The organism is Frankia sp. BMG5.23, from assembly GCF_000685765.2.
Taxonomy (GTDB): Bacteria; Actinomycetota; Actinomycetes; order Frankiales; family Frankiaceae; genus Frankia; species Frankia casuarinae.
This window is the reverse complement of sequence record NZ_JDWE01000025.1, coordinates 1-55884: the sequence shown is the minus strand read 5'-3', so window position 1 is coordinate 55884 and position 55884 is coordinate 1. Positions and strand designations below refer to the sequence as shown.

54 protein-coding genes, 2 pseudogenes and 1 riboswitch (1 of these 57 only partly in view) are annotated in these 55884 nt (G+C 70.7%); of the genes and pseudogenes, 28 read left to right on the top strand and 28 right to left on the bottom strand.

The window, feature by feature from the left end; genetic code table 11:
* From BMG523DRAFT_RS13170 to BMG523DRAFT_RS13160, 3 genes are all read left to right on the top strand, one after another.
* Positions 1–1184: the 3' portion of a carboxylate--amine ligase/circularly permuted type 2 ATP-grasp protein gene (locus BMG523DRAFT_RS13170; protein WP_011437298.1), read on the top strand. It extends 1402 nt beyond the left edge of the window; only the last 1184 of its 2586 coding nucleotides appear in the window; its start codon lies off the left edge, out of view; it ends in the stop codon at positions 1182–1184.
* 273 nt (positions 1185–1457) lie between these two features.
* Positions 1458–3242 carry an N-acetylglutaminylglutamine amidotransferase gene (locus tag BMG523DRAFT_RS13165; protein ID WP_043591291.1) on the top strand — a complete coding sequence of 595 codons (1785 nt, stop codon included), beginning with the start codon at positions 1458–1460 and terminating at the stop codon, positions 3240–3242.
* Between the two features lie 135 nt (positions 3243–3377).
* On the top strand, positions 3378–5507 hold the full coding sequence (locus BMG523DRAFT_RS13160; RefSeq protein ID WP_043591290.1) for a prolyl oligopeptidase family serine peptidase: 2130 nt from the start codon (positions 3378–3380) through the stop codon (positions 5505–5507).
* 106 nt (positions 5508–5613) lie between these two features.
* Here BMG523DRAFT_RS13160 and BMG523DRAFT_RS13155 read toward each other — a convergent pair whose 3' ends face one another.
* Positions 5614–6039 carry a GNAT family N-acetyltransferase gene (locus BMG523DRAFT_RS13155; protein ID WP_011437295.1) on the bottom strand — a complete coding sequence of 142 codons (426 nt, stop codon included), beginning with the start codon at positions 6037–6039 and terminating at the stop codon, positions 5614–5616.
* A 58-nt stretch (positions 6040–6097) separates the two neighbouring features.
* Positions 6098–6877 carry a sporulation protein gene (locus BMG523DRAFT_RS13150; RefSeq protein ID WP_043591288.1) on the bottom strand — a complete coding sequence of 260 codons (780 nt, stop codon included), beginning with the start codon at positions 6875–6877 and terminating at the stop codon, positions 6098–6100.
* Positions 6878–7100: 223 nt separating this feature from the next.
* On the opposite strand from BMG523DRAFT_RS13150, the gene BMG523DRAFT_RS13145 reads away from it, so the two are divergent.
* Positions 7101–7676 (top strand): hypothetical protein, encoded by a 576-nt coding sequence (locus tag BMG523DRAFT_RS13145; RefSeq protein WP_035733167.1) that lies wholly within the window; start codon positions 7101–7103, stop codon positions 7674–7676.
* Between the two features lie 119 nt (positions 7677–7795).
* Here BMG523DRAFT_RS13145 and BMG523DRAFT_RS13140 read toward each other — a convergent pair whose 3' ends face one another.
* Complete coding sequence (locus BMG523DRAFT_RS13140; RefSeq protein WP_011437292.1) at positions 7796–8785, bottom strand: aldo/keto reductase; 990 nt, start codon at positions 8783–8785, stop codon at positions 7796–7798.
* Positions 8786–9072: 287 nt separating this feature from the next.
* Here BMG523DRAFT_RS13140 and BMG523DRAFT_RS13135 point away from each other — a divergent pair, with 287 nt between their 5' ends.
* The 3 genes from BMG523DRAFT_RS13135 to BMG523DRAFT_RS13125 all read left to right on the top strand — a co-directional run bounded on the left by BMG523DRAFT_RS13135 (position 9073) and on the right by BMG523DRAFT_RS13125 (position 12221).
* On the top strand, positions 9073–10431 hold the full coding sequence (locus tag BMG523DRAFT_RS13135) for a TerD family protein (protein ID WP_035912209.1): 1359 nt from the start codon (positions 9073–9075) through the stop codon (positions 10429–10431).
* A gap of 62 nt (positions 10432–10493) precedes the next feature.
* Positions 10494–11171, top strand: coding sequence for an AIM24 family protein (locus BMG523DRAFT_RS13130; protein ID WP_011437290.1), 678 nt, complete (start codon positions 10494–10496; stop codon positions 11169–11171).
* An 84-nt stretch (positions 11172–11255) separates the two neighbouring features.
* Positions 11256–12221, top strand: coding sequence for an AIM24 family protein (locus tag BMG523DRAFT_RS13125; protein WP_083494825.1), 966 nt, complete (start codon positions 11256–11258; stop codon positions 12219–12221).
* 42 nt (positions 12222–12263) lie between these two features.
* On the opposite strand, the gene BMG523DRAFT_RS13120 is transcribed toward BMG523DRAFT_RS13125, so the two are convergent.
* Positions 12264–13829: an FAD-dependent oxidoreductase gene (locus BMG523DRAFT_RS13120; RefSeq protein ID WP_011437288.1), complete on the bottom strand. Its 1566-nt coding sequence runs from the start codon at positions 13827–13829 to the stop codon at positions 12264–12266.
* Positions 13830–14097: 268 nt separating this feature from the next.
* Positions 14098–15027 carry a DMT family transporter gene (locus tag BMG523DRAFT_RS13115; RefSeq protein ID WP_011437287.1) on the bottom strand — a complete coding sequence of 310 codons (930 nt, stop codon included), beginning with the start codon at positions 15025–15027 and terminating at the stop codon, positions 14098–14100.
* 797 nt (positions 15028–15824) lie between these two features.
* Between BMG523DRAFT_RS13115 and BMG523DRAFT_RS13110 the strand changes: the two genes are divergently transcribed.
* The 5 genes from BMG523DRAFT_RS13110 (at position 15825) to BMG523DRAFT_RS13090 (ending at position 18722) form a co-directional block, all read left to right on the top strand.
* The gene (locus BMG523DRAFT_RS13110; protein WP_049760948.1) at positions 15825–16334 is read left to right on the top strand and encodes a hypothetical protein; all 510 of its coding nucleotides are present in this window, start codon (positions 15825–15827) and stop codon (positions 16332–16334) included.
* Entirely contained in the window at positions 16322–17182 is an 861-nt protein-coding gene (locus tag BMG523DRAFT_RS13105) for a hypothetical protein (protein WP_011437285.1), read from the top strand. The genes BMG523DRAFT_RS13110 and BMG523DRAFT_RS13105 overlap by 13 nt, the downstream gene beginning before the upstream one ends.
* Positions 17183–17231: 49 nt before the next feature.
* Complete coding sequence (locus BMG523DRAFT_RS13100) at positions 17232–17558, top strand: multidrug efflux SMR transporter (RefSeq protein ID WP_023841168.1); 327 nt, start codon at positions 17232–17234, stop codon at positions 17556–17558.
* Between the two features lie 429 nt (positions 17559–17987).
* Entirely contained in the window at positions 17988–18449 is a 462-nt protein-coding gene (locus BMG523DRAFT_RS13095; RefSeq protein WP_082456722.1) for a flavodoxin family protein, read from the top strand.
* A 57-nt stretch (positions 18450–18506) separates the two neighbouring features.
* Positions 18507–18722 carry a hypothetical protein gene (locus BMG523DRAFT_RS13090; RefSeq protein ID WP_023841132.1) on the top strand — a complete coding sequence of 72 codons (216 nt, stop codon included), beginning with the start codon at positions 18507–18509 and terminating at the stop codon, positions 18720–18722.
* Positions 18723–19288: 566 nt separating this feature from the next.
* Here the strand turns inward: BMG523DRAFT_RS13090 and BMG523DRAFT_RS13085 are convergent.
* The 6 genes from BMG523DRAFT_RS13085 to BMG523DRAFT_RS13065 all read right to left on the bottom strand — a co-directional run bounded on the left by BMG523DRAFT_RS13085 (position 19289) and on the right by BMG523DRAFT_RS13065 (position 23499).
* Entirely contained in the window at positions 19289–19483 is a 195-nt protein-coding gene (locus BMG523DRAFT_RS13085) for a hypothetical protein (RefSeq protein ID WP_035912180.1), read from the bottom strand.
* A gap of 11 nt (positions 19484–19494) precedes the next feature.
* Positions 19495–21336, bottom strand: coding sequence for a radical SAM protein (locus tag BMG523DRAFT_RS13080; RefSeq protein WP_011437281.1), 1842 nt, complete (start codon positions 21334–21336; stop codon positions 19495–19497).
* A complete protein-coding gene (locus tag BMG523DRAFT_RS13075) occupies positions 21320–22126 on the bottom strand; it encodes a hypothetical protein (protein WP_011437280.1) in 807 nt (268 codons plus the stop codon). Before BMG523DRAFT_RS13075 ends, BMG523DRAFT_RS13080 begins: the two co-directional genes overlap by 17 nt.
* Positions 22127–22174: 48 nt before the next feature.
* The gene (locus BMG523DRAFT_RS23140) at positions 22175–22690 is read right to left on the bottom strand and encodes an ATP-binding protein (RefSeq protein WP_235187118.1); all 516 of its coding nucleotides are present in this window, start codon (positions 22688–22690) and stop codon (positions 22175–22177) included.
* Positions 22691–22777: 87 nt separating this feature from the next.
* Entirely contained in the window at positions 22778–23107 is a 330-nt protein-coding gene (locus BMG523DRAFT_RS13070) for a recombinase family protein (protein WP_035733191.1), read from the bottom strand.
* A 44-nt stretch (positions 23108–23151) separates the two neighbouring features.
* Positions 23152–23499 carry a hypothetical protein gene (locus BMG523DRAFT_RS13065; RefSeq protein ID WP_043591286.1) on the bottom strand — a complete coding sequence of 116 codons (348 nt, stop codon included), beginning with the start codon at positions 23497–23499 and terminating at the stop codon, positions 23152–23154.
* A gap of 247 nt (positions 23500–23746) precedes the next feature.
* Here BMG523DRAFT_RS13065 and BMG523DRAFT_RS13060 point away from each other — a divergent pair, with 247 nt between their 5' ends.
* On the top strand, positions 23747–25180 hold the full coding sequence (locus tag BMG523DRAFT_RS13060) for a hypothetical protein (RefSeq protein WP_035912174.1): 1434 nt from the start codon (positions 23747–23749) through the stop codon (positions 25178–25180).
* Here the strand turns inward: BMG523DRAFT_RS13060 and BMG523DRAFT_RS13055 are convergent.
* Positions 25177–25878 carry an HAD family hydrolase gene (locus tag BMG523DRAFT_RS13055; protein WP_198031025.1) on the bottom strand — a complete coding sequence of 234 codons (702 nt, stop codon included), beginning with the start codon at positions 25876–25878 and terminating at the stop codon, positions 25177–25179. The genes BMG523DRAFT_RS13060 and BMG523DRAFT_RS13055 overlap by 4 nt on opposite strands.
* Positions 25879–26001: 123 nt before the next feature.
* On the opposite strand from BMG523DRAFT_RS13055, the gene BMG523DRAFT_RS13050 reads away from it, so the two are divergent.
* A complete protein-coding gene (locus BMG523DRAFT_RS13050; protein ID WP_023841127.1) occupies positions 26002–26751 on the top strand; it encodes a helix-turn-helix transcriptional regulator in 750 nt (249 codons plus the stop codon).
* A 218-nt stretch (positions 26752–26969) separates the two neighbouring features.
* On the opposite strand, the gene BMG523DRAFT_RS13045 is transcribed toward BMG523DRAFT_RS13050, so the two are convergent.
* Entirely contained in the window at positions 26970–27278 is a 309-nt protein-coding gene (locus BMG523DRAFT_RS13045) for a hypothetical protein (RefSeq protein ID WP_023841126.1), read from the bottom strand.
* Between the two features lie 92 nt (positions 27279–27370).
* On the opposite strand from BMG523DRAFT_RS13045, the gene BMG523DRAFT_RS13040 reads away from it, so the two are divergent.
* The 3 genes from BMG523DRAFT_RS13040 (at position 27371) to BMG523DRAFT_RS13030 (ending at position 30292) form a co-directional block, all read left to right on the top strand.
* Entirely contained in the window at positions 27371–27898 is a 528-nt protein-coding gene (locus BMG523DRAFT_RS13040) for an NUDIX hydrolase (protein ID WP_011437272.1), read from the top strand.
* Positions 27895–28119: a hypothetical protein gene (locus BMG523DRAFT_RS13035; RefSeq protein WP_023841125.1), complete on the top strand. Its 225-nt coding sequence runs from the start codon at positions 27895–27897 to the stop codon at positions 28117–28119. The genes BMG523DRAFT_RS13040 and BMG523DRAFT_RS13035 overlap by 4 nt, the downstream gene beginning before the upstream one ends.
* A 484-nt stretch (positions 28120–28603) precedes the next feature.
* Positions 28604–30292: an IS66 family transposase gene (locus BMG523DRAFT_RS13030; RefSeq protein ID WP_083494823.1), complete on the top strand. Its 1689-nt coding sequence runs from the start codon at positions 28604–28606 to the stop codon at positions 30290–30292.
* Between the two features lie 64 nt (positions 30293–30356).
* On the opposite strand, the gene BMG523DRAFT_RS23135 is transcribed toward BMG523DRAFT_RS13030, so the two are convergent.
* The 4 genes from BMG523DRAFT_RS23135 to BMG523DRAFT_RS13015 all read right to left on the bottom strand — a co-directional run bounded on the left by BMG523DRAFT_RS23135 (position 30357) and on the right by BMG523DRAFT_RS13015 (position 32414).
* Positions 30357–30797 carry a transposase gene (locus BMG523DRAFT_RS23135; protein ID WP_235463123.1) on the bottom strand — a complete coding sequence of 147 codons (441 nt, stop codon included), beginning with the start codon at positions 30795–30797 and terminating at the stop codon, positions 30357–30359.
* A gap of 111 nt (positions 30798–30908) precedes the next feature.
* Positions 30909–31238, bottom strand: coding sequence for a helix-turn-helix domain-containing protein (locus BMG523DRAFT_RS13025; protein ID WP_043591281.1), 330 nt, complete (start codon positions 31236–31238; stop codon positions 30909–30911).
* Positions 31235–31612: a type II toxin-antitoxin system RelE/ParE family toxin gene (locus tag BMG523DRAFT_RS13020; protein ID WP_043591280.1), complete on the bottom strand. Its 378-nt coding sequence runs from the start codon at positions 31610–31612 to the stop codon at positions 31235–31237. Before BMG523DRAFT_RS13020 ends, BMG523DRAFT_RS13025 begins: the two co-directional genes overlap by 4 nt.
* A gap of 229 nt (positions 31613–31841) precedes the next feature.
* The gene (locus BMG523DRAFT_RS13015; RefSeq protein ID WP_051623865.1) at positions 31842–32414 is read right to left on the bottom strand and encodes a hypothetical protein; all 573 of its coding nucleotides are present in this window, start codon (positions 32412–32414) and stop codon (positions 31842–31844) included.
* 113 nt (positions 32415–32527) lie between these two features.
* Here BMG523DRAFT_RS13015 and BMG523DRAFT_RS13010 point away from each other — a divergent pair, with 113 nt between their 5' ends.
* The gene (locus BMG523DRAFT_RS13010; RefSeq protein ID WP_083494822.1) at positions 32528–34237 is read left to right on the top strand and encodes an IS66 family transposase; all 1710 of its coding nucleotides are present in this window, start codon (positions 32528–32530) and stop codon (positions 34235–34237) included.
* 278 nt (positions 34238–34515) lie between these two features.
* On the opposite strand, the gene BMG523DRAFT_RS13005 is transcribed toward BMG523DRAFT_RS13010, so the two are convergent.
* Both BMG523DRAFT_RS13005 and BMG523DRAFT_RS13000 read right to left on the bottom strand, forming a co-directional pair.
* Entirely contained in the window at positions 34516–34800 is a 285-nt protein-coding gene (locus tag BMG523DRAFT_RS13005; protein WP_043591278.1) for a type II toxin-antitoxin system RelE/ParE family toxin, read from the bottom strand.
* Positions 34797–35081: a type II toxin-antitoxin system Phd/YefM family antitoxin gene (locus BMG523DRAFT_RS13000; RefSeq protein WP_043591277.1), complete on the bottom strand. Its 285-nt coding sequence runs from the start codon at positions 35079–35081 to the stop codon at positions 34797–34799. Before BMG523DRAFT_RS13000 ends, BMG523DRAFT_RS13005 begins: the two co-directional genes overlap by 4 nt.
* Positions 35082–35576: 495 nt before the next feature.
* Here BMG523DRAFT_RS13000 and BMG523DRAFT_RS23125 point away from each other — a divergent pair, with 495 nt between their 5' ends.
* The 7 genes and pseudogenes from BMG523DRAFT_RS23125 (at position 35577) to BMG523DRAFT_RS12970 (ending at position 39866) form a co-directional block, all read left to right on the top strand.
* Positions 35577–35744, top strand: coding sequence for an Rpn family recombination-promoting nuclease/putative transposase (locus BMG523DRAFT_RS23125; protein WP_083494821.1), 168 nt, complete (start codon positions 35577–35579; stop codon positions 35742–35744).
* On the top strand, positions 35710–36570 hold the full coding sequence (locus BMG523DRAFT_RS12995) for an Rpn family recombination-promoting nuclease/putative transposase (protein WP_043591275.1): 861 nt from the start codon (positions 35710–35712) through the stop codon (positions 36568–36570). Before BMG523DRAFT_RS23125 ends, BMG523DRAFT_RS12995 begins: the two co-directional genes overlap by 35 nt.
* A 122-nt stretch (positions 36571–36692) precedes the next feature.
* Positions 36693–37025 carry a hypothetical protein gene (locus BMG523DRAFT_RS12990; RefSeq protein WP_235463122.1) on the top strand — a complete coding sequence of 111 codons (333 nt, stop codon included), beginning with the start codon at positions 36693–36695 and terminating at the stop codon, positions 37023–37025.
* Positions 37026–37144: 119 nt separating this feature from the next.
* Positions 37145–37343, top strand: a riboswitch (cobalamin riboswitch).
* 164 nt (positions 37344–37507) lie between these two features.
* A pseudogene (gene bluB / locus BMG523DRAFT_RS12985) lies at positions 37508–38122 on the top strand (5,6-dimethylbenzimidazole synthase); the annotation flags it as partial.
* Positions 38064–38579, top strand: coding sequence for a type II toxin-antitoxin system Phd/YefM family antitoxin (locus BMG523DRAFT_RS27370; protein WP_368671108.1), 516 nt, complete (start codon positions 38064–38066; stop codon positions 38577–38579). The pseudogene bluB and the gene BMG523DRAFT_RS27370, both read left to right, overlap by 59 nt.
* Positions 38576–38965, top strand: coding sequence for a type II toxin-antitoxin system VapC family toxin (locus BMG523DRAFT_RS12975; RefSeq protein ID WP_011437264.1), 390 nt, complete (start codon positions 38576–38578; stop codon positions 38963–38965). Before BMG523DRAFT_RS27370 ends, BMG523DRAFT_RS12975 begins: the two co-directional genes overlap by 4 nt.
* 316 nt (positions 38966–39281) lie before the next feature.
* Entirely contained in the window at positions 39282–39866 is a 585-nt protein-coding gene (locus BMG523DRAFT_RS12970) for a superoxide dismutase family protein (RefSeq protein ID WP_011437263.1), read from the top strand.
* A 120-nt stretch (positions 39867–39986) separates the two neighbouring features.
* Here the strand turns inward: BMG523DRAFT_RS12970 and BMG523DRAFT_RS12965 are convergent, their stop codons facing one another.
* Both BMG523DRAFT_RS12965 and BMG523DRAFT_RS12960 read right to left on the bottom strand, forming a co-directional pair.
* A complete protein-coding gene (locus BMG523DRAFT_RS12965) occupies positions 39987–41621 on the bottom strand; it encodes a serine/threonine-protein kinase (RefSeq protein ID WP_043591274.1) in 1635 nt (544 codons plus the stop codon).
* 350 nt (positions 41622–41971) lie between these two features.
* A complete protein-coding gene (locus BMG523DRAFT_RS12960; protein WP_043591273.1) occupies positions 41972–43687 on the bottom strand; it encodes an LppP/LprE family lipoprotein in 1716 nt (571 codons plus the stop codon).
* A 501-nt stretch (positions 43688–44188) separates the two neighbouring features.
* Between BMG523DRAFT_RS12960 and lat the strand changes: the two genes are divergently transcribed.
* From lat to BMG523DRAFT_RS12945, 3 genes are all read left to right on the top strand, one after another.
* The gene (gene lat, locus BMG523DRAFT_RS12955) at positions 44189–45607 is read left to right on the top strand and encodes an L-lysine 6-transaminase (RefSeq protein WP_235463128.1); all 1419 of its coding nucleotides are present in this window, start codon (positions 44189–44191) and stop codon (positions 45605–45607) included.
* A 40-nt stretch (positions 45608–45647) separates the two neighbouring features.
* The gene (locus BMG523DRAFT_RS12950) at positions 45648–47333 is read left to right on the top strand and encodes an aldehyde dehydrogenase family protein (protein ID WP_011437259.1); all 1686 of its coding nucleotides are present in this window, start codon (positions 45648–45650) and stop codon (positions 47331–47333) included.
* A 246-nt stretch (positions 47334–47579) separates the two neighbouring features.
* The gene (locus tag BMG523DRAFT_RS12945) at positions 47580–49271 is read left to right on the top strand and encodes an MFS transporter (RefSeq protein ID WP_011437258.1); all 1692 of its coding nucleotides are present in this window, start codon (positions 47580–47582) and stop codon (positions 49269–49271) included.
* Between the two features lie 58 nt (positions 49272–49329).
* Here BMG523DRAFT_RS12945 and BMG523DRAFT_RS12940 read toward each other — a convergent pair whose 3' ends face one another.
* From BMG523DRAFT_RS12940 to BMG523DRAFT_RS12920, 7 genes and pseudogenes are all read right to left on the bottom strand, one after another.
* The gene (locus BMG523DRAFT_RS12940; protein WP_051623864.1) at positions 49330–50814 is read right to left on the bottom strand and encodes a class I SAM-dependent methyltransferase; all 1485 of its coding nucleotides are present in this window, start codon (positions 50812–50814) and stop codon (positions 49330–49332) included.
* Positions 50815–50947: 133 nt separating this feature from the next.
* The gene (locus BMG523DRAFT_RS25320; protein ID WP_011437256.1) at positions 50948–51124 is read right to left on the bottom strand and encodes a hypothetical protein; all 177 of its coding nucleotides are present in this window, start codon (positions 51122–51124) and stop codon (positions 50948–50950) included.
* A gap of 11 nt (positions 51125–51135) precedes the next feature.
* Positions 51136–51333: pseudogene (locus BMG523DRAFT_RS12935) on the bottom strand (PHP domain-containing protein); the annotation flags it as partial.
* 103 nt (positions 51334–51436) lie between these two features.
* The gene (locus BMG523DRAFT_RS12930; protein WP_368671107.1) at positions 51437–53026 is read right to left on the bottom strand and encodes an aspartate aminotransferase family protein; all 1590 of its coding nucleotides are present in this window, start codon (positions 53024–53026) and stop codon (positions 51437–51439) included.
* A 70-nt stretch (positions 53027–53096) separates the two neighbouring features.
* Positions 53097–53813, bottom strand: a complete 717-nt coding sequence (locus BMG523DRAFT_RS12925) for a hypothetical protein (protein ID WP_051569466.1) — start codon at positions 53811–53813, stop codon at positions 53097–53099.
* Between the two features lie 106 nt (positions 53814–53919).
* A complete protein-coding gene (locus tag BMG523DRAFT_RS25685; protein WP_023840775.1) occupies positions 53920–54096 on the bottom strand; it encodes a hypothetical protein in 177 nt (58 codons plus the stop codon).
* Positions 54097–54408: 312 nt separating this feature from the next.
* Positions 54409–55884, bottom strand: a 1476-nt coding sequence (locus BMG523DRAFT_RS12920; protein ID WP_235463121.1) for a DEAD/DEAH box helicase, incomplete at its 5' end; no start/stop codon positions are given.

The following is a 55884-nucleotide window of genomic DNA, read 5'->3' as shown; positions in this document are numbered from 1 at the left end:
CCGACGACTGGACGACCCTGACGACCGGGCTGAGCCAGCGGGTCCGGGCCCTGGAGGCGTTCCTGCACGACATCTACGGCGAGCGGGCGGCCGTCGCCGACGGGATCGTGCCGGCCTGGGTGGTCAACGACGCGCCGAGCCTGCGCCACGGCGGTCGCGCCGTCGGCCCGGACGCCATCCGGGTGACCGTCGCCGGCATCGACCTGGTCCGCGGCGGCGACGGCGGCTGGCTGGTGCTGGAGGACAACCTGCGCGTGCCGTCCGGTATCGCCTACGCCATGGAAGGCCGGCGGCTCGCCGAGTCGGTGCTGCCGGAGCTCGGTCCGCCGGCCGGCATCCTGCGACTGGACGGCATACCCGCCCTGCTGCACGAGGCGCTGGTCGCGGCGGCCCCGGCGGCGGCGACGGGGGACCCGGCGGTGGCCGTGCTGACCGGCGGGAAGACCGACGCGGCGTACTTCGAGCATTCCCTGCTCGCCGAGAAGATGGGCGTCGCGCTGGTGGAACCGGCGGATCTGCTGGTCGACGACAACGACGTCGTCTACCGGATCGACGGCTCCCGGCGGTGCCGCGTCGACGTCCTCTACCGCCGGATGGACGAGGACGACCTGTTCGGCGCCCTCGGAGCCGCCGGCACCCCGCTGGGGCTCCCGCTGCTGCGCGCGATCCGGGCCCGCCGGGTCGGCATAGCGAACGCTCTGGGTAACGGGGTGGGTGACGACAAGGTCGTCTACGCCTACGTCCCGCGGATGGTCACCTACTACCTGGGCGAGCAGCCGGTGCTCGATGACGTGCCGACCTATGTCTGCGGCGACCCGGAGCAGTGTGAACACGTGCTGGACAACCTCGATCAACTGGTGGTGAAACCGGTCGACGGGTACGGCGGGTCCGGCGTGGTCATCGGGCCGCACGCCGAGCCCTACCGGCTTACCGAGGTCCGCGAGCGGATCCTGGCCAATCCCCGGCAGTGGATCGGCCAGGAACTGGTGTCGCTGTCGACCCATCCGACCTGGCATGACAGCCATCTCGAACCCTGCGCGGTGGATCTGCGGGTCTTTGTCTACGCCGGGCGGGAGCCGCGGGTGGTGCCCGCGGCGCTCAGCCGGGTGGCGCCTCCCGGCAGTCTGATCGTCAACTCCTCGCAGGGCGGGGGATCCAAGGACACCTGGATTCCCCGCCGTTAGCCGGTGATTCCCCGCCGTCAACCGTTCCGTGGCCGATACTCTCCGTAGTCGGATCCAGGGTGGCCCGGTCTTCCGTCGCGGGATGCGCTGCGGTTCCGTGCGGGATGCGCTGCGGTTCCGTGCGGGTTGGCGACCGAGGGAGTTGGCAACATCGCGGACACTGTTGTGAAATCTCCGTCCTCGAAAGTGAGGTCGTAGTCAACGGCTGCGGTATCGGGAAGGAAGCCTCGGGGAATGGATCTCGCCTGACCTCATCGATCGACGGGAGCGCACATGTGCGGGCTGAGTGGCGAGCTGAGATTCGACGGCCGGGGAGCGAACGTCGACGCGGTGGTGCGGATGACCGCGACGATGGTGCCGCGGGGCCCGGACGGCGTGGGAGTATGGTCCGCCGGCCCGGTCGCGTTCGGGCACCGTCGCCTGAAGATCATCGATTTGTCCGAGTGCGGTGCCCAGCCCATGGTGGACAACGAACTCGGCCTGACCACGGTGTTCAACGGGTGCATCTACAATTATCAGGAGCTGCGTGACGAGCTGATCGCGGCCGGCTACCGCTTCTTCTCCACCTCCGACACGGAGGTGATCGGCAAGGCGTACCACCGGTGGGGGAGACGCTGCGTCGACCACTTCGCCGGGATGTTCGCCTTCGCCATCGCCGAGCGGGACAGCGGACGGCTGATCCTCGCCCGGGACCGGCTCGGCATCAAGCCGCTCTACCTCACCGGGAACAGCGAGCGCCTGCGGTTCGCCTCCACCCTGCCGGCCCTGCTCGCCGGCGGCGGCGTCTCCTCCGACATCGACCTGGTCGCCTTTCACCACTACCTGTCGTTCCACTCCGTGGTGCCCGCACCGCACACGATTCTGGCCGGGGTGCGCAAGCTGCCCGCGGCGACCGTGCGGGTGGTGGAGCCGGACGGCACCTCGACCGACGACCTGTACTGGCGTCCCAGCTTCACCCGCGATCCCGCGCACGCGGACTGGACCGCCCGTGACTGGCAGGACGCGATCGCCGAGCGGCTGCGCCTCGCGGTGCGCCGCCGGATGGTCGCCGATGTCCCGGTCGGCGTGTTGCTGTCCGGTGGGCTGGACTCCAGTCTGATCGTCGCGCTGCTCGCCGAGGCGGGGCAGAAGGATCTCGCGACCTTCAGTGTCGGGTTCGAGGCCGTCGGCGGCGAGCCCGGCGACGAGTTCGTCTACTCCGACGTCATCGCCCGGTACTTCGACACCGACCACCATCAGATCCGGGTGCCGGGGGCGAGGCTGCTGCCCGCCGTCGACGCGGCCGTCGCCGCGATGAGCGAGCCGATGGTCAGCCACGACTGCGTGGCCTTCTACCTGCTCTCCCAGGAGGTCTCCCGGCACGTCAAGGTCGTGCAGTCGGGGCAGGGCGCCGACGAGGTCTTCGCCGGGTATTCCTGGTATCCGCCGCTGGCGGGTGTTGGGCGGACCGACGCCGTCGACGCCTACCTGCGGGTCTTCGCCGACCGACCGCACCGGGACCTGCCCGCGATGGTGGAGCCGCACCATCTCATCGAGGCCGATGCCAGCCGGCACTTCGTCGCCTCCCACTTCGCCCGGCCGGGCGCCGAAACCGCCGTTGACGCCGCGCTGCGCATCGACTCGACGATCATGCTCGTTGACGACCCCGTGAAACGGGTCGACAACATGACGATGGCCGCGGGGCTTGAGGCCCGCACCCCGTTCCTCGACCACGAGTTGGTCGAGCTCGCCGCAGCCTGCCCGCCGGAGCTGAAGCTCGCCTCCGGCGGCAAGGGTGTGCTCAAGAACATCGGCCGCCCGCTGATGCCGGTCGACGTCATCGACCGACCCAAGGGGTACTTCCCGGTGCCGGCGATCCGCCATCTCGACGGGCCGTTCCTGGACCGGGTGCGCGAGGCGCTCACCGATCCGGCGGCGAAGGCGCGGGGTCTGTTCCGGCCGGTGTGGGTCCAGACGATGCTCGCCGCCCCGAACGACAACCGCACGGCGCTCGGCGCGAACGCCCTGTGGCAGGCCGCGCTGCTCGAGATGTGGCTCCAGACCCACACGGTCGCATGATCTACGTACATCGCACGACCCACGTACATCGCACGACCCACGTACATCGCACGACCCACGTACATCGCACGACCCACGTACATCGCACGACCCACGTACATCGCACGACCGAGTCGCATGATCCCTTGGAGTGACATGATCCGACCCGCGGTGGTGGCGCAGCCGGTGGTGGGACGGCCGGTGGTGGCGCACACCGTCGACTCCGGGCGTCCCGGCGATCTGTCCGACGCCTGGGTCGCGGCGGCGAGCTGTCGCGCACCGAGTACCGGCCCGCATGGTCGGCTCGCCTTCGTCGGCGATCGCGGCGGCGCCCCCGCGCTGTGGATCCGGGACCCGGATGGCCGGGAGCGCCCGGTTGACACCGGCCCCGGTCATGTCCGGGCGGTCCTGTGGTCGCCGACCGACGACCGGATCGCCGTCCACGTCGCGCCGGGCGGCGGGGAGCTCACCGAGGTCCGGACCGTCCGGGCGGACGGCGGTGACCTGCGCCACCTGGCCGGCGGCGGGAGGCGGGCCGCCACCCCAGCCCGCTGGACCGACGACGGCCACGGCCTCGTCGTGACCGAGTCCGACCGCTCCGATCCGTCCGGCCGCACCGCCGCGGTGCTGATCGACTCCGACGGGCGACGGACCCGCCTCGCCGCCGGAGTGGCGCTGCAGGTGTGCGACGTCGTCGTTCTCCCCGACCCCGCGCCGGACGGGACGGGGAGCGGCGGTCCGGGGCGGGGCCCGGCCGGTGGCGGGTACCGCCTGCTGCTGCGGGAGGGCCCCCGTGGCGTCCGGCGGGTGCTCGTGGTCGACACCATGATCGCAGCCAGGGAGGGGATCGCAGCCAGGGAGGGGATCGGCGGGTCATGGCAGGTGCCCGGCGGGACGGCGACCACCGTGACCGGTCGGTTCGTCGCCGACGGCCGTCGCCTGCTGCTGCTGTGCGACATCGGGCGGGACCGGGCCGCGTTGTTCGACGTCCCCGTCGACCCCACGGGCGATCCGACCGGCGGGCCGCGGGTCCTCGCCGCCCGGGATGACGCCGATCTGGAGCGGTTCGCCCTGCTCGATCCGGATCGGGCGGTCGTCGTCTGGAACGTGGGCGGGCGCAGCGAGCTCGCGCTGGTCGATCTGCCCACCGGACGGTCACTGACGCTGCCGCCGCTTCCCCGCGACGTCGTCACCGGCGTGCTCGTCCGGCCCGGGGGGCGGAAGCTCGTGCTTGCCCTGGATGGTGCCACCAGGCCGGGGGAGATCTGGACCTGGGATCTCACCGCGCCATCCGCCGGCTACCGTCGGCTGATCTCGCACGCTCCCGTCGAGGCAGTGACCATCCCGGGACCGCGGGTCGTCCTGAACATCGACGTTGACGGCCTGGGATCCGACAGCCCGGGGCCATCCGGGCCATCCGGGCCATCCGGGCCATCCATGCCATCCGGGCTATCCGCGCCGGCGCGTGTACCCGGGATCCCCGGGCCCCGCACCGGTGACCACCCGCGGCTGGTCCGTCCGGTGCCGTGCGCCCTGCCGGCCCACGACGGCCGGGAACTGTCCGGTTGGTGGTACCGCCCGCACGGCCCGCGAGGACCGGTCCCGACCCTGCTCCACCTGCACGGCGGCCCGGAGGCGCAGGAGCGTCCCGTCTACAACCCGCTGTTCCAGGCCGTGCTCGCCCGGGGGATCGCGGTGTTCGCGCCGAACGTGCGCGGCTCCACCGGATTCGGCCGGTCGTTCGAGGAGGCCGATCACACCCATCGTCGGTTCGGCGGCATCGCCGACGTCCGCAGCTGCGTGGCGCATCTGGTCGCGACGGGCCTGGCTGACCCGGACCGGATCGGCGTCGCCGGCCGCTCCTACGGCGGCTATCTGACGCTGGCGGCGATGGTCCACTTCCCGGAGCTGTTCCGGGTCGGGGTAGACGTCTGCGGGATGGTTGATCTGGAGAGCTTCTATCAGTACACCGAGCCGTGGATCGCCGCGTCCGCGGTCACCAAGTACGGTGATCCACGCACCGAGCCGGCGTTGCTGCGGGCGCTGTCCCCGCTGCACCGGATGAGCGCCCTCGCCGCGCCGTTGCTCGTCGTGCATGGGGAGAACGACACCAACGTCCCGGTGATCGAGGCGGAGCAGACGGTCGCCGCGGCCCTCGCTCGCGGCGTCGACTGCCGTTACCTGCTCTTTCCCGGCGAGGGGCACGAGATCGCGGATCTGCGCCACCGCAGGTCGTTCGTCCGAGCGGTCGTCGACTGGCTGACCCCCCGGCTGCTGACCCCCTGACCCCCTGACCCCCTTGTCCCCTTGCCCCCCTGACCCCCTGTCCCCTGACCCCCTGTCCCCTGACCGCCGGACGGCTGACGGCCGGGGGAGGGACTGCGGAGGGACCTCAGAGTCGGCGGGTGAAGTGGAAGGCCGCGATCGTGAAGCCGGTTCGCAGGTAGAGCCGGTGCGCCTCGTAGCGGTGGGTGCCGGCGTCGAGATGGATATGTTCGCAGCCGAGCCGGCGCGCCTCCCGTTCACTCCAGGCGAGCAGCCGGGTGGCGTGCCCCCGCCCCCGCGCCGCCAGGATCGTGGACAGATCGTCGATGACCAGATGCCGCCCGTAGGCGAGCGAGGTCACCTGCCGGAATCCGACCGCCGCGACCACCCGTCCCAGCTCCCCGTCCCATGACGCGACCAGGCGGTAGCCCTCGGGGCGCTGGACCTCGTTGACGAGCTTGACGAACCCGGTGGAGGTCAGGTGCGGCCGAAGCTGCCGCATGGGGTCGAACGCCAGCCAGGTACGATCCGCCTCCAGCTCCTCGATCTTCACATACCGTATTCTTGCAGCTTCACCAGGTGAGCCGACGTCCCCCGGACGGGTAGAGCGCTCAGAACCAGCCGCGGCGGCGGCCCAGGTGCTCCAGCTGCTGGTGGAGCAGCCCGGCGAGCTGGTGCCGGTCGGTGTCGTGGTGGCCGAGCCGGAACCGGCTGAGCTCGTCGCCGCCGGAGGACAGCAGCCCACCGCGGCGGTCGGCCTCCAGGACGACGTCCACCCCGGAGCCGTCGACGAGGAAGGTGACCTCCAGTTCGGAGATGCGCCGGGCGTACTCGCCCGACGGCTTCAGCTCGATCTCCTGGTAGAAGGGCAGGTCGGAGCCGTGTAGGCGGCCCTTCTCGACGTTGGCGGACTTGAAGTGGAAGCCGAGGTCACCGAGGGCGGCGAGCACCGCCTCCTGGACGGGCAGCGGGTGCACGTTCACCGCGTCGAGGTCACCCGGGTCCACCGCCCCGGGGATGGCCAGCTTGGTCCGCACCCCGATCTTCATCCCGTGCAGATGCCACCCGCCGATGTCGGTGATCGGGGTCTGCCACGGCACGGGCAGCTCGAAGCGGCCGCTGATCTGCTGCTCCGGGTGGATAGTGAAGCCGCCACCGATCTGCTGGGTACCGAAGGTGACCTGCTCGTGCCAGGTCGAGTCGTCGGTCTCGACCTCGACGGTCGCCTCGAGCGCGACGAGGACCTTCTCGATCTTCTGCTCGACCTTGCCGCCGGTGACGGTGGTCAGACCGGTCACGACCTGGCCCGGCAGGGTTTCCGGACGGTCCAGCACGGTCTCGACCGCGGCCCCGCCCACGCCGAGCCGCGACATGAACCGCTTCATCCCCATGGTGTGCCCGTCCTCCGCTTCCGTTCTCGTGTGTGCGCAGGACACGTTCTCACATCCGCCTGACGACCGGACCGCCGGAACGGCTCCCGGGTCGGCAGGGTGACAGCGGGCGGGGCGGGTGACAGCGGGCGGAGCGTGTCAACGGGCGGAGCGTGTCAACGGGCTGGTGACGCGGATGGGGTACGGCGTCCGGCTTCGGGGCGAACCGGTACCATTCCGCTTCGTGACCTGCATCGTCGGGGTACAGCAGGACGGCCGGGTCGTGATCGGTGGGGACAGCGCCGGTGTCGCTGGCTGGTCTATCACTGTCCGTGCGGATACCAAGGTGTTTCGTAACAGTGAGTTCATTATGGGGTTCACTGATTCGTTCCGGATGGGCCAGCTGCTCCGCTACAGCCTCGTGCCCCCGGTCCCGCAGGACTGGGATCTCGATCGGTTCATGGCGACGGACTTCATCGCGGTGGTCCGGGACTGCCTGCGTGACGGCGGCTTCGCCCGCAACGACTCCGGCAATGAGAGCGGCGGGCTGTTCCTGGTCGGCCTCCGCGGACACCTCTACCGCATCGACTCGGACTACCAGATCGGCCGCAGCGCGGACAACTACTATGCGGTCGGCAGCGGCGACGAGTACGCCTGCGGCTCGCTGCACAGCACCCGGGGCCTCGACCCGAAACAGCGGGTCCGGATGGCGCTGGAGGCCGCGGCCCACCACTCGACCGGGGTGTGCCCGCCGTTCCACATCATCTCCTCCGACGACATCTCCTCCGACGACGTGACCACCTACGACGCCTCGGACTGACCGGGCGCCTCGGACTGACCGGGCGCCTCGGACTGACCGGGCGCCTCGGACTGACCGGGCGCCTCGGACTGGCCGGGCGCCTCGGACTGGCCGGGCGCCTCGGACTGGCCGGACAGCGGTCAGCGGTGGAGCCGTTCCGCGGCCAGCGCGGCGAAGGCCGACGTGCCGGCGAGCGGTTCGAAGCGTTGCGCGGCTGCGGTCAACGTGCCGTACTCGTCCTCGGTGAGCGTGATGTCGGCCGCGGCGGCGTTGTTCTCCACCTGGGCGACGCTGGACGCCCCCGGGATCGCGACGACCGACGGATGATGGATCGCCCAGGCCAGCGCGATCTGGGCGGGGGTGGCGTCGTGCGTGGCGGCGACCTCGCGTAGGACGTCGAGCAGCGGGGTGGCGCGGGCCAGATTCTCGGTGAGGAACAGCGGGTTTATCGCGCGGATCCGCCCGGTCGGGCGGTTCGTGACGTCGTAGCGGCCCGAGAGCAGCCCCTGGCTCAGCGGGCTCCAGGCGATCACGATCCGGGACTCCCGGGCGGCGAACGCCAGCAGCTCCTCGCCCCGCCTGCGCCGAACCAGGCTGTACTCGACCTGGTTGGACAGGATGGGCGCGCCGAGCGCCGCCTCGGCGTCCTGCCAGCGGGTCAGCGAGTAGTTGCTGACCCCGACGTCCCCGACGAGGCCGACGGCGCGCAGCGCCGCCATCCCGCGCATCGTCTGGCCGTCCCTGATCACCGGATTGGGCTGGTGGACCTGATACAGGTCGATGCGGTGCACCCCGAGCCGGTTCGCGCTCGCGACCGCCCGCTGCTCGACGATCGGAGCCAGCGGGAGCACGGGGAACACCTTCGTCGCCACGTACGCCCGGTCCAGCGCGTCCGGGATCCCGGCCAGCGCCGAGCCGAGGATGCGTTCGCTGCGTCCCATCCCGTAGATCTCGGCGGAGTCGAACAGCGTCACCCCGAGTTCGAGGGCCCGGCGCACGATGCGCCCGGCCTCGGTGTCGGCGTAGCTCGCCCCGTACCCCCACTCCCTGGACCCGAACTGCCAGGTTCCGAGGCCGATCTTGGATATCTTCTTACCGCTGGCTGTCGTGATGCCCTCGACGTAGCGCATCTGTCCAGTGAACGCCCGACCATGTCGGAGCGCGAGAGGAGCCTCACCGGTAGCCGCTCCGATGCCGGTGTCGTCGTCGAATCGTCCTGTCCGCGAATCGTCTTGTCCGGGGATCGACAGCGTTCCCGGCGCCGACGTGTTCGGCTGTACTCTCCGGCAGCTGCTAGGTTGCCGGCAGTCCGGTTCGTGCGGATGCGGGCGGGTGCTGGCTGGCCGGTTGGGCACGGTAACGCCGGTAGGTCATGGTTGCGCCGGTCCGGCACGGAATGCCAGGTGGAGGGAGCGTGTTGGTCACCCAGTTCAGTCGAGGGCAGAAGGCGCAGCTGTCGACGATCACCCCGGGCACCGACCTGTACGTCGGGATCCAGATCAATGCGCCGGGGGAGTGGGACATCTCCTGCTTCGGCCTGGACGGCGCCGATCGCCTCACCGACGACCGCTACTTCGTCTTCTTCAACCAGCCGGCGTCGCCGGAAAAGTCCATCCAGCTCCTCGGGCCGCAGGCCGGCGACAGTCAGGCGTTCCGGGTCACCCTCGACCAGGTGCCCGCCTCGATCGGCCGGCTGTCGTTCTGCGCCGCCCTCGACGGTGCCGGTAGCGCCTCGGCTATCTCGTCGGGGTACCTGCGGGTCGTCGTCGCGGGAACCGAGGTGCTGCGCTACTCCTTCACCGGCGCCGACTTCACCAGCGAGCGCGCCGTGATGATCGCCGACATCTACCGCAAGGGTGTGTGGCGGATCGCCGCCGTGGGCCAGGGGTTCCAGGGGGGACTGGCCGAGCTCATCCGCTCTTACGGTGGTGAGGTCGCCGACGAGGCGCCGCAGCCGGCCCCCGCTCCCGGTTTCGGCGCTCCCGGTTTCGGCGCTCCGCTCGCTGCACCGCCGCCCATGGGCTTCGCGGGTGGGATGCCCGCCACCGGCATGCCGGGTGGGATGCCGCCGACCGGCGCGTTCGGCGGACCCGAGATCCTGCCGTCGCAGGCGCGACCCACCCTGCCCGGGGCGATGAACAGCCTGGATCCCTACCGTGAGGTGCCGACCGCCGGTCGGTGGACCCAGCAGAACGGCAAGCTGGTCAAGGTCACCCTCGGTCCGGACGCGTTGGCGCTGCGCGGGTCGATGGTCGCCTACCAGGGCAGCGTCGAGTTCGACTACAAGAGCAGCGGGCTGCGCGGTCTCATCGAGGGCAAGCTGACCGGCCAGAGCCTCAAGCTGATGACCTGCAAGGGCTCGGGTGAGGTCTTCCTTGCCCAGGACGCCGCGGACCTGCACATCGTCGAGCTCGGCAGCTCCTCCCTCTGCGTCAACGCGAAGAACCTGCTGGCGATGGACGCCACCGTGCGCACCGAGGTGCGTCGGATCGAGAGCCCCGGCATCCCCGGCGGGGGGTTCTTCCACTTCGAGGTCTCCGGGCCGGGTTCGGTGGTCGTCATGACCAAGGGGTCTCCGATGACCCTCACCGTGCAGGGCCCGACCTTCGCGGACATGAACGCCCTCGTCGCCTGGACCACCGGCATGCGGGTCAGCGTGTCCACTCAGGTCCGGATCTCCCGGCAGATCTACGCCGGCGGTAGCGGCGAGGCACTGGCTCTGCAGTTCATGGGGTTCGCGGGGCACTTCATCGTCGTCCAGCCGTACGAGGTCTGAGGCGTGTCGACCATCCGGGAAGCGCGCCTGGCGGGAGGACCGCCGGGGGAGAGGAGCGGGCCGTGCAGGGCAGCCTGATCCAGCACTACGGACCAACTCCGATCATGGAACGGATGAGCAGGCACGGCTCGAAGATCGCCAAGGTGGTCATGAACCCGGGCCAGGATCTCTTCGCCCGGGTCGGGTCAATGATCGCCTACGAGGGGTTGATCGACTTCAATCCGCAGCCGCCGCAGCTCGGCCGGATCGCCTCCTCCTGGGCGACGGGTGAGGGCGTTCCGCTCATGACGGCGACCGGCCAGGGGCTGCTGTACCTCGCGGACTACGGCAAGGAGGTCATCGTCGCGCAGCTTGCCGGCGAGGGACTCTCGGTCAACGGCAAGAACATCCTGGCCTTCGACGCCGGGCTGCAGTGGAGCATCGAGCGGGTCCGCGGCATCACCATGCTGTCCGGAATGGGGATGTTCAACGTGGTGGTGCGTGGGCACGGCTGGGTGGCGCTGACCGCCAAGGGCAGTCCGATCGTGCTCGACACCCGGGAGGCGTCGACCTACGTCGACACCGACGCCCTCGTCGCCTACACCGATGGGCTGCGCGTCGAGCCCCGGCGCACCGCCCGGCTCGGCGGGCTCATCGGGCGCGGCTCCGGGGAGGCGTTCCAGCTCGGCTTTTCCGGCCAGGGGTTCGTCGTCGTGCAACCGAGCGAGGACGAGCGGCCGACCTTCTCGGTGCGGGGCTGAGGCCGCGATGGCACGGTGGGGGCGGGCGGCCGGGTACCGGCGCCGGACGGCGGAGCGCACCGCGGAGAGGACGGGGACGGCGACATGACGCAGGGCGGGATGTACGGCGGCCACCCGAGTGGTCCGCAGGGCAACTATCCCGGCGGTGGTCCGGGCTATCCGCCGGGCCAGGGCTATCCGCCGGGCCAGGGGACACCTCCCGGTGGCTCCGGTGGGCCGGCCGGCGGCATCCGCAGCAGTCTCCTGGACAATCCCGAGCGTCCCTCGGACGAGCCGTTTTCCCTGCAGAACGGCAAGATGCTCAAGGCGACGCTTGGCGCCCGCGGGATGCGGGAGTTCTATGCCCGCAAGGGCGCGATGGTCGCCTACCAGGGTGCCGCGAACTTCGACGCGCACTGGGAGGGCTGGGGCTCGCGTTTCCACAGCTTCTTCAGCGGCGGCGAGGGCCTGAACCTCATGCAGGTCTCCGGATCGGGTTCGGTCTTCCTCGCCAACCAGGCGCAGGACATCCACATCCTCGACCTGGTCGGTGATGGGCTCACCGTCGACGGCAAGAACGTGCTCGCCTTCAACGCCGACCTGACCTGGGACCTGGTGCGGGTGGACAGCCAGGTCGGCATCGCCGGTGTCGGGAGCTACCAGGTCGAGCTGCGCGGCAACGGCCGGGTCGCTGTCTGCACGTCCGGGGCGCCGCTGGTCATGCACGTAACGCATCAGAACTACTACTTCGCGGACGCCGACGCGGTCGTCGGCTGGTCATCGAGCCTGCAGGTCTCGATGCAGGCGGCGGTGACGTCCTCGGCCGTGTGGCGACCCCGGGGGAACACCGGGGAGAGCTGGCAGATGCAGTTCACCGGCGAGGGCTTCGTCATCGTGCAGCCCTGCGAGCTACTTCCGCCGTACAACGCGCTCGCGGGTGCCGGTCTCGCCGGACAGTTCGGCCTCGGCCAGGGCGGGTTCCAGGGCAACCAGCACGGCGGTCACGGTGGTCACGGCCCAGGCGGCGGTTTCGGCGGTGGCGGCCTAGGCGGTCTGTTCGGTAACCGCTGAGGCGACACCGCCTGCGACGGACGGGCGGCGAGGCGTGGGGGGTCATCTCGCCCGCTCGACGCCCTCGGCGTATCCGGCATTCTTGGCGTATCCGGCATTCTTGGTGTATCCGGCATCCTCGGCGAACACGTCGGGGGTGCGGACGTGTTCGGGCCGAAATCCGATGCCGATGACTCGCCCGAGTAGCCGCCCGAGTACCCGCCCGAGCACCCGCCCGATCCGCGGCGCCGCCGTGGCGGTCACCCCATAGGACATCATGGCCGTCACCAGGTTGGACATCCCGGCCCGCACCGCCCCCGTCATCGTCCTTGCCGTCGCGTTCGTCGTCGCGTTCGTCAGGGGGGCACGCGCGACCTGGCGCGACGGGCTGCCGCCGTGCGCTGGCCGCTCGTCGTCACCCAACAGGCGTACCAGGAAGGCGCCCTGCCGGACCTGGATCATCTGCATGAGCACGACCGGCCAGGTCCGCCGGCGCTGCACCCGCCGCAGCTCGGCCGGCTCGGGTGGCCCGGCCCGCAGCGTCACGGCCATCAGGTTCGCCGTCGCCACCGCGTCCTGGACGGCGTAGTTCACCCCGACGCCGCCCGCCGGGGACATCGCGTGGGCGGCGTCGCCGATGCAGAGCAGACCCGGCTGGAACCATCGGCGAAGCCGGTCGACCTGCACCACCAGGGTCTTCACCTGGTCCCAGTCGGTGAGGTCGTCAACGGCACCGGACAGCGCCGGCGCCGCGGTGGTGATCTGCGCACGGAACGCCGCCAGCCCGCCGGCCGTCCTTGGCTGCCGCTGCGCCGACCCCTTCCGGACCACCATGCCGCACTGCCAGTAGTCGCGTCGATCCAGGGTGATCAGGGCGTGGCCCTTGCGGAGGTGCGCCAGGGTGAATCCGTCCCCGTTTCCCTCCTCCCCACGCTCGTTCCCCTTCTCCTCCCCACGCCCGTTCCCCTCCTCGTTCCCGTTCCCGTCCCTCGCCGCCCGGCGGCCGCTCGCGGACCTGTCACCCATGTCTTTCGGCAGCCGGAACCAGAGGACGTCGAAGGGAGCGCCGCGCTCCCGCACCGGCAGGCCGGCACGGGACCGCAGGGTCGAGTGCCGGCCGTCGGCGGCCACCGTCAGATCCGCCCGGATCTCGACCTCCCCGAGGGGGCCGGCCGCGCGCACGCCCACGACCCGTCCATTCGCCCGGACCAGGTCGGTCGCCTCGGTGCTCATCGCCAGGCGGAACGTCGGATAGGCACCGGCCCGCTCGGCCAGAAACGTGAGAAAGTCCCATTGGGGCATCAGGGCGATGAACGGGCAGGGCGTCCGCAGGTGCCGGAAGTCCACAACGGTCCGGCGCCGGCCCGCCATATCCAAAGCCAGCGTGGCGGCCCGGGTGTGCGGGATGCGAAGGAAGTCCGTCAGCAGGCCCAGCTCCGCCATCACTGCCATCGTGGACGGGTGAATCGTGTCACCGCGGAAGTCACGGGCAAAATCATCGTGCTTTTCCAGCACGATGACGTCCACCCCTGCGCGGGCCAGCAACAGACCGAGCATCATCCCCGCCGGCCCACCGCCCGCGATGACGCATCGGGTGGTCCAGCGCAACGGTGCGGATGATGTTCCCATGCCAGCTCCCCGGATCCCGCCCCGGGCCTGCCCCGCGTCGGCCGCCACCAGGCGGAGCGACCGCGGCGGTCCCCGGAGCCCGTCGTCCCCGTCATCCTGCCCGGACGTCCTGCCCCGCCGAGGAGATGATCGAACCTGCCGTCGCCAGGCGCTGAGACTCCCGCTCGTCAGGTGCAGCCCTTCCAGCGCGAACCATTCGATGGCCGGAGGCTGGACTTCCGCGAGTACCGGTAACAGTTCGACCTCGTCGCCCGCCAGGAGGGGGGCATCAGGAGGGGGGCATCGGGGCGGGGGCATCGTGGCGAGAGACGTCAGGCAGGCGACGGGTGGGGCGTGGCAGGGCGGGCGAGCGGGCGAGCAGGACGACCCCGCCCACGACCAGCAGAGCCGCCACCGTGACACCCGTGATAACCCCGGGGGTGTCCGGGGCGGGTACCCCGAAGACGAGCACGGCGAGAGTGTAGGAGACCGTCGGATTGGTGATGTTCATGGCGGTGACGGTCGGCGCGAGCGGACCCACGGCGAACGCCATCTGCCCGAATACGAGGCTGGCCATCGTGACTCCGCACAGGGCGTAGGCGAACCAGTGGGTCGCGGTGGTAGCGATCCCCTCGTTCAGGGTCTCGTCGGTGGCCTGCTTCATCAGCAGGGCGCTCAGCGCGAAGAACAGCCCGGCGCCGACTCCGAGCATCGCCGCACGCATTGCTGGTCGCCGGCCGCGGGAGAAGACCGTCAGCGTCGCCGCGAGGGCAATGATCGCGAGGATGGTCAGCGCCAGCCGGTATTCGTCCAGGGGAGCATGGGCGGGTAGGCGTCCCTGGACCGTGAGGAGCAGCGCGAGGCCTGCGCAGATCGATGCCACCGCCCACCATGCTCCCCGCGCCATCCGTAGATGGGTGCGGACCAGGCCCAGCGGGAGCGCGAACAGTAACTGGGTGACCATGAGGGGCTGCACCTCGGCGAGGGAACCAAGGTGTAGGGCGAGCGCCTGGGTGAAGAACCCGGCGACGTTTGTCAGCCAGCCCAGCAGCCACATCGGTTCGCGTGCCAGGTCGACCAGATGCCCCATTCCGGGCAGCGCGTGCGTCCGGTCGTCACGGGCGGCGAACCGGCTGCGTCCGGCGGCGCGTTGTTGCAGAGCCGCGGACGACGCGAGCAGGAACGCGGCGCACAGGGCCAGCGGGATGAAGAGCAACACGGATCGTTCGGTCCGTCAGGCGGAGCCGGCCCGCGGGGCGGCTGCCGGCGGGCGGCCGGACGCGCCGGCGGGATGGCGGCCGCCCCGCGCGGGCGTACTCATCGGGCTGGGTGCCTCGTCGGGGAGCGTCGGAGACAGCGGGACCGCCGGGACCGCCGGGACCGGGTGTACGCCGCCGAGCGGCCGGTCGAGCCGCCGCGGCGCATCGCCTGGACCGCGCATGTTGGACACGATGGCCGTAATGTACCGGCCCGGGGAACCGGATGTGATGTATCCCGGCTGGTGGGCGCCGGTGTGATCCGAGCGGGAACGTCCTGCTCGCCGGGCCTCGGCGTAGCCGTCTCACACCCCCGGTCCACGGAAGCGGGATCGCTCCAGACCGACGGGAGCGCGGCGTACGGCCGACCGGCCGTACGCGTTCCACGCCCATGGCGGCAGCGACACCACCGGCGTCGTGCGCGGCGTCGTGCGCGGCATCGAGACGATTACCACGGGGCTGAATTAGAAACGCCTGCGCGAGCCGTTTTCGTCTGCCATGTGAAAAAGATTTCCGTCGGCGACCGGTAGGGTCCGACACGGGCCGGGTGGACGGCTGCCTGCTTGACGCGGCATGGCGGCGATGCAATTTTTTTTGTGACCACCGGCACCGGATGGGATCGGTGGGGCCGGTGCCGTGCGTGTCGTCAATTTCCGTCCCGGGCACGTGGTATTCTTTCCGCTGCTCTACCAGATTCGGAGGTGCGCTTGTGCGTCACTCTCTTCGTGGGCTCGCTGTGGGATCCTGCATTGCGAGCACCGTGCTGATCGGAACGTCGCAGATCTCGGTGACCGCGGCGATCGCGGCGCCGGCGGGGCCGGTACCCGCGCCCGTCCCGGATTCCGCGGTCGCGGCTGGCGCGGTCGGCGCGGATGGCCTGCGGGGCAGGAGTTCCCCAGCCGGCATCACGAAATCCGCGCGGGTGTGTTATTTCGAGACCAGAGGCGACGACGTACACGTCTCCAGTTCCGCTCATGAGGCGTCCGGACACGGCTGGTGGGTCAACATCGACTGCGACGTCACCAAGGCGGTCGTCACCGTCCAGCTGCAGGAGTACTACAGCGACGGCACGTGGCGGAACGTCGGCGCGGTGGGCCGGTCGACGGTGAAGTCCGGCGGCGGCGCCGGAAACCGGGCGACCGGGCGGGGCCACTGCAGGAGCGGCAGTCTGACAGGGTGGCGTAGCGTCATCGACGTGGATCTGGTGGGCGTGCCCGACGACCCGAACAAACTCGTCACGACGGGTCGGAACATCAGGTGCCGGCGGTAGTGCACGAGGGTGACGCGGCCGGGCCCGCCGGCACCCTGTTCGCCTCCCTGTACGGCGAGCTGGCGCCGCACCCGTGGCGGGATCCCTTCGTCGCATCCTCCGACGCGTACAGCCTGTTCGTCGCGAGGTCGTCCGCGCTGGGCTGGCTCACCGAGGCCATGCCGGACGCCTCCGGCGGCCTGTGGGGGATGAACGATGCCGGGCAGGACCGGCCTGCCGCCGCCGGGGCGTCGCCGTCCCGCGCCGCCTGGTTCCAGGTGTCGTTGACCGAACCGGTCCCGAACCGCCGCCCCCTGCCGGTGCAGCCGTTCCTGGCCTGCGCGGACGATGTCGTGGCGCGGATCGGCACGCTGCGGCTGACGGCGGTGCAGCTCCTGCTGCCGGTGCAGCTCCTGCTGCCGGTGCAGGTGTCGCCGGTGGAGGGCCTCGGGATCTCGCCACGGACACCCGCCGTGGGAAGTCTACTGCAGGATGCCGGCTGGTTCGCCGACTGCGCCCCGCGGCACAGAACGCGGGTGCGGGTGACGGTGGACGGCGGGCAGGACCCGGCCATCCGTTCCGCCGCCCCCGCGATGCTCGACTGGCTGCGCAAACTCGACCAGCACGTCTTCTCGGATGACTCGCTCTCTCCGGCGAACGACGACCATCCGGTGCTGGAACCCGCCGTCATCGATGAACTGTGGCAGGGACCTGCTCGGCACCGGGTCACCTTCCAGGGGGCCCTCGCCGAGTGGACGTTGGACGCGCTGGGCTGGCTGGCCGCGTTGCTCGCGGAGGCGAGTGCCCGGCACGGGGTCGGCATCCCGCTACTGGTGACCGCCAGCCGATCGACGAGCCGAACGGGTTGAACTCCCTGGCCGGGGTGACGGCCATCCGGCGCGCCGATATCGTCCGGGTGTGGCCGTCATCGTGCAGTTTATCGTCGCTATAGTGCTGGAGATCACTGGAACGCTGGCGCTCCGGGAGACCAGCGGGTTCACTCGGCTCTGGCCGACCCTGATGGTCTGTGTCTGCTATCCGCTGTCATTTTTTTTCGTGTCTCGAGTGTTGCAGCATCTGGAGATCGGCTTCACTTACGCGGTGTGGTCCGCGGCCGGCACCGCGGCCATGGCCGTCATTGGCGCGGCCGTCTTCGGCGAATCGATGAACGCGCTAAAGGTCGCCTCGCTGGTCCTCGTCATCGTCGGAGTGGTCGGTCTCCAGCTTAGCGGTGCCCGCCGCTGACCAGCTGGTAGCTGGTAGCGGGTTTTTCGGTCGGTCAAAGCGCGGGTAGTTATATTAAGAGCGTGTCTTGTGTGGCCGCTCCGGGTGAACCGCCCCGGGTTCGGTGGAGACCGGGGCGGTTCAGTCAGTCTGACCCCGACCGCTTGGACGTCGTGTGGCGCGCTTAGGGTATCCGGCTCCCCAGATTGAGGCCCTACCAATTCCGGTGGATGTGAAGGTTCATCTCGCCTACCGGGAACCGGGCGGCTGGACCTCTCCCCATCACCGCTTCGGGGATATGGAAGCGGCATCGCGCTACATGGATGCGATCCACCACCTTGCCGGCCATGATGCTGCACGGAGGCGCGTCTGGGTATATAGCCCGTGTACCTGTCCCTAACCACTTGCCCACCTTCTCGTATGAGGGGGTGGGCCTTAGCTTGGTAGGGTATGGCTGTGGCGAAGCTGCTGGTGGTCCATCACACCCCGTCCCCGACCATGCAGGAAATGCTGGAGGCGGTTCTGTCGGGTGCTCGGACGGACGAGATCGAGGGCGTAGAGGTTGAGGTGCGGCCGGCACTCTCAGCCACGGCCTCGGATGCGTTGGCTGCCGATGGGTATATTCTTGGTACTCCGGCGAATATCGGCTATATGTCGGGCGCTTTGAAGCACTTTTTTGATGGTGTGTATTATCCTTGCCTTGAAGCAATCGTCGGCCGGCCGTATGCCCTCTACGTCCACGGCGGCAGCGACACCACCGGCGCCGTGCGATCAGTCGAGACGATCACTGCGGGGCTGCGGTGGAAGCGCTTGCGGGAGCCGCTGACGGTGGTGGGAGCGCTCGACGCTGCTGCCCGCGAAGCATGCTGGGAGTTGGGCGCGACCATGGCGGCCACGCTCGCGGACACGTAGTGTAACCATTCGACGCATGCGACTTTGTGCAAGTTCTGCGACCAGACCTACTTTCCCGTGCTTGAGGCGACCATCGGCCGGCCGTACGCCTTGTATGTCCACGGCAACAGCGACACGACCGGTGCGATCCGTGGGGTCGAGACCATCGCGACCGGGCTGAAGTGGAAGCGCCTTCGGGAGCCGCTGTCGACCATCGGCGAGGTAGATGCCGCTGTACGCGAGGCCTGTTGGGAGCTCGGCGCCACAGCTGCGGCCAGCCTGATGGACGATTGACCCGGGCGTGCCGGTATGGCACTGAACGTGACCGCACGGCGCACGCGACTTTCCTCATGTTTTTGCGGCCAGATCTACTACCCGTGCCTCGACGTGGCGGTAGGCCGGCCGTACGCGCTGTCCACGGTAGCGCGGTAGGTCCACGGCAGTAGTTATACGACCGGCGGGACTCGCGCCGTCGCAACGATCGCCACCGGACTGAAGTGGAAGCACCCCACGAACCTTTTTCGATCATCGTCGAGGTGGACGCGGCTGCCCGCGGAGCCTGTCGGGAGTTCGGCGCCACGGCAGCGGCCAGCCTGATGAAGAGACCTGGAGGGACCGGCCGAAGGCGAGTGCTGTCTGGACGCGTCAGCGGACGGGAGGCATTGCGTGCCAGGGGTCCCAGGTGGACCAGGCCTGCCAGTTCGGCAGGCCGTCGTCGCACAGCCAGTTCCATGAATGCCAAACCGTGCCGTCTCGGTCTATACCAACGAGCTCTTGGTGGCGGTCGGAGTGGGAGCCGGCGGCGATGGCGGTGAGCCACCCGGTCCGCACGGGGCGGGTGGTCGTGTCGGAAGCGACGGTCAGGCGCTGCTCTGCTCCGGTAGCGGCATGTGTGGGGGCGTGGTGTCGTCGCGTGGAGTGGTCATGTCCGTCCAGTCCGACCAGCCGGGCTCGGGCCAGTACCACCGGTGTCGCATCCGGCCGGTGGCGTCGAGCGCGTATACCTCCAGGTGACCTTCGGTGAGGGAGGACACCGCGATGTCCGTCGCTGTCATGCCCAGGCGGGTTAGCTTGTGCCAGTCGGACCATTGCGGTTCGGGCATCCACCAGCGGTGCCAGACCTCGCCCTCGACGAGGACGAACAGTTCCTGGTGGGCTCGTCCATGGGAGCCCACCGCGATGGCGTCGAGTGGCCGATCCCAGGGCCCGGCCATGTGGTGCCAGTCGGACGTACGTAGTCGGAAGTCCCGTTGAGTTGATCGACGTTGGCGGTGGCTGGGGGGACTGGGTGTGGCCTGATGGTCTCCGTGGGTGACGGTTCGCTGGTCGGGATAGTTTGCTGCGGTGCGTGGCGGTTGTCGAGTCGGGTGTTTGCGGCGTTGCTGGTGGTGAGGCGCTGGCGGATGTGTTGGTGGAGAACGGCCGTCTGCGAGTCGAGCTCGCGGAGCTGAGGACGGAGCATGCCCGGCTGCTCGCGGGACAGCTCCACCAGGGCCGCACGCACCTCATCCACGGTGGCCTCCCCGAATTGGATGTTCACGGAGAAGTTGAACTCATCCCGACCGCGCATGGCCTCGTCGAGCCCGCCTTCGGTGAGGTCAACGGCGGTGTAGGCCAGCAGTTGCGCGGGCTGGTAGCGGCCGGTAGCCACGATGCGGTCCCACTCCGGCGTCCCCGGATACGGGCGGAACTCGAAGACGGAGGCCCGGAAGTTCCCCGGCTGGCCGTCGGCCACCTCCCACAACTCCCTGACGTGGCGGACGGTGGCCGCCAGCTCCTCCCGCGTCTCGGTGGGGAAGCCCAAGATGAAGTATCCCTTCACCGAGATGCCGCGCTCGTTGAGGCGGCGGACCACGGAGCGGGTCATGTCCGGGGTGATCCGCTTACCCATGTACTTCAAGAGCCGTTCACTGCCGGACTCGACGCCCAGGGCAACTTCGCGCAGGCCGTTGGCGGCCAGCACATCCAACAGGGCGTTGTCGACCCGATGCAGGATGTTGATGCGGCCGGTGGCGTCCCAGACGAAGCGGTCCCCGAGGCGAGCGGCGGTGAAGGCCTCCATGCACTGGCGGATGAACCGCTCGTAACCGAGAAAAAGATCATCGACGAAGCGGAAGGCGGTCACGCCGCCTGTGGCGTGCAGCACCTCCATCTCCGCGATGATGCCGGCCGGGGTGCGGGTGCGGATGGTGATGTCTGGGTTGGCGCTAACAGCAGCGCCGCAGAAGGAGCAATCGTAAGGACACCCGCGGGCACCGACCATGTTGGCCTCGACGCGGCCGTCTGGCGCCTGGTACGGGTCGCCCACCAGAAACCGGCGGTCGACGAAGGGCAGGCGGTCCACATCCGGGCTCAGGTGGTGGCCCGCGCCCGGACGGCCGCCGGTGACAGGCTGGCGAAGGATGGGATCGAGCCACATCACGCCGGGCAGGTCGGCGCGGGAGCGTTTGTCCTGCAACAGCTCAGCCACGCGGGTCTCGCCCTCGCCCAGCACCAGGGCCTCCAGCGCCCCGAAACGGGGGTCGGTGATGATGGCGGCAGGCATGGCCTTGGCCTGGTGCCCGCCGATCATGACCATGATGTCCCGGTCCAAGCCGGCGGCGATTTCGGCGCTCACCTCGTAGGTGGGGGCCAGGAGGTTGAAACCGGCCCAGCGCGGTCCGAGGCGGTTCACCAGTTGATAGGTCTCTTTGACGCCGAGCCCCAAAGCCTCGGCGTCGAGCACGCCGACGTTGAAGCCTTGGGCCGCCGCGTAGGTTGCGATGTAGGCCATGCCCAACACGGGCAACGTGAAGTCGTTTACCCGTGGGCGGACGCCGTAGTCACGCAGCGGGGCGTTAATAAAAACGGCGTCGAGCGGCTGGTTCAGGTCGGCGCCCAGGACGGGGCCGTCATCCAATGTCTCCACGGTATGAACCCCAAGCGAGGGTCAGTATGGTCAAGGTTGATAGGTGTTCCCCCGCCAGATGCCGCCACTGGGCACCGAAGGCACGCTCATTGTTGAACCAATGGTGCGCTGGGGCAGCTCGCCCCGCCCACGTGCGTACGGCCAGATCGGCGTAGGGGTAGAGGTCCCAGGTATTGGTGTAGTCAGCAACAGCAGCGCCGGCCGTCCAAGGGCCAATCCGCTGGACGCTTTGCAATTCGTCGACCAGGGCAGCCAGGGGTAGGCGGTTCCAGTTTTCGCCGTGGGCCAGGTAGGCCGTAGCGGCGGCCCGCAGCGCTGGCCGCTTGAAAGCTAGCCCTAGTTCTCCGTACTGCTCGTCGTCTAGCTCTAGGATTTTTTCGGGGCTCGGAAACAGGCCGAACGCGCCACCGTCCGGCAGCGCCACTTGCTCGCCGTGGGCCGCACATAGTGCCCGGTAGAGCTTCTTGGATTGCCCCGCCCGGATGACTTGACGCAAGATCGCGGTCGCTAGGGCCTCCCACAGCGAGGGGTTGCGGAAACGTCCCACCAGCCCGAGGCCAGCCAGCTCCTTGGCGAGCTCCGGCACTTCGCTAGCTGCTCCCTCCGGCAAGCCGAAGACATCCGCCAGCGGCTCCGCCGCCTCATCGCCCAGTGCCGCGAGCGTCAATTTGCCGCCGTGAACCTCCGCCAAGACCGGGCCGCCAGGCAACGCAAATACGCGGCGTACCCCATCTGCTGCGGGAAGCCAGGCGGGGTACTCGGTCATCCAGCGGTCTGCGGCAAACGGCATGAGGAAACTCCGGAAGTACGACGGTATTGGGCGAAGATATTGGCGCTATTATCTCATGGCGTCACTCCGGGGTAGGCGACTGTCCAGGGCTTGCAGGCCAGCGAGCACCCGTTTTAGAACTGCCATGTCATCGAAAACCAACCCAGGATCGGCACGTGCAACCGTAGCCCGACGGTGCGGGAGAAGCGGGTGCGACTCCTGGGATTCGGGCGGTGCCGGTGCCTCAATCTGGCACCAGGTCACTTTGCCAACTCCGGTGGGTGATGGGCAGTAGGCTGCCGCCGTGCTCAGGGCTTCGACAATGTGAAGGCCCCGGCCACTCTCACCGTGAAGATACTGAACCTGAAGTTCGGGCGGCTTCGGGTTGCGATCCCAGACTTCAAGTATGAGGCTCCCGGCGGCCCAACTGATGCGCATGGATACGATGGGCCTTGAGCCGCCGCCGGAACTTTGGGTGGCCCGGACGGCATTAGTAATGAGTTCTGAAATCAACAGGGCCGTGGTGTCGAGAAGATCTGTAAGCCTCCAGTCCTCCAGCAGCTCGGCCGCCGCTTGCCGCGCCAAGGCCGGGGCCGTGGTGGTGGCGGCGAACCTGGTGGACGCTCGCGCGCAGGTGAGCGGCTGGCTGGGGTGCAGTGCTGGCCGGAAGGTTCATGTCGACCTCGGCGAAGGGACGGCGGGCGTTACGGTGAGCACCCGCGCGCCCAACACCTCGATCTCCACTTCGATGGCCTGCCGGACGGCGGGCAAGGGAGAGAGGTGATCGAGACTTGCCACCAGGACCCCGGCGGCTTCCGACCTCATGACGGCTTCGAGGAGGACCGTGAGGCCGGGACGCACGATGCGCCCCGGGGGAATGGAACGGTCGACAAAAATTTCTGCCAGGGCCAAGCCTTCGGCCTGCGCGTGGGCGGTGAGCTGGTCGTGGAGCCGGTCGATTTCGGCTTCGTCGGCGTGCTCGGAGCTGATGTAGCCGTACACCGTCCGCGCCGACTGGCACTCCGCCGAGGACGGCGGGCGGCCGTTCATGAGGCGGTGAAGCGGGTGGTGGCCTGGCTGCTCGGAAGGAACCCCGGCCAGATGAGGAAGGCCCGGCGGGACAGGCTAGCGGCAGGGGTGCGGCGCTGGCGGGCCAGCATCCGCCGCGCCTCGCCGTGCAACCGGCGCAGTTCCGCGGTGACGGCTTCGGTTCGCTCTTCCAAGGCTGCCTGCTGTACAGCGGTGGTGGGCAGGTCGCCCGCGTCGCAAGCGAGGACGACGCCAGCGGCTTCCAGCCGTCCCAACGCTGCCCCGAGCCCTTCGGTGATGAGCCGCAGCGCCGCACTGCCCGGCGGCCCCAGTACGGAGTCTTGCCTTCCGGTGTTTGCATCCACCGGTGCCTCCAATCCTGGCAGGAAGATCCACTGATGTGGACGGGCGCCCGAGGCCGGGGAGCAGGGTCCTCTACCCGGCCCCGGGCGCCTTGGTCCTCAGCGTGAGCGGGCGGGACGGATGCGGCCATGCCGGGCCATGTATGACGGCTATACGTGCCGCCGCCAGTTCCCCACCTGGCGTGACCAATGCCCCTTTACGCTGCTGCCGAGCGCACTTGGATGACCACGAGTGGGAGCGGCCGGGGGCATGGACAGGGCATCAGGCCGGTACTGCCGCTCCTGCGGGAGCCGTCTCGCCCGCGACAACGCGGCCGGGTCCTGTGCCCCCTGCCAGCGCAAACAGGAGCAGCTGCGCCTTCAGGCCCCGGTGGTGCCTGATCACTTCTGGCAGACCGATGAACTACGCGACGCCCTGGCCAGCTGGCACATGGGCCGGGTGATCGCCGCCTACCGCCGCAACCCCTGGCACGGCCGGGTGCTGGCGCAGGAACTGGTTGGCGGCTGGGCCGACCTCTCCCAGGTGCAGCTATCCCGCATCGAGTCCGGCCCGCCGATCAAGGACCTGGACCGGCTGATGATGTGGGCGCGCACCTTGCGCATCCCCGCTCATCTGCTGTGGTTCCAGCTCCCCGAGCAGCGCCCCGCACCTGTAGCGGCGGCCCCGACGCCGCCGGTACCCGCGGGGCCGGACCTGCCGGCGCTGCTGGGCAGCCTGACGGCTGGGCGCCTCCCGTTGGCCGCCGGCGAGACCCGTAGCCCCACCATCGGCATTTCCGCCTTCGAGGGCATGACTACGGGCCAGAGCGCCGAACTGCTGCTGAAATTGTTCTTGCAGCTTGACGACGAGTTGGGCGGCGACAGCCTGTATCTGCCCCTATCCCGGTACGTGGCCCGGATGGCCGTGACGGTGGAGCAGGACCCCGGTGATGGTTTGCTCGCTTTCGGCCAGCTCGCCCAGATGACGGGGTGGCTGGCGCTGGACGCTGACCACCACGCCCAGGCCCGCCGCTACTTCACCACCACCATCTACGTGGCCCATGAGAGCGACGAACCGGGCCTGGCCGCCAGCGCCCTGGGTTATATGAGCCTTCAGGAGACCTACCGGGGGCGGCGGGGGCCGGCGCTGTCGCTAGCGCAAACCGCGCTCGCCTCCGGGACGGCCGGGCTTACGCCGCTGACCAAGACGATGTTGGGTACCCGCCTGGCTCGGGCCCAGGCCGGCGTTGGCGACCAGGACGGCTGCCGCCGCACCTTGGACGCCGCCCGTACCGACTTCGAGGCCGCCGGCCACCGGGACGAGCCCATGTGGGTGTCCTACGTCGACGAGGTAGAGGTAGCCGCCCAGGAAGGCGCCTGCCTGCTGGAACTGGGCCAAACCGGCGAGGCCGCCTCGGCGCTGACGCAGGCCATTGGCCTGCTTACCCAGCGCACACCCCACCGCATCCGGGACCAGGTGCATTACCTGTCCCGGCTGGCGAAGTGCCACTTGAAGGCGGGCGACGTTGAGCAGGCCTGCCAGACGGCGGCCGATGCCCTCTCCCTGAGCGAAGCCATCGGCTCGACGCGGGTAGCTCTGCGCCTGAAAGAATTTGCGGACGGGCTTGAGCCCTTCGGCACCGTGCCCGCGGCGCGGGACTTCGGCGAGCGGTTCCGCCTGGCGACCGCTGGCCCCGGCAGTTAGCCCACGAGGCCGAAGACGGCCGCTTGGAGGGCGCGGGGCCGGGTGAGGTCCGGCAAAACGGCTTCGGCCCCAGCGGCCTCGAGGTCCGCCACGGTGCTGCCGCCGGTGGCAACGCCCACCGCCCGCACACCAGCATCGTGGGCGCCCTTGACATCGTGCGGCGTATCCCCGATCACCACCACCCTGGGCCGGGGGAAGCTCACCTGGTGGGCGGCCTCGGCCCGCTTAACCGCCAGCCGGACCAACACGGCCCGGTCGCTGTCGTCGTCGCCGTAGCCGCCCACGGCCAGGTCTAGATGCTCCGTGAGCCCGAAGGCGGCCAGCTTGACTTCGGCGATGGAGTGCAGGTTGCCCGTCACGACAGATTGCACAACACCATCGGCAACGAGAGCCGCGATGGCCTCCCCAGCACCGGGCAGGCTGCGGCCGGCGCCCCGCATCCGGTCCTGGAGCTGCCGGGCCGCCTCGCCCAGGGCGTCGTAGAAGGCCGGTAGCAGCGGCTCCGGCTCGGTGATCCCGCCGAGTTGGAGCGTCTCGATAATGATCGCCCGCTCCGTGCGGCCGGTCATGTCGGCCAGCTGTTCCATGGGGCTGCCCGTTACCAGCTGGTAGGCGCGGGCGTAGATGTCCCGGCTGACGCCCTTGATCTCTAGCAGGGTGTGGTCGACGTCCCAAAGGATGAGGGCCGGTGCGGTCACCCGGTCATGATCCCACATCGAAGGAACGGCGGGTGGTGACCGCCGGCTCCCGTCCGGTGGACTTTTGGCCGCTACACTCTCGATCACGTTGATACCCAGGCGGCATCCCACGGGAGCGATCACATGCCGGAGCTGGCCGCGCCTTACTGCGAGTGCGGCACCCGGCTGGCCGCCGACAACGCCGGCCCCCGCTGCACCGGATGCCTGGGGCGAGTCCGCCGGGAAGCCGAAGGCCCGCCGGCGCTTCCGGATCACTTCTGGCAGACCGATCAACTCCGCGACGCCTTCGCGGCCCAGCACATCGGCCTGATCTCCGTGGCCTACCGCCAAAGCCCGTACCACCGCCGGCCCATCAGCCAGGAGCGGCTTGGTGGGTGGCTCAATTTGACCCAGGCCCAGGTGAGCCGGATCGAGAGTGGCCCGCCCATCCGGGACTTGGACCGCCTGACGCACTGGGCCAGGACACTTCGGCTGCCGCCTGCCCTGCTTTGGTTCGACCTTCCCGGGCAACCGCGGGTACCCCTGGCGGCGTCTTCCACGCCGGCCTGGATGGGTGGACCGGGTTACGGCTCCATCGCTGCCACCGTCGAGGGTGGAGCCCTGGAGACGATCCGCGCCGCCGCCCTGGCCTTCCGGGCTGCCGACCGCCAGCTCGGGGGCGGGCGGCTGTACCCAGTGGTAGTGCGGTTCATCCAGACCGAAGTTGCTCCGCAGCTGGTGGGCCACCAGCACCCGCCGTCGGCGGTATTTTCGGCGGCCTCGTCGCTGACGGACATGGCCGGCTGGCCTACGACGACGAGCGGGGCGACCTCGCGGGGCAGCACTTCGTGCAGGCCTTCGGCCTTGCCACCGCCGCCGGCGACCAAGCCCTGAGTGCCCAAGCCCTCGTGAGCCAGAGTCACCTAGCCTTGGAGGATGACCGTCCCCGCGACGCCGTCCGGCTGGCCGAGGCTGGCCTTGCCCTGGTGCCGGATGATCCGGGCTGCGGCGCATTGCGTACCCGGCTTCATGCCATGAAGGCCAGGGGCAGCGCCTTGGCCGGAGCACCGGCCGACTGCTTGACCGCCCTCCGGGCCTCCGTACTGGAACTGTCACGTGCCGCCACCGGTGGCCACGAGTGGCTGAGCCCATTCGACGAAGCAGCGCTGGCCGCTGAGGCCGCCATTTGCTTGCGGGATCTTCGTGACCTTGCCGGAGCCGAGCGCCAGGTTGCCCGCGTGCTGGAGCTTCGAGGCCCCGACCGGGTTCGTAGCCGGGCCTTCGGGAACCTGACCTTGGCCACGGTGCGTCTTGGGGCCGGCGACCTTGAGGGGGCGTGTGAAGCCGGCGGCCAGGTGCTCGACGTGACGCCGCATCTGGCATCCGATCGCGTCGTCGGCCAGCTTCGGGCCCTTGGCCACCGGCTTGAACCTCACGGAGCTGTTGGGCCCGTAGCCAATTTTCTTGGGCGGATGACCACGACGTTGCCACGACCCCGGCCGGCTGAGGCTTCATGAACATCGAACAGGAGTGGGAGGCCAGCTACGCCGGCCGCGATGCCGCCGAGTTCGCCCACCTGGCCGAAGGCAACGCCCGCCAGGCCCGCAAGCGGGTATCGGCTGATGCTCTGATCCGCGACGAAGCCGGCCGCCTCCTGCTGGTTGATCCGACATACAAGCCGGATTGGGATCTACCGGGCGGGATGGCTGAAGCCAACGAGCCGCCGCGGGACGCCCTGCGGCGCGAGCTGAAGGAAGAACTCGGTCTTGATCCGCAGGTGGGTGACCTGCTGTGCGTGGACTGGGTTTCACCGCATGGGCCGTGGGATGACCTGCTGGCCTTCGTCTTCGACGGCGGCGCCCTCACCCAGCAGCAAGCGCAGGGGCTGCGCTCCGTGGACCCGGAGCTGGCGGCCGTCCGCTTCTGCTCCCCGGAGGAGGCGGCCCAGCTACTCCGGCCGTATGTATGGCGGCGGGTACACGTAGCACTCGCCGTGCTGGGCGGAGGAGGTGTCCGCTACCTCCAGGACGGCCATAGTTGACCGTCCTGGTGCTGCTGGGACGGTCGTTCAACAGAAGTACAGGCACTTTGCACCAGCCTGCCGCCCTCGACAACTCCGCGCGAGCCTGGGCGGTGGAGCTGGCCCGCGCAGCCTGGCGCATGTTCGTCGTCGTCTGCCTGGCCATCGAGGTCACGCATTGCGTCCTGAGTGGTCGCAAGCGGCCCCGGCACCGCCGCTTGCCGAGCATCCGGCCGCCCTGAAGCGGCGCAAATGAAAAAGCGGCTGCCCGCTGGAACGGGAGCCGCAATAAGCACTAACGGAAAAACTCACTCTTAGCTTACCGGGCATCCGGATGTCGGTCAATGCCTTTCGTCAGCCTACCCCTCCCCTTACAAGTCAAAGGGGTCGCGGCCGGTGCTCGGCTAAGAGGGACAGTAAACAAGGAACTCCGCCATGAGCGCCTTCATGGTATCTAATACACACATTGATGCCCTCCTCACAGCTGCTCTCCATTTCGGCACGCAACTTCCCTTGTCCTGGTATGACACCAAAGAGAAACCCGCTGAGGGCTACCAGCGAGGAGCACCCTGGGGGCCAGGGACGGCCGAGTGGTAAAACAACACCGCCGTACCTTGACGCCAGAGAGTGTCCATTCACGGGTGTGCCGGGGTAGCCCGCTGACCTTGGGGTTTGTGTTGCGGGGACGTGCTGTGGCCGTTGCTTGATCCTGGTGGCTGGGCGTGGATGATCAGGGTTGTGGCTGAGCTGTCCGCGTCGTCGTGGGAGTCGCGTCTCGCGGCTGCCGAGGCGCGGATCGAGGAACTCGCCGTCGGGCAGGCCGCGTCGGTGGCGGCGAACGAGCGGTTGGTGTCGGTCAACGAGCGGCTGCGTCGGGTCGTGGAGGACTCGGCCGCGCGGCATGAGGTGGAGCTTGGCGCGGTGCGCGCCGAGCGGGACCGGGCCGTGCGGCGGGTCGAGGAGCTTGAGCTCGAGTTCGCCGAGCTGCGCCGGCGGCTGTCGCGGGACAGCACGAACTCCTCTGTGCCGCCGTCGAAGGATCCGGTCGGGGCGAGGGAGAAGCGGAAGGCCGAGCGGCGGGCGTCCTCGGAGCGGGTCCGGTCGAAGGAGAAGAAGCCGGGTGGGCAGCCGGGTCATCCGGGGGCGGGGCTGGCCCGGGAGGAGACGCCGGACCGGTCGTTATCGGCGGACCCGCCGTCGGAATGCTCGTCCTGCGCGGCGGATCTGTCCGGCGCGGGGGTGCTGGCGGACGGGTGGGCGCAGGTCTGGGACCTGCTCGAACCGGTGCTGGAGAAGGTCGAGTGGGCGCTGCCTCGGCGGCGCTGCGCGTGCTGCCGGAAGGTCACCACCGCCGTGGTTCCGGGGGTGCGGCACGCGGCGGCGGGCGCGGTGTCCTGCGGGCCCAGGCTGCACGGCGCGGCGGTGCTGCTCGCCTCCGAGGGCAACGTGCCGGTGGAGCGGGCCGCGATGGTGATCGACGGGCTGCTGGGGGTGCCGGTCTCGTCCGGGTTCGTCGCCCGCGCGAACGAGCGGCTCGCGCAGGATCTTCAGGCTGCCGGGTTCGACGAGGCGATGAAGGCGGCGCTGCGGGCCGAACCGGTGCTCTGCGGGGACGAGTCGCCCGTCAACGTGCTGCGCAAGGATCGTGACGAGGTCACCGGCACCGCCCTGTCGGGCACCCCGCACCTGCTGGTGGTGCGCACCCCGGCGCCCGGGCTGGTCTGGTATGCGGCGATCAGCTCCCGCTCGTCCGGGGCGATCGACGCCACCGGCGTCCTCACCGGCTGGCACGGCTACCTGACCCGCGACGACTACGCCGGCTGGCACCAGTACGACCCCACGCTCGCCGGCGTGCAGTTGTGCTGTGCCCATCTCATCAGGGCGTTGCGTGCGGTGCTGATCCTCGCGCCGAAGGTCCAGAAGTGGGCGGGCCGGCTCATCGACCTGCTCCGCGAGGCCAACGGCCTGGTCGTCGCCGCCCGCGCCGCCGGGAACAGCCGCCTCGGCCAGGCCGCGATCGACGCGCTGCGGGCCCGCTACGACGCCGACGTCCGGATCGGCGAGCTGACGAACATGTCCCGCCCCTGGGCCGACGAGAAGAACCATCCCGGCCTGGTCCTGGCCCGCCGGCTCGCCGCGAAGGCAGACCAGGTCTGGCTCTTCACCACCGACTTCAAGATCCCATGGACGAACAACCCCAGCGAGCAGGCCATACGCCTCCCGAAACGCCACCAGGCCGTCTCGGGCTACTGGCACACCCCCACCATGGCCGCCTACCTACGCGTGCGCTCCTACCTCGTCTCCGCCCGCGACCACGGCCTGACCGCCGTCGACGCCATCCGCCTCGCCCTCGCCGGTACGCCCTGGATGCCAGCCAGGCGCGCGGCCAGCCCCACACACGCTCTCGCCACCTAAACCAACATCAACACGGGGCTGCTCAAGCCGTCACCCGTGAATGGACACTTGACTGGGGGCGGGGTCAAACGGTCGTAGCGACGCCTCGATAGGATGATCGCGATGGCGTCGAGGCTGCGGGCAGCCAGGTGCACCAGCGCGGTCCGCTTGATCTGTGACCACACCCCTCCGCCGGGTTCAGCTCGGGGGCATAGGCCGGCAACGCCACCACGCTCACCCAATCTGCGTGTTCCTGTAGAAACGCGGCCATCTCCGCCTGGCGGTGGATGTTCACCCCGTCCCAGACCAGGATCATCCGGCCCCCGGGAAGCTGGGCGTGCGCGGCGGCCAGCAGATCCCGGCAGTCCTGCCAGCCGATGCCTTTCCGGCCGCTGCCACCACGCCAGGTCCGGGCCCGGTAGAGCAGCCCTGGGCCGCCACCCGGGGCGGTAGCAGACCATCGGCGACCACACTCACCCGTCCGGACCCGCCCGGCCGGGTACCCGCACCACCGGTGTTCGCCCACGTCGACCCCAGGTCCGTGCCCGTGGCGGCCTGCGGCTCTGTCCTGTCTCGCCGAGGAAACCCGGCCCAGGCCGCTTGCTCCAGACAGTGCGGGGGCGTGGTTTGTTGCCTGTCACGCAGCGGGCGTGTCGGTGCCGCGCAGGATGTAGAGATCGTCGCCGAAGACGGCGGTGATCTGGATCTGGCCGCCGAGGGCCTGGACGTAGCGGGCGATGACGTCGACGGTGGAGACGTCGCCGCGTTCGATCTGGGAGACCCGGCTCTTGCTGACGCCCATGTGCTCGGCGACGTCGGTCTGGGTCAGGCCGAGGAGCCTGCGGCGTTCGGCGAGGCGGTGGCCGTCGATGTAGGCCTGGTTGCGCCTGCGGGCCTCGGTCAGGGTCTCCTCGGCGTCGGCGATCAGATCGGCGCGGACGTCGTTCCACCGGGGGAATCTGGTCATGAGCTGCCCTCCTCGGCTTCCCGTTCCTTCATGTACTCGGCGTACAGCGTCTCCGCGCGTGGGATCGCCGTGCGGTACCAGCCGGACCAGTCGCCCGACTTGTCCCCACCGATCAGCAGGATGGCGCAGCGCCAGGGATCGAAGACGAACAGGACGCGGATCTCCGAGGTGCCCGCGGAAGCTGGCCGGAGCTCCTTGGGATTGTGGATCTCCGAGCCGACCAGGCGGTCGACCAGTGGTCGGCCCAGGCTTGGCCCGGCATCGGCCAGCCGATCGATCGCGTCGACGACGAGCGCCCTGGACCTCGGATCGAGCTCGTTGACCCAGGCCAGGAACTCGTTCGTCACGCGGACTTCCCATTCGTCCACAGACAGAGTTTAGCAAATTCTCGACCTCGGACGTGGGAGCGGCGGCGCCGGGCTCGCTGTCTTCTACGTGGCCGGCCGTGGTGTCTCGACCTCGCGGACACGTAGCGTGGCCACGTCGCGTACCCGAGTTTCGGTGAAATCTGCGACCAGAAGTAGCGCGAACCCTGTGCCAGAGATGCACGTTGCGTGACGCATGGTGAGCAATGGGTCCCGCTGGCTGTTCCGGCTACCCGATTCAGTCGCCTCCCGCTGAGCGTCCGACGTACGGCGCGAGCGCCCGCTCCAACTGCTTGACGTCCTCGTCGCTCATCCAGAACGCCCGCACCTGGACCGGCTCGTCTGGTGCGTCGTCCTGCAAGACGAAGGCAGTCCCGGCCATATCTCTCGTGATGAGGTCGCATCGAGCGCCGGCCTCCAGCGCCTCGGACCCCAGCACGAGCCGCGCCATCTCCCGCGTGAGCCGCATGGCGATCTTCGTCGGCCACTGGTCACGTGACTCGATGGTCTCCTTCCGGGGGTCCTGGAGACCTCCGACCACGCATATTCCAGCGGCCCGCCCCAGGTTCAGAAGCGTGTTCACCAACTGCTTGATCTCCGCCTGTGCCTTCCGGTCCGGCACGAGCGCCAGCAGGTAGCCCAGCTCGTCGATCAGGATAATTTCCAGCGGCGTGGCCGGACTCGGCGTGAAAGCGCGGACGTCACCGGCCAGCTGCTCGGTGCGGTCCTCCATCAGCTGCACCGCCCGACGGAGCGACGCCACCATGTCGTCCGGCTTCGCCGCGTAGGTGGCGAAGCAGCCGCGCCCCAAGGCGAGCTCCAGACGTGTCCATTCAGGGGTGCGAGGTCGTAGTTCGCTGAGCTGGGTGTTTGTGTTGGTGTGACACGCCGCTGGTGTTGCCTGGTGGTCGGGACTGGTGGCGGATGATCTGGGTTGTGGCTGATCCGCCGGTGTCGTGGGAGCCGCGTCTGGTGGCGGCTGAGGCGCGGATCGAGGAGCTTGGTGTTGGGCTGGCTGCGGCGGAGGCGGGGAACGAGAAGCTCGCGGCGGTGAACGGGCGGTTGCGTCGGGTTGTGGAGGACGCGGCGGCGCGGCATGAGGCGGAGATCGGCGCGGTGCGCACGGAGCGGGACCAGGCGCTGGGGCGGGCTGTGGAGCTTGAGCGGAAGGTCGCCGAGCTGGAGTTGGAGGTCGCCGAGTTGCGGCGGCGGGTCGGGATGGACAGTACGAACTCGTCGGTCCCGCCGTCGAGGGAGCCGGTCGGCGCGAAGGAGAAGCGGCGGGCTGAGCGTCGCCAGGGTTCGGAGCGGGTCCGGTCGAAGGAGAAGAAGCCGGGTGGGCAGCCGGGGCATCCGGGGTCGGGGCTTTCCCGGGAGGCGGAGCCAGACCGGTCGCGGGCGGCGGACCCGCCGGCGCAGTGCTCGTCGTGCGAGGCTGACCTGGCTGACGCGGTGGTGCTCCCCGATGGCTGGGCGCAGGTCTGGGACCTGCTCGACCCGGTGCTGGAGAAGGTGGAGTGGGTGCTGCCGCGGCGGCGGTGTGTCTGCTGCCGGAAGGTCACCACGGCCCGGGTGGCGGGGGTGCGGCATGCAGCGGCGGGCACGGTGTCCTACGGGCCCCGGCTGCACGCCGCGGCGGTGCTGCTGGCCTCGGAGGCCAACGTTGCGGTGGAACGGGCCGCGAGGGTCATCGGTGCGCTGCTGGGGGTGGAGGTCTCAGCCGGGTTCGTCGCCCGCGCGAACGAACGACTCGCCCACGACCTGGAAGCGGCCGGGTTCGACGAGGCGATGAAGACGGCGCTGCGAGCGGAGCCGGTGCTGTGCGGCGACGAGTCCCCGGTCAACGTGCTACGCAGGGACCTCGACGAGGTCACCGGCATGGTGCTGTCTGGCACCCCGCACCTGCTCGTCCTGCGGACCCCGACACCGGGGCTGGTCTGGTACACGGCGATCAGCTCACGGTCGCCGGAGGCGATCGACGCCACCGGGGTCCTCGACGGGTTCACCGGCTACCTGACCCGCGACGACTACGCCGGCTGGCACCAGTACGACCCCACCCTGGCCGGGGCGCAGCTGTGCTGCGCCCATCTGATCAGGGCGTTGCGGGCGGTGCAGCAACTCGCACCAGGCGCGCAGAAATGGGCCGGTCGGCTCATCGACCTGCTCCGCGAGACCCAGGGCCTGGCGGTGGCTGCCCGCGCCGCGGGCGAGACCCGCCTCGACCAGGCCACGATCGAGGGTCTGCGGGCCCGGTACGACGCCGACGTCCGGATCGGTGAGCTGGCGAACATGTCCCGGCCCTGGGCCGACGACCGCAACCATCCCGGCCTGGTCCTCGCCCGCCGCCTCGCCGCGAAAGCCGACCAGGTCTGGCTGTTCCTGACCGACTTCAAGATCCCCTGGACGAACAATCCCAGCGAGCAGGCGATCCGTCTCCCGAAACGCCACCAGGCCGTCTCGGGCTACTGGCACACACCCACCACTCTCGCCGCCTACCTCCGCGTGCGTTCCTACCTCGTCTCCGCCCGCGACCACGGCCTGACCGCGATCGACGCGATCCGCCGGGCCCTCGCCGGCAACCCCTGGATGCCGGTCCTCCAGGCGACCCGTCCCGCGCCTGCCCTCACCACCTAAACCAACATCAACACGGGACCGCCCAAACCGCCACCCGTGAATGGACACCTGCCATCGAGTAATCGTCTCATCCCGTGACGGAGGGCTCAGATCCGCCGCCCGGCCGGTCGACCGTCACGATCCGGACTGGACGGGGGTTCGCCGGCACCGTACACCCCGAAGCGATCTTCGCGTCGTCGAACACCTGACCGCGGACCGTCCCACCGGGCTGGTCCCTGTCCGGTTCGCGCGTCCCGCTTCTCGGCGAATCGCCAGCATACGGAGAGGCGATCTGGTTCTTACAGGTGGTAGACGTCTCTTCGGTGCCGGATGGAGTGAATCTCTACCAGATGCTTGGCGGCGTCGATGCGGTAGATGATGCGGTAGGTTCCGCGGCGCGCCGAGTAGAAGCCGTCGAAGGGTTCGTCCAGCGGCTTGCCCACCCGGTGGGGGTTCGTGGCGATTGCTCGCTGGATCGTCTCCAGAGCGGCCGCCGCGACCTCCAAGGGCAGGTCCTCGTGGAGGTTTCTCCGCGCCCTGCGTGACAGCGCGATCTCGTAGGGTGCGTCGCCGGCGGCCGTCACCCGCCGTCGGCCCGCCGCTGCTCCAGTTCGGCCGCAACGTCGCCCAGAGTGAAGGTGTCGCCTGCGGCGAAGTCGTCGCGCGACTGCCGTAGATCCGCGAGAGCCTCATCGTCTGACAGGAGGTCGAGGGTCTCGCGCATCGAGTCGTACTCGGCGACCGAGATTAGCATCACATCCGCGCGCCCGTTTCGCGTGATCGTAAAATGATCATGCTCTTTGGCCACCCGCTCGGCGAGCTCGGCGATCCGCGCCTTCGCCTCGGTGATCGGTATGGTCTCCATGGGGTCCAGTATAAGGACCGGTCAAAATTCTGGTCGTCTTGGTGGACCCTTGGCCTCGGCTGATCGCTCGGTGCGGGCTCTCTGGGGCGGTGGGGGATGACGGAGGTCGTGCCGGGGGTGGGCCAAGGGGGGTCCGGTGCGCCGACACGTTGCGTAGCCGCCCGACGCACGCGACTTTCCGTAAGTTCTGCGAGCAGATCTACTATCCCGTGCTTGAGGCAACCGTAGGCCGGCCGTACGCGCGGCAACAGCGACACCACCGGCGCGATCCGCGGCGGTGGTGTCACCACGGGGCTGAAGTGGAAGCGCCGGCGTGAGCCGCTGTCGATCGTCGGCGAAGTGGACGCCGCGGTACGCGAGGCGTGCTGGGAACTCGGCGCTATCGTTGCCGCCAGTCTGGCAGACGGCTGAGCGCCGCCCCCGTTGGCCGTGTGGATCGGGAGCTAGCTGTGCGGCGCCGTCTGGGATGTCGGTGTTCGCCGGTACGGTGCCGCCATGTCGAGTCCGCCTTCGCCGCATGACGCGGTGTTCCGCCGGGTCCTCGGTGTGCCGTCGAACGCGGCGTCGCAGCTGCGCGCGACGCTGCCGGCGGCTCTTGTGGCCCGCCTCGACCTCGACCGGCTGGCGATTGTCCCCGGTAGCCTGGTCGACTGTCCCCGGTAGCCTGGTCGACGCCACGCTGCGGTGGCGGCACACCGACCTGCTCTTCACTGCTCCGCTTGACGGCCATGAGGCGTTCATCTACGTCCTCGTCGAGCACCAGAGCAGCAGCGACCCGCTTATGGCGTTCCGGATGCTGCGTTACGTCGTGCGTGTTTGGGACCGCTACCTGGCAGACCATCACAAAGCGGCCCGGCTGCCAGCGGTGGTCCCGCTGGTCGTGCACCACAACGAGCACGCGTGGGTCGCCCCGACTCAGGTGCTCGACCTGGTCGACCTGGCTCCGGACCTCGCCGGCGCCTGGCGGGAGCATCTGCCCCGGTTCCAGTTCCTGCTCGATGACCTGGTTCGCGTTGACGAGCGGGAGCTGCGGGAGCGTCCGCTGACGCACTCGGTGCGGCTCACTCTGCTCCTCCTCAAGATCGTCCCTGGTAACCCCCGGCTCGCCCAGGACCTGCGACCGTGGGTCGACGAACTGCGCGCGGTCCTCGACGGCCCGGATGGCAGGGAGGAGTTCGCCACTTTGCTGCGTTACATTGAGCTGGTCGGAGAAGCGGACGCCCGCGACGAGTTGCACGACCTGATCGCCGGCCTTGGACCTGAGGCGGAGGATGCCTACATGACCATCGCAGAGATGCTCCGTGCCGAGGGTCGTGTCGAGGGCCGCGTCGAGGGTCGTGTCGAGTCGCTCCTCCAGCTGTTGACCCTCAAGTTCGGTCCGCTTCCCGAGGCCGCGCTCGCCGCCGTGCACGACGCCTCCGCCGGCCAGCTCCAGACCTGGACCGCTCGCGTCCTGACCGCCGACACGCTCGACCAGCTTTTCCTCTGACCAGCTGCAACGCCGCGGTAGCTCTCTTCGCGCGGGTTGCCTGTCAGCACGAGCACGCGTCCTGACGTGCCTTCAGCCCGGCCGCGGCGATGTTGGCCGGGTCGCCGCGGGGGATCGCGTCGGTGACCACGCGCACCAGGCGCACCCCCACCCATATGCACTTACTGGCCTTCCCGGACATGGATGATCCGTTCGGGTCCCCCGCTCCGACCGTGGTAGCCGTACCCCCCCCTGTTGCGGAGATCATCCGGGCGCTCACCGCGACGGACCTGACAGCCGTCCCGCTGCGCTCGTTGCGGCAGGTGACCGAGCTACGGCTCGGCCTGCCCCAACCACGCGACGACCGCGTCGCCGCGCTCACAGCGGCGCTGGCCGGTGACCCCGCCGATCCGCGGACTCGGGCCGAGTTCGGCGCCACCGTCGGGGCGAGTGAACGTACAGTGAACGTACCTTGAGCCGCCTGTTCCGTTGCCAGACCGGGATGACCTTCCCGCAGACCGTGCTCAGGTCCCCCAAACTCACCGGTCGACGGATCGCCGTCACCTTGGTATGTCGATTTATCCTGTATCGTCCCCAATGGCATCATGAGCGGGGTGCCCCGGGGGACCGGGGAGAATCGGGAAGCCGGTGAAAGTCCGGCACGGGCCCGCCGCGGTAACCGGGAAGTCGCCGTCCATGCGCGTCGCGCAGCCACTGGGCCCTCGGGTCCGGGAAGGCGGACGGCCGGCGTTGATCCGGAAGTCCGAAGACCGGCCCCGCATCGACGTCGCCCGTCGTCGTGCGGGCGGCCGGACAGCGGGAGCCTGCCATGCCCACCGACAGCCACCCCACCGACAGCCACCCCACCGACAGCCACCCCACCGACAGCCACCCCACCGACAGCCACCCCACCGACAGCCACCCCACGAACCTCCGCCCCACGGACCTCCGCCCCACGGACCTCTACGATGTCCTGCACCGGCGGCGCGACGTACGCGGCCAGTTCACCGGCGCGCCGATCCCCGCCGACGTGCTCGACCGGGTGCTCGGGGCGGCTCACGCCGCGCCGAGCGTCGGCCTCAGCCAGCCCTGGGACTTCATCCTCGTCACCGACGAGCGGTCCCGGCGGGCCTTCCACACCCATGTGCACCGCGAGCGCGCCGTCTTCGCCGGGGCCCTGGCCGGTGAGCGTGCAGCCCGGTTCGCCCGGATCAGGATCGACGGCATCCTGGAGTCGTCGTTGTCGCTGGTCGTGACCTACGATCCGCACCGCGGCGGGCCGGCGGTGCTGGGGCGGCACGCCATTGCCGACGCCGGCTTGTACTCGGTGTGCCTGGCGATCGAGAACCTGTGGCTCGCCGCAACCGCCGAGGGCCTCGGGGTGGGCTGGGTGTCGTTCTACCGGGAGCCGTTCGTTCGTGATCTGCTCGCCATCCCCGCCGACATCCGGCCCGTGGCGTGGCTCTGCCTCGGGCCGGTAACCCATCTTGAGCACGTTCCCGACCTCGAACGCCATGGCTGGGCCCGGCGGCGTCCCCTCGCCGACGCCGTCCACGCCGAGCGCTGGGGCGCGATGCCGTCCGGGGGCGCGATGCCGTCCGGGGGCGCGATGCCGTCCGGGGGCGCGATGCCGTCCGGGGACGAGTGGCCGTCCGGGGACGAGTGGCCGTCCGGGGACGGTGCTCCCGCTGATCCTGGAATCGGGGGGCCAGCGGGTGTCCAACACTTGTTGGACTTCAGGTATGACTGTGGTGAGCATGCGGGATCTCAGCCACGCCGTGGGTACCTGGGTTGACCGTGCGCACGCGGGAGAATCGATCGTCATCACTCGCAACGGACGACCGTGGGCGAGGCTGGTGCCCGAACTGACGCAGACGGGCAGTGACTACCTGGACCAACTCGTTGCCGAGGGGCGCGTTACCGTCCCCACCGCGAGCCTGGCTGATCTCCCTGAACCGACGTCTACGGGCAGCTGGGACGGCCGTGACTCCGTGGACGTGGTGGCGGAGCTACGCGGGGAATCTTCTTGAATTATCTGGACTCCAGCGCATTGATGAAGTTGACCCATCCGGAGCGTGGGACGCGTGCGCTGCGCTCCTGGCTTGCCGTCCGGCCAGGCGTCGCGGTGTCGTCCGCGCTTGTGATGCTCGAAGTGACCCGAGCGTTGCGCCGCAGCGACCCCGCCGCTCTTCCCCGTATCCCCGACGTCCTGTCGCGGATCACGCTCGTGCCCATCGACCAACCGATCATGGTCTCCGCCGCGGCCTTGACGGATCCGTTGCTGCGTTCGCTGGATGCCCTGCATCTCGCGACGGCGCTCCGGCTCGATGCGCCGTCACTGGTCTTCGTCAGCTACGACAAGCGCCTGTCGACCGCCGCCGCCCAGGAAGGCCTGACCGTTGCTGTGCCCGCCTGAGCCACCGGGCGCATGCCGAGCCTGGCTGGTTTCTTCGCCCGAGCCGGTGGCCGGCGTTGGGAGCGGACCATGCCTGAGGAAGGGTGGACCATGCCTGAGCAAAACGTGGCGTCCGAGCAAAATATGGCGTCGGTGCTGCCCCGGTCCTTGGGTGCTTCCTCGGATTCGCGCCGAGGATGGTGAGCCGGGCACCCCCTTTCGGCCCCACGTTTCCGTTCAGGTCGTGTTGAGCATTCCCGAAACCCGTGGCCAGGCTAGGCTCGTCCCACGTGAACGGCGTTCCCGAGCCACTGAACTAGCCGCTGAAAGGATCCTCATGCGACGGCGTCTGTCGATCACCCTGGCCGGCCTCGGCTTGTTCACCGCGTTGTTCGCCGCTGCGGCCTCGGCGGTGGCACCGGCGGCTCCGAGCGCCACGAGGGTCGTCGCGGAGCCGGTCGCGTTCACGACCTGGAACGAGAAGCAGCCACCGGCGGCCGTCACCTACGACCGGCATCTCGTTCCGGTCGGCGCCGGGGCGGTCGTACTGGCGGCCGGCGGACCTCGTACCGTGGTGGGCTTGGTGGTTCAGGGGCTGCTGCCCGGCCACAGGTACGGGGCGCATGTTCATCAGAAGGCGTGCGGCGCGACGGGTACGGCGGCCGGGCCGCATTACCAGAACGTGCCGGATCCGGTACAACCCTCTGTCGATCCGGCGTACGCCAATCCACACAACGAGGTCTGGCTGGATTTCAGTACGGACGCCGACGGCAACGGCCAGGCGTTCGCCGTCGTCGACTGGAACTTCCGAGCCGGCGGTGCCAGGGCCGTCGTGCTCCACGAGCACGGGACGAGTGGCATGCCCGGCGAAGCCGGATCCGCCGGTCCGCGGGCGGCCTGCATCACCGTTCCGTTCTCCTAATCTTGTGGCGAAGCCGAAGGCGGCGGTCGCGTAGCCGGTTTGCCACAGTCAGAGTCTCCGGTGCGTGGTGGATGAGCACCAGGACGCCGGACGGTGGCGTGACGCGGCCGTGCGGCGGGTTCAGCAGGGCGGTGCGGTCGTCGCGCCCCCGACTGGGGCGCTCGTCGGGCAGCTTGTCGCCGTGGTCGAGGCGCCCGGGCTCGGCGACGGGGTCGGCGCGACCGTCGGGGAGGCGCCCGTCGGCTGCGATGGCCGGCTCGTAGGCGTGGCGCTCGGCTGCGCGCTCGCCGTGGTGGGTACCGGTGTCGCAGTGCCCGGGTCCGTCGGTGTCATCGGCTGTTCGTCGCCGACCGGGGGTGGGCTGGCCGGGCCGGGCCGAGCCGGGCCGGGCCGGGTGCCCGGCGTCCACAGCGGAGCACCGGCCGGCGGCTGGTTCGCGGGGCCGCCGGGGGCCGCCGGGCCGAACGAGGGGGCGGGGGCGGCCGGTTCCACCTGAGGATCGGAGCCGCCGGCCCCGATGAGCGCGGCGACGATTCCGACGAGCCCGACGAGCCCGACGATTCCGGCGAGCAGGACGACCGGCAGCGCTCCGTGCGCGCCCGGTGTCTGCCGCCGCCAGGACGCCGGGAGCCGGCCGAGCAGCATGCCGAGGAGCCCGCCGTCCGCCGGGTGTCGCGGCGGACCGGCTGCGTCGCCGTCGGCGGGATCCTGCACCGAGCCGTCCGCGCCCCGGCGGGGCACCGGGACGGTGCGCCACGACTGGTCGTCGCCCGGCGGTGGCGTCGGCCGGTTGGCCAGGGGATGGGTCGGCTGATCGGGCCGGTCAGGGTCCAGCGGCGCGCCGTTGCTGTTGCTGCCGTTGCCGGGTCCCGCGCTCAGCGGCGGGCGGGCCTGCCAGGGGGTGAGGGCCAACGCCGCCGCCCGGTCGGCGTCGGCCGGGGTGCGGACCGCGGAGTCCGAGACCAGGCTGCGGACCAGTTCGGCGGCGCTCGGGCGCTCCTCCGGCCGACGCCCGAGCGCCGCGCGCACCAGCGGGGCGAGCTTCACCGGCACGCCGGCGATGTCGGGTGGTCGGTCCTCGCGCATCCTGGTCAGCACGTCGGACTGCTCGGATGCGAACGGCGGATGTCCCGTCGCCGCGTACGTCACGCAGGCGCCCCAGGCGAACACGTCGGCGGGGGGCCCGGCCCGTTCCCCGCGCAGCTGCTCGGGCGCCATCCAGGCCAGCGTGCCAATGAGAATCCCGGTGCGGGTGTGGCTGGGGATCCCCGAGGCCCGCGCGATGCCGAAGTCGATGACCTTCGGGCCGTCCCAGGCCAGCAGGATGTTCGAGGGCTTGAGGTCGCGGTGCACCACTCCGGCGGCATGGATGGCGATCAGCGCGTCGGCGAGTCCCACGCTGAAGCCGTGCAGCAGCCGTTCCTCCAGCCGGCCGTGGCGCAGCACCGCGTCGGCGAGGCTGGTGCCCTCCACGTATTCGGTCGCCAGCCACGGCGACGTGGCCTCGGGATCGGCGTCGAGCACCGCCGCGACCGCCCGGCCGTGCACCCGGCGGGCGGCGGCCACCTCGCGGCGGAACCGTTCCCGGAATTCGGGGTCGTCGGCGAACCGGGCGTCGGGAACCTTCACCGCGGCGGCCCGGCCGTCGGCGTTGAAACCGAGGTACACGGTGCCCATGCCGCCAGCGCCGATCCGGTTGTGGATCGTGAACGGGCCGACGTGGCGCGGGTCGTCGTCAACAAGCGGGGTCAGCATCGTGCCGCCTGTCCTGATCGCCGCGTTCGGTTCCGCGTTCGGCCGTGAGACTCGGAATGCCGGGGCTCACCCGAAAGCTCACTCCTTCGTCGGCGGTGGGCATGGGCCGAGGCCCGATGGCCGCCGGCCCGCGCCGCACCGGTGTCCGTGGGTCGACGGCATTCACAGCGTCCACGGCATCCGCGACGTCCACGGCCCCGCGAGACCCCTAACCCTGAACCGTAATGCTTCCAGCGCAGCGATGTGCGGCTGGGCGCGGAGGCGGGCGCCTCGGGTCCGCCACCCGCCACCGCCATCCGCCACCCGCCATCCGGTACCGCCCGCCGCCACCCGGACCCCGGCGGACGGCCCTACCGTCGGCTGCCGGAGACATTCGGGTCGCTCGGCGGAATCTTGTCCAGGGTGGAGAAGATTGTGCCAGTCCAGCGGAAGCGGACGTCGGCGTGGCCCGACGGGGCATCGACCGGGTCCCGCGGGTCGTAGGTGGCATAGCGCAGCACGACTTCATGATCGTTGCGCTGGCGCTGGAGGGTGATGCGCGCGCTGGGTGCCTTCGTGTCCGTGCCACGGTACTCACCGTCAGCGAAGACGAAGGCGAGCTGCCGGGGGGTGTCCCCGGCCGGCTGGCCGGTGCCGATCACTACGTTCAGTCGCCGGTCGGCCGCGTAGGTGCTCATGTCCGGCTCATAGCCCTTCCGGCGCACCGTGGCGGCGGCGTCGGCGGCGGACAGCGTCGCCACCGTGGTCGCCACCGTGGTCGCCACCGGTGTCGGGCTCGCTGACGCCGACGCCCGCGCCCGCGCCGATGCGGGCCCGGTTGTGGCGGGCGGCGCGGCGGCCTGCAACGGACCCGTCGTCCCGGCGGCCGTCCCCGCCGTCGCCAGCGGGTCTGGCGTCGACCCCGTGATGGTGGGCGTGTCGTCGCTACGGTTGAGCACCAGGGCCGCCGCGAGGCCCCCGCTGAGCAGCACCGCGAGCAGCGCGGCCACCGCCACGACGGCTCCACGCCGCCCGCCGCCCCCGCCTCTGCCCGACCCGACGCGCCACCCGTCGTCCTCCCAGCCGTCAGCGCCGTGGCTCACGGTCGGCGGGGCGGACGCGCGGTGGTGGGCGGACGCGCGGTGGTGGGCGGGATCGGGACCGTAGCCGGCGTCGCGGTACCCCCCGTGGGGACCCTCGCCGTCCGGCGGGGTCGGCGGCAATGACCACCAGCGGGCCAGCGCCGTCTCGCTGGCCCGGTCCGATTCGGCGGGGGAGCGGACGTCGTGGCCGACCAGTCGGGCGAGCAGCTCGGTGGCGGCGGGGCGGCGCGCCGGCTCCTTGTCCAGGGCCGCCCGCACGACGCCGACCAGGGACGCGGGCAACTCGTCGAGGTTGGGCTCCGCGGTGAGGATCTGCAGGCCGATCGCCTCCGCCCGTTCGCCCCGGAAGGGGGGCCGGCCGGCGGCGGCGAAGGTGACGCAGGCCCCCCAGGCGAAGATGTCGGCCGCGGGTCCGGCCCGCTCGCCGCGCAGCTGCTCGGGCGCCATCCAGACCAAGGTGCCGATCAGCATTCCCGTCCGGGTGTGGCTCGTGTTGTCCCCGGCGCGGGCGATGCCGAAGTCGATGACCTTCGGGCCGTCCCAGGTGAGCAGGATGTTCGCCGGTTTGAGGTCGCGGTGCACCACCCCGGCGGCATGGATCGCGACCAGGGCGTCGGCCAGACCGACGGCGAGTCCCTGGACCAGTCGATCGTCGAGCTGGCCGCGGGTGGCGACCGCGTCCGCCAGGTTCCTGCCCTCGACGTACTCCGTGGCCATCCACGGCCGTTGCCCGGTCAGGTCGGCGTCGAGCACAGCGGCGACGGCGCTGCCCCTGACCCGGCGGGCCGCGTCGACCTCGTGCCGGAAACGGGACCGGAACTCGGGATCGTCGGCGAGTCCGGCCGACGGCACCTTCACGGCCGCAGGCCTGCCGTCGGTGCCGAAACCGAGGTAGACGACGCCCATCCCGCCCGCGCCGATGCGGTTCGCCAGCCGGTAGGGGCCGATGCGTCGGGGATCGTCCGTGGTCAGGGGCGTCAGCACGCCGCTTGCCTTCTCTCCGTCGTCGGGTGTCGGGGTGGCCCGGGTGTCGGGGTGGCCCGGGTGTCGGGGTGGCCCGGCGGTTCCGGCGCACCTCGCGACGGTGCGGGGTGGAGATGCGCCGATTGTCTCCCGTGCGGTCCCCTGCACTCATCTGACGGCGTTTCCTTCGCTCTGTGTCAAGGGTCCGCCACCTTATGTGTGCGGCGTGGTCGACGCGCCGCTCGCGGTGTGGTCGACGCGTCGCCGCTACGCTCTGACGACCTTCGCGCAAAGATTTGTCCAATGCTTGGTATGGAACGAAAGAATTAGAGGTTGTAGCGTAATCTTGCAGGGATATCTTCGTAGGAAGATCGACGTCGCCGAGACGGCTCGTGGGATGGCGACGGGATCCGGATGGAAGTGGTCCGGGGGGAGGAGAGCGGGATGGTCGTCCCCTTGCGGTCAGCCCAGCCCTTGCGGTCAGCCCAGGTGTCTGCGTCCGGTGCCCGGTCGGCGGACGCGATGCCGGCGGAGGGGCTAGCGGCGGACGCAGTGCTGAGCACGCTCGGTCGTCACGTCCTCGTCGACGGCTTCGACCTCGTCTGCGACCTGGCGATGAGCCGCGGCAGCGTGCTCGTCGACGCCCGTGATGGGCGGCGCTACCTCGACCTCTACAGCTTCTTCGCCTCGGCGCCGCTCGGGATCAACCCGCCGGACCTCGTCAACGACGCGGGCTTCGTCGCCCGGCTAGGCCGGGTGGCGGTCAACAAGCCGGCGAATCCGGACGTCGCCACCGTCGCCTACGCCGAGTTCGTGCGGACCTTCGCCCGGGTCCTCGGCGATCCGCAGTTGCCGCATCTGTTCTTCGTCGAGGGCGGGGCCCTGGCGGTGGAGAACGCGCTCAAGTGCGCCTTCGACTGGAAGAGCCGGCACAACGCGGCACACGGCCGTCCCGCGGCGCTCGGCCGTCGGGTTCTGCACCTGCGGAACGCCTTCCACGGACGCAGCGGCTACACCCTCTCGGTCACGAACACCGATCCGGTCAAGACCGAGCGTTTCCCCGTCTTCGACTGGCCGCGCATTGACTGCCCGGCGATGATGTTTCCCTGCGTGGGGCCGGCCCTCGACGCCGTGATTGCCGCGGAACGTGTCGCGCTCGGCCAGGCCGAGGCCGCCTTCGCCGCCCATCCCCACGACATCGCCTGCTTTCTGGCCGAACCGATCCAGAGCGAGGGCGGGGACAACCACCTGCGGGCCGAGTTCTTGGCCGCGATGGCCGAGCTCTGCCTGCGCCACGACGCGCTGTTCGTGCTCGACGAGGTGCAGACCGGTGTCGGCGCCACCGGCTCGGCGTGGGCCTACCAGCAGCTCGGCCTGCGCCCGGACGTCGTCGCGTTCGGTAAGAAGGTCCAGCTCGGCGGGGTGATGGCCGGCCGGCGGGTCGACGAGGTCGCCGACAACGTCTTCCGCGTGCCCGGGCGGATCAACTCCACCTGGGGTGGTGGCCTGGTGGACATGGTCCGCGCCACCCGCATCCTGGAGATTATCGAGGCACAGGGGCTCATGGCCCGGGCCGGCGAGCTCGGCGTGGGCATGCTTGCCGGGCTGACGGAGCTCGCGGCCCGCCACTCCCGGCTGCTGCGTAATCCCCGTGGGCGCGGTCTGCTCTGCGCGGTGGACCTGCCGGGCAGCGCCGTCCGGGACGAGGTGCTGCGGCGGCTGCGGGTGCGCGAGGGAGTCCTCGCGCTGCCCGCCGGGGAACGGGCCATCCGGTTCCGACCGGCGCTGACGGTGAGCGCCGAGCAGCTCGCCGCCGGGATCGCGGCCCTCGGCCGGGTCCTCGACGGACTGCCGGGTGGTGGATTGGACGGGCTGGGCGGATCCGATGGGCCGGGCGGATTGGCGGGGCTGGACGGGGATTGGCGGGGCCGGGCGGATTAGATAGGCCGGATGGACCCGGTGGACCGGATGGGGGATCGTCATGACGCTGGTACGGCCACGGCGGGTTGGTGCGCTCATTGGCGGACGTCCGCGGGACGGACGTCCGCGGGACGGGTGCGCGCCGCCCGGCGCGGCCGAAGCGGAGCTCACCCCGGTCCGGACGGTGCCCTCGACCAACCCGGCCCGGCTCGACGACGTGGTCGCCGAGGTCGAGCTGGCCGGCCCGGAGACGATCCTTGCCGCCGCGGTGGCGGCCCGTGACGCCCAGCGCACCTGGGCAGACGTGCCGGCCCCGGTCCGGGGAAGCGTGATCGGCAATCTCGGCCGGCTCGTCGCGGACAACGCCGCCGCGCTCGCCCGGCTCGTCACCCGGGAGATCGGCAAACCGGCGGCCGAGGCTCGCGGCGAGGTCCAGGAGATCATCGACACCTGCGAGTTCTTCCGCGGCGAGGGACGCCGGCTTTACGGCGAGACCGTTCCCTCCGAGATGCCGGACAAGCAGCTGTTCACCTTCCGGGAGCCGGTCGGGGTGATGATGGTGATAACAGCGGGGAACTTCCCGGTGGCGGTGCCGTCCTGGTACATCGTGCCGGCCCTGCTCGCCGGCGACACCGTGGTCTGGAAGCCTGCCGAGTACGCGGCGGCCTGCGCGCAGGCCCTGGTCGAGCTGATGGCCGCCGCCGGGGTTCCCGCCGGCGCGGTGAACCTCGTGCCCGCCGACGGCGCGGCGACGTCGCTCGGGCTGGAGCGGGCGCTGGCGGCCGGCGTCGTCGACAAGGTCGGCTTCACCGGATCCACCGAGGTCGGCCGGTTCATCGGCGCCCTGTGCGGCCGGTACCTGCAGTCGCCGTGCCTGGAACTCGGCGGGAAGAACCCGATGGTCGTCGCGCCCGACGCCGATCTCGACGCCGCCGTCGAAGCGGCGGTGTTCGCCGGGTTCGGCACCGCCGGGCAGCGGTGCACCTCGCTGGGTACGGCGATCGTGCACGAGTCGGTGCACGCCGAGTTCGTGCGTCGGCTCGACGCCGCCGTGTCCGCGGCGGTCGTCGGCGATCCGACCCGGGACGTGCTGTACGGGCCGCTGCTCGACGCCCGGTTCGCGGCCGGGTTCGCCGACCATCTCGACCTGATCCGGGACCATCACCGGATCTTCGGGTCCACCGCGGTGGGACGGATCACGTCGGCCGGTTTCGGGACGTCGGCCGGTTCATCGACGCCGTTGACACCGGCAGGGCCGGGAAGGTGGCCGGGCGGACCGCGTCGCGGCTTCGTCGGCGATCCCGACTCCGGGCTGTACTACCACCCGGTGGTGCTCGACGGCGTGCGCCCGGACGACGAGGTGTTCCGCGAGGAGACGTTCGGTCCGATCATCGGCGTTACCACCTACCGCAGCCTCGACGAGGCCATCGACCTGGCGAACCTGCCCGGCTACGGGCTGTCGTCGTCGATCTACACCGGCGATGCGGCGAGCGCGTTCCGGTTCCGGCGGGGGGTGCGGGCCGGGATGGTCAGCGTCAACTCCTCGACGTCGGGCGCGGAGGCCCACCTGCCCTTCGGTGGCAACGGGCGGTCCGGTAACGGAAGCCGCCAGTCCGGTCGCTGGGTCCTCGACCAGGTCACCCGATGGCAGTCGATGAACTGGGACTACTCCGGCAGGTTGCAGAAGGCCCAACTCGACACGGCCGTGCCCCCGGCCGACCTGTCCTTCCGCCTGTCGGACCCGTGACGTTCCGACTGAGACGGGTGCCGTGCTGCCGTCTCGCCGTGCTGCCGTGCTGCCGTCTCGCCGTGCTGCCGTGCTGCCGTCTCGCCTCATGGACCCGATGGGGTTTTCTCGACGATGCGGAACAACGCGGCTGGTCACGGCGGATCGGGGCGTCCGGAGGTTCCGCCGTCCCGGTGCGTTGTCGCATCTCGCCGCATCCAGGACTGGGCCCCGGCGCCGGGCGCCGGTCCGCGCCATAGTCGGCGCATGCCAGACCTGGTGATGCAACCGATGCCCGGGATGCGGCCGACCCCCGGCACACGACGGGCCGGCCGCCGGGAATGGGCCGGTCTCGCCGTACTCGCCCTGCCCTGCCTGCTGCTGTCGATCGACGTGACCGTGCTGTACTTCGCCCTGCCGTTCATCACCGCACGCCTCGCCCCGAGCGGCGCCCAACTGCTCTGGATCGTCGACATCTACTCCTTCGTGCTCGCCGGCCTGCTGATCACGATGGGGACGGTCGGCGACCGGATCGGGCGTCGCCGGCTCCTGCTCTACGGCGCGGCCGTGTTCGGAACCGCGTCGGTACTCGCCGCCTACGCCACCGGCCCGGTCATGCTGATCCTCGCCCGGGCGGCGATGGGCGCCGCCGGTGCCACCCTGATGCCGTCGACCCTCGGGCTCATCCGGGTCCTGTTCGTCGATCCGGACCAGAGGCGCGTCGCCGTCGCCATCTGGACGGCGAGCTTCTCCGGCGGTGTCGCGCTGGGACCGCTGCTCGGCGGCTTCCTGCTGGAGCACTTCTGGTGGGGTGCCGTCTTCCTGATCAATGTGCCGGTGATGCTCCTGCTGCTGGTGCTGGGTCTCGCGTTCCTGCCCGAGTTCCGGGATCCGCGTCCCGGCCGCTTCGACCTGACCAGCGCCGGGCTCTCCCTCGCCGCCGTCCTCAGCGCGGTCTACGGCATGAAGCGCATCGCCGAACACGGCTGGACCGCCGTTCCGATGACCGCCTTCGTCGTCGGTGTGATCCTGGGTGGCCTCCTTGTGGTCCGGCAGCGCCGGGTCGACCAACCGCTGATCGATCCGCGGTTGTTCGCGTCCCGTGCCGTGCGCACGGCGTTGGCCGTCAACGCCCTCGCCCTGTTCGCCCTCGTCGGGTTCAGCTTCTTCGCCACTCAGTACCTGCAGCTCGTGGCGGGCCTGACCCCGCTGGTCGCCGGACTGTGGACGATGTTGCCGGCGACCGCAATGATTATCTCTGTGCTGGCCGCCCCCCGGCTGCTGCGGCTGCTGCGGCTGGGCGGCGCGCTTGGCGCGGGGCTGGTCGTCACCGCGCTGGGATTCGGCATCGCCAGTCGGCTCGGCGTCTCCGGGGGTCTGCCGGTGCTGCTCGGCGCCTATGCCGTGCTGATCAGCGGGGTCGGTGTCGTCCTCACGATCTGCACCGACGTCGTGCTCGGCAACGCCCCACCCGAACGGGCGGGTTCGGCCTCCGCCCTGTCCGAGTCGGCCATCGAGTTCGGGGGCGCGCTCGGGGTCGCCGTTCTCGGCAGCATCGCCACCGCCGTCTACCGGAACGAGGTGCCGACGCGGGCACCGTCCGGCCTGCCCACGATCGCGGTCGACGCGGCGCGGGAGACCCTCGGCGGTGCGGTGGAGGTCGCCCACCGGCTCCCCGGCGGCCTCCACCCGGGTGGTCTTGGCGACATGCTGCTGCGGGTGGCACAGGAATGCTACGTCGACGCGATGTCGGTGACCGCCCTGATTGCCATGACGGTCATGGCGGTCACGGCCATCGCCGTCGTGGTGGTGCTGCGCCGGGACGCTGCGCCGTCGATGCCTGAATCGTCAACGGTCGGATCGTCAACGGCCGGGGACGCGGTCGCCGGGCGGGCCGAGAGCGTCGGCACCGAAGGGTCCGACCGTACGGTGGCGGACTCCGCCGCTCCCGGGGCATAGGCGTCGCTTCCGATCGTAGACGCCGCTCCCGGGCGGGCTCCCGGGCGGCATAGCCGGGTCAGCCGGCCGTCGACTGGCTCGGTGCGGTCGTGGGCGTCGGTGCGGTCGTGGGCGTCGGTGCGGTCGTGGGCGTCGGTGCGGTCGTGGGCGTCGGTGCGGTCGACTGGCTCGGTGCGGTCGTGGGCGACTCGAAGCGGGGCCGCAGGGGCATGCCGGCGGTGCCGGCGTCCGGCCGGACCGCGAGGGTCTGGTGGATCTGGGTCCGCCCGCTCTCGAAGCTCAGCGCCGATCCGGCCATGTAGAGCCGCCAGACGCGGGCCCGACCCGCCCCGACCATGCCGACCGCGGCCGGCCAGTTCTTCTCCAGCAGGCGTACCCAGGCCCGCAGGGTCAGCGCGTAGTGCTCGCGCAGGGACTCGACGTGGCGCGCCTCGAAACCGGCCGCCTGCATCAGGGAGACCATGACCCCGATCTCGTGTAGTTCCCCGTCCGGGAAGACGTAGCGCTGGAGGAAGTCGCGTCCCCTCGGCAACGGGACCGGGCCGAGGCCGGGCCGGGCCCGGCGGGCCCCCGCGGGGTCGCCGGGAAACGAGATGCCGTGGTTGAGCAGGCGCCCCCCGGGGCGCAGCAGCCGGTACAACTGGTCGAAGTAAGTCGGGAGCATCGCCCGGCCGACGTGTTCCACCATGCCGATGGAACTGATCGCGTCGAAGGGGCCGTCCGGGATTTCCCGGTAGTCCTGCAGGCGGATCTCGATGACGTCGGCGAGGTCCGCCTCGGCGACGAGGCGGCGGGCCTGCGTGGCCTGTTCCACCGAGATGGTCACCCCCACGCCGCGGACCCCGTGGTGGCGGGCGGCGTGGATCAGCATGCTGCCCCAGCCGCAGCCGATGTCCAGCAACCGCTCGCCGGGACGCAGGCCCAGCTTGCGGCAGACCAGCTCGTGCTTGGCGTTCTGGGCGGCGTCCAGGCCGACCTGCTCCGATTCCCACACCCCGCAGGAATAGGTCATCGTCGGGCCGAGGATGAGGCGGTAGAACGCATTGGACACGTCGTAGTGATGGGATATCGCCGCCGCGTCCCGGTCCCGGGTGTGCTGCCGGCCGCGCAGCCGGGCCTCCTCGGGCGGCGGGGCCGGCATGCGCGGGCCGAGTTCGCGCAGCAGGGTCGCGGCGGCGCGGGCGGTCGCGCCGGTCAGCCGCGAGCCGGCACCGGCGATGCCTCGGCGCACCGCGAGGGCGGCGAAGATGTCCCCCTCGACGTCGATCTCCCCGGCGACGAAGGCCCGCGCGAAGCCCAGCTCACCCGGGCGGAACAGAATGCGGCGCAGCGCCTCCGGCGAGCGGACCAGGATCCGGGTGGTGGTGTCCGGTCCCAGCACCGAGCCGTCCCACAGCGCGATCCGTACCGGCGGGTCGTCCCCGATCAGGCTCTCGAACAAGATGCGCGTCGCCCGCGCCACGTTCGGTGACCACTGCGGCTCCCGGCGCGGAATGGTCGCTTCGGCAGGGTCGTGCTCCGCCGGCTGTCGACTGATCGTCACGGCGCATCCTCCGGTTGTTACCTGGGCTCATCGTCCCCCGGAAACCTGCTGCCGCAACGGTGTCGGGTGTTGCATGTCCGTATCCCCGACGGGATCCTCGGTAGCGGGAATGCTCCGGTCCGTCCCGCGCCGCTCAGGCCACGGCGGAGGCGCCGAGCAGGGCCTTGAGGTCGCCCATGAGGGCCGGAGTGCGCTGGACCGTATGCGCGTCGTCGAACCGGAACACGGTGGTGCGGCTCGCGGTCTGCAGCCGCAGGTGCACTTCCGTCCGCCCGGGAGGGGCGCCGAGAACCTCCCGCAGCCGCTCCACCGTCAGCGGCGCACCCGCTGCTTGAGCGGGCGGGATTCCGGCGCGACGTACGCCTCGCAGCCGATGATGGGCTTGACGCCGGCCGCCGTCGCCTGCTTGTGGAAGTCGTAGGCGCCGTACATGTAGCCGTGATCGGTGATTGCGACCGCCGGCATCTGCTGGCGGAAGACCTCTTTGAGCATGTCCTTCAGCCGAGCCGCCCCGTCCAGTGTCGAGTACTCGGTGTGAACGTGAAGGTGGACGGAAGAGTTGGACCGTCAGACCTTCCCGCGCGCGCGGTCCGGACACCTCCGCCGTCGTGTCTGCCGGGTACTACGAAGCGATACCGCCGCGGTGCGTACCGCCGCCGCTCGGCGCCGCCACGGTCGTCCCCCGCACGGTCGTCCCCCGCACGGTCGTCCCCCGCGCCTCGGCGACGGCGGCCTCGATCACCGCGATCGTCCGCTCCACCTCGCCGTCCGAGGTCGACCAGTTGCTTACCGAGATGCGCATCGCCGTGCGCCCCCGCCACACCGTGCCGCTCACGAACGCCTCGCCGCTCGCCGTCACCGCGGCCGTGACCGCCGCCGTCAGCCGGTCGCCCTCCGCCCGCCCGGCCGCCGTCCGGTCGCCCTCCTGGTCTGCCACCACCCGGATCAGCACCTGGTTGAGCTCCACGACGCGGCCCGGGCCGGCTGACCCGGCTGACCCGGCTGACCCGGCTGGGCCGGCCACCGAGTTCAGCACCGTCACCCCGGGAAGAGCGGCGAGCCGCACGGCGAAGCGGTTGGCATACTCGCAGCACCGGTCCACCAGATCGCGCAGCCCCGCCCGGCCGAGCGAGCGCAGCGCCGCGTATACGGCGAAGGCCCGTGCCCGGCGGCTGAACTCCGGTGTCCAGTCGACCGGGTCGAGCCGGCCGGCGGAGTCGAGGACGAAGTAATCCGCCGAGACCGACATCGACCGCCGGTGCGCCTCGCGGTCCGCGATGAGCGCGATCCCGCAGTCGTACGGGACGTTGAGCCACTTGTGGCCGTCGGTCGCCCACGAGTCGGCCCGCTCGACCCCGGCGACGAGGGCGCGCCGGGACGCCGCCGCCGACACCGCCGCCCACAGCCCGAACGCACCGTCCACGTGTACCCAGGCGCCGTGTTCGCGGGCCAGCGCGCACACCTCCTCGAAGGGGTCGAACCCGCCGGTGTTGACCTCCCCCGCCTGGGCGATCACGATCGTCGGCCCGCTCCCGCCGCTCTCGTCGGCAAGGGCCGCCCGCAGCGCCTCGGGGCGCATCCGCCCGAGTTCGTCGGCCTCGACGGCGATCGTCGCGCGGGTGCCGAATCCGAGCAGGCGCAACGCGGCGTCGACGGTGGCGTGCCGGGCGGCACCGACCAGGACCCGCACGGGCGGCGCCCCGGCGAGACCGTCCGTCTCGACATCCCAGCCGGCCCGCGCCAGCACCCGGTGCCGTGCGGCCGCCAGGGCGGTCACGTGCGCCATCTGGGTGCCGGTGGTGAACCCGACGGACACCCCCGACGGCAGGCCGAGCAGTTGCGCGATCCAGCGGCCGGTCAGCGCCTCGACGGCGCTGGCGGCCGGGGAGAGGGAGGCCAGGGCGGCGTTCTGGTCCCACACGACGGTGAGCAGGTCGGCGGCGAGCGCCGCCGGCAGGGTCCCGCCGACGACGTAGCCGAAGAAGCGGCCCGAGCCGGTCGCGGTGAGGCCGCCGGCCACCGCGTCGACCAGGGCGTCGATGACCGCCACCGGGTCGCTCGGGCCTGCCGGCAGCGTGTCGCCGAGCCGGCGGCGGACCTGCTCGGCGGTCAGGCTGGGGCCGACCCGACGATCGGCCAGACCCGCCAGGTAGGCGTCGGCATGCCCGGCGGCGGCGCGCAGTGCCGCGCGGAGCGCGTCAACGGGCGGCATGCCTCGCATCGGTGGATCTCCTCGTCCGAGATGGATGATCGTTCGCCAGCGGGTCCGATGCCCGGCGGCGTCAGTCGGCCGCCACCGCCGCCGCCGGGCGTGCGCCGCCTCCCGGCCCAGCCAGTCCAGCACCAGCTCGGCGGTGAGCCTTCGCCTCAAGCATCGGCATGTGGCCGAACCTGTCGAGGATCTCCACCCGCCAGTCCGGGCGTTCCGCGGCGACATGGCGTGCCACGCCCACCGGGATCAGCCGGTCGGCGGAGCCGTGGACGAGCAGCGTCGGTTGCCGGACGGTGCGGACCATGTGCGCGAGCGAGGCCGGGCGCACCAGTGACCAGACGACCGAGCGCGCCGCTCCCACGTACGCCTGGTCCGCGCCGGGGATCCCGCCGCGCTCGCTCTGCGCGCGCACCATCGCCGCGATCGCCGCCGGCGGGACGCGGCCGGGGTCGGCGCAGAGCCGCCGCAGGTTCTCGTCGACGAGCTGGTGGGGGGTGTAGCGGCCGCGGCGGTACGCGAGGACCGCCGCGGCGAGGCGGGGGACCGGCAGACCGGGGTGAGCAGTGGGGCGAAGGCGAGCCAGGGGAGGTGGGAGCCGCCGAGACCGTGCGCGCACAGCAGCAGCGGGCCGTCGGGTGGCCCCCCCGAGGTCGACGTAGTGCACCGGCCCGTCCAGCTGGGCCCAGAACGACCGGTGGTTCTCCCGGCCGAACGGGTCCGCCGAAACCGGGGGTGTGGTCACCGGGGGTGTGGTGACCGAGGGGGCGGTCACGTCGCGGCTGCTCATGCTGTGACGGTAGGACGACGCTCCTCGTGGCCGACAGACCCGCCAGCGGTGAAGCCGACGGTGAAACAGCAAGGCCGGCCGCCCGACGGCGGCCGACCTCCAGAAGTCACAGTGACCGGGAGGCGCCGAGCCGGAGCCGGTTCGGGTTTGCGACGGACCCGAACGAGAATGTCTCCGTGGCCGGCTCGAAGACCTCCGCGCCGTCGAGGACGCCGGAGCCGGTCTCCCGCTGACCTGGTAGGGAAAGCCCCGGGACCAGGTGGGTCGTCTCATCCTGTTCCATGCGCAACGCTCCTTCCATCGTTACCGACACCTGTCCCTAAAACGGTATCGAGTGGACGTGGCGCGCAAAGTCTCCAAGTGATCCTGGTCACACCACAAATCCGAACGATGGCGATGCGTTGCGCCCTTCATTGGCCGTCGGATGGCCCTGGCATGCGCGGATCGTGCGCAGAGCATGCGCGAGCCGTTGGTCAGGCGCGTTCAACCGGCCAACCGGCCAACCGGCCCGGTCGAAACCGGGGCCGGTCGGCCGGAGCCCGCGGCCGGGGCGGGACGTCCGGTCGGGCCCGCAGGGGCGCGCCGGAGCCGGCGGTCAGGCTGTCGGTGCCGGTGCGGTGGAGGCCGTTCCGGGAGCGGCGCCCCGGCGCGGCGGGCGGCCGTGCCCGGTCGCCGGCCGCCCGAACCGGTGCCCCTCTCGCCGGGCGGGCCGGTGCTCGTTGCCGCGAGGCGTACCGCCGCCGCGCGGTCCCCGCCCGCCGCCCGTGCGGGCTAGCGGGATCTCGTCCTTGCTGATCCGGGGCGCGGGCGGCCCGGCGAGCTCGAGCACGATCGGATCGTCGGCGGTCGTCGGGATCGGCCTCGCCTCGATCCCGACGGCGCGCAGCAGCCCGCGCACCTTGCCGCGTTCGGCGGGCAGGGTGACGAGCACGTCCGCACCGTCGGCGCCGGCTCGGGCGGTCCGTCCGCCTCGGTGCTGGTAGGTCTTGGCGTCCTCCGGCGGACCGAGGTGCACGACGAGCCGGATGCCGTCAACGTGGATGCCGCGGGCGGCGACGTCGGTGGCGACCAGCACCCGGTAGAAGCCGTCGGTGAAACCGGCCAGCGCCCGGGTCCGCGCCCCCTGTGGCATTCCGCCGTGCAGCGGCTCGGCCGGCACCCCGGCCCGGCTCAGCGACTCGGCCACCCAGTCGGCGTCACGCTGGGTGCGCACGAACACCAGGGTGCGCCCCGAGCCGCCGGCGAGCGCGGTCACCAGGGCGACCTGCGCGGCCCGGTCGACGGCCTCGAGCGCGTGCCGGGCGAGCGTGGTGACCTGGGAGACCTCGGAGTCCACCGCGACCAGGACCGGGTCGGGCAGGTAGTCGCGCACGAGCACCTCGACCTCCCGGTCGAGCGTCGCGCTGAACAGCAGCCGCTGCCCGTCCGCCGGAGTGGCGTCGAGCAGTGCCTTCACCGCGGGCAGGAAGCCGAGGTCACACATGAAGTCGGCCTCGTCCAGGACCGTGATCTCGATCCCGTCCAGCACGCACGCGCCGCGCTCCACCAGATCGGTGAGCCGACCCGGGGTGGCGACGACCAGGTGCACACCGCGGCGCAGCGCGGAGATCTGCCGGCTGATGGACGTCCCGCCGTACACCGGCGCGAGCCGGAGGTTGAGCGCCTTGGTCAGGGGCTCAAGCGCGTCGTTGACCTGCTGGGCCAGCTCGCGGGTCGGCACGAGGACGAGCGCACGGGGCCGGCGGGGCTGGGCCGGCCCCTGGCCGGCCAGGCGGGCGAGCAGCGGCAGCCCGAAGGCGAGCGTTTTGCCCGAGCCGGTCCGGGCCCGGCCGAGGACGTTCTCCCCGGCGAGGACGTCGGGCAGGGTCGATGCCTGGACTGGGAACGGGGCGGCGATGTCCCGGTCGGCCAGCGCCTTGATAAGCCGGCGGGGCAGGCCCGCGGCCTCGAAGGACTCGGCCGGCGGCCGGGGCTCACGCGTGGTGATGGTCGGTCCGGCCGGGCGCGCCGGGCCACCGGAACGGGAGCCGCTGTACCGCGGGCCGCGCCCGCCGGCGCCGCGGCCGCCGGC

What these genes read in the sequence shown, in the direction of transcription:
- BMG523DRAFT_RS13165 (WP_043591291.1), top strand. Translation starts at nt 1,458, where the DNA reads ATGTGCGGGCTGAGTGGCGAGCTGAGATTCGACGGCCGGGGAGCGAAC.
- BMG523DRAFT_RS13160 (WP_043591290.1), top strand. Translation starts at nt 3,378, where the DNA reads ATGATCCGACCCGCGGTGGTGGCGCAGCCGGTGGTGGGACGGCCGGTG.
- BMG523DRAFT_RS13150 (WP_043591288.1), bottom strand. Translation starts at nt 6,877, where the DNA reads ATGGGGATGAAGCGGTTCATGTCGCGGCTCGGCGTGGGCGGGGCCGCG.
- BMG523DRAFT_RS13140 (WP_011437292.1), bottom strand. Translation starts at nt 8,785, where the DNA reads ATGCGCTACGTCGAGGGCATCACGACAGCCAGCGGTAAGAAGATATCC.
- BMG523DRAFT_RS13125 (WP_083494825.1), top strand. Translation starts at nt 11,256, where the DNA reads ATGACGCAGGGCGGGATGTACGGCGGCCACCCGAGTGGTCCGCAGGGC.
- BMG523DRAFT_RS13120 (WP_011437288.1), bottom strand. Translation starts at nt 13,829, where the DNA reads ATGGGAACATCATCCGCACCGTTGCGCTGGACCACCCGATGCGTCATC.
- BMG523DRAFT_RS13095 (WP_082456722.1), top strand. Translation starts at nt 17,988, where the DNA reads ATGGCTGTGGCGAAGCTGCTGGTGGTCCATCACACCCCGTCCCCGACC.
- BMG523DRAFT_RS13085 (WP_035912180.1), bottom strand. Translation starts at nt 19,483, where the DNA reads ATGACAGCGACGGACATCGCGGTGTCCTCCCTCACCGAAGGTCACCTG.
- BMG523DRAFT_RS13075 (WP_011437280.1), bottom strand. Translation starts at nt 22,126, where the DNA reads ATGCCGTTTGCCGCAGACCGCTGGATGACCGAGTACCCCGCCTGGCTT.
- BMG523DRAFT_RS13060 (WP_035912174.1), top strand. Translation starts at nt 23,747, where the DNA reads ATGGACAGGGCATCAGGCCGGTACTGCCGCTCCTGCGGGAGCCGTCTC.
- BMG523DRAFT_RS13050 (WP_023841127.1), top strand. Translation starts at nt 26,002, where the DNA reads ATGCCGGAGCTGGCCGCGCCTTACTGCGAGTGCGGCACCCGGCTGGCC.
- BMG523DRAFT_RS13040 (WP_011437272.1), top strand. Translation starts at nt 27,371, where the DNA reads ATGAACATCGAACAGGAGTGGGAGGCCAGCTACGCCGGCCGCGATGCC.
- BMG523DRAFT_RS13030 (WP_083494823.1), top strand. Translation starts at nt 28,604, where the DNA reads ATGATCAGGGTTGTGGCTGAGCTGTCCGCGTCGTCGTGGGAGTCGCGT.
- BMG523DRAFT_RS13025 (WP_043591281.1), bottom strand. Translation starts at nt 31,238, where the DNA reads ATGACCAGATTCCCCCGGTGGAACGACGTCCGCGCCGATCTGATCGCC.
- BMG523DRAFT_RS13010 (WP_083494822.1), top strand. Translation starts at nt 32,528, where the DNA reads ATGATCTGGGTTGTGGCTGATCCGCCGGTGTCGTGGGAGCCGCGTCTG.
- BMG523DRAFT_RS13000 (WP_043591277.1), bottom strand. Translation starts at nt 35,081, where the DNA reads ATGGAGACCATACCGATCACCGAGGCGAAGGCGCGGATCGCCGAGCTC.
- BMG523DRAFT_RS23125 (WP_083494821.1), top strand. Translation starts at nt 35,577, where the DNA reads ATGTCGAGTCCGCCTTCGCCGCATGACGCGGTGTTCCGCCGGGTCCTC.
- BMG523DRAFT_RS27370 (WP_368671108.1), top strand. Translation starts at nt 38,064, where the DNA reads ATGGCTGGGCCCGGCGGCGTCCCCTCGCCGACGCCGTCCACGCCGAGC.
- BMG523DRAFT_RS12970 (WP_011437263.1), top strand. Translation starts at nt 39,282, where the DNA reads ATGCGACGGCGTCTGTCGATCACCCTGGCCGGCCTCGGCTTGTTCACC.
- BMG523DRAFT_RS12965 (WP_043591274.1), bottom strand. Translation starts at nt 41,621, where the DNA reads ATGCTGACCCCGCTTGTTGACGACGACCCGCGCCACGTCGGCCCGTTC.
- lat (WP_235463128.1), top strand. Translation starts at nt 44,189, where the DNA reads ATGCCGGCGGAGGGGCTAGCGGCGGACGCAGTGCTGAGCACGCTCGGT.
- BMG523DRAFT_RS12950 (WP_011437259.1), top strand. Translation starts at nt 45,648, where the DNA reads ATGACGCTGGTACGGCCACGGCGGGTTGGTGCGCTCATTGGCGGACGT.
- BMG523DRAFT_RS12945 (WP_011437258.1), top strand. Translation starts at nt 47,580, where the DNA reads ATGCCAGACCTGGTGATGCAACCGATGCCCGGGATGCGGCCGACCCCC.
- BMG523DRAFT_RS12930 (WP_368671107.1), bottom strand. Translation starts at nt 53,026, where the DNA reads ATGCCGCCCGTTGACGCGCTCCGCGCGGCACTGCGCGCCGCCGCCGGG.
- BMG523DRAFT_RS12925 (WP_051569466.1), bottom strand. Translation starts at nt 53,813, where the DNA reads ATGAGCAGCCGCGACGTGACCGCCCCCTCGGTCACCACACCCCCGGTG.
- BMG523DRAFT_RS25685 (WP_023840775.1), bottom strand. Translation starts at nt 54,096, where the DNA reads ATGGAACAGGATGAGACGACCCACCTGGTCCCGGGGCTTTCCCTACCA.